The sequence below is a fragment of the Saccharopolyspora thermophila genome (genome assembly GCF_014646075.1).
Taxonomy (GTDB): Bacteria; Actinomycetota; Actinomycetes; order Mycobacteriales; family Pseudonocardiaceae; genus Saccharopolyspora; species Saccharopolyspora thermophila.
In genome coordinates, this window is record NZ_BMMT01000004.1 from 194,401 (window position 1) to 250,588 (window position 56,188).

Annotated in this window: 53 protein-coding genes, 1 tRNA gene, 1 pseudogene and 1 riboswitch; of the genes and pseudogenes, 26 read left to right on the plus strand and 29 right to left on the minus strand. The window is 71.4% G+C overall.

Features of this window, described 5'->3' with window-relative positions; all coding sequences use genetic code 11:
• Positions 1-110 precede the first annotated feature (110 nt).
• The 3 genes from IEY17_RS08675 to IEY17_RS08685 all read right to left on the minus strand — a co-directional run bounded on the left by IEY17_RS08675 (position 111) and on the right by IEY17_RS08685 (position 3,478).
• Positions 111-314, minus strand: coding sequence for a YbdD/YjiX family protein (locus tag IEY17_RS08675; protein ID WP_229679957.1), 204 nt, complete (start codon positions 312-314; stop codon positions 111-113).
• On the minus strand, positions 311-2,503 hold the full coding sequence (locus IEY17_RS08680) for a carbon starvation CstA family protein (protein ID WP_373289857.1): 2,193 nt from the start codon (positions 2,501-2,503) through the stop codon (positions 311-313). Before IEY17_RS08680 ends, IEY17_RS08675 begins: the two co-directional genes overlap by 4 nt.
• 150 nt (positions 2,504-2,653) lie before the next feature.
• The gene (locus tag IEY17_RS08685) at positions 2,654-3,478 is read right to left on the minus strand and encodes an LLM class F420-dependent oxidoreductase (protein ID WP_188986783.1); all 825 of its coding nucleotides are present in this window, start codon (positions 3,476-3,478) and stop codon (positions 2,654-2,656) included.
• Positions 3,479-3,768: 290 nt separating this feature from the next.
• On the opposite strand from IEY17_RS08685, the gene IEY17_RS08690 reads away from it, so the two are divergent.
• From IEY17_RS08690 to IEY17_RS08700, 3 genes are all read left to right on the plus strand, one after another.
• Positions 3,769-4,311, plus strand: a complete 543-nt coding sequence (locus tag IEY17_RS08690; RefSeq protein WP_229679958.1) for a SigE family RNA polymerase sigma factor — start codon at positions 3,769-3,771, stop codon at positions 4,309-4,311.
• Positions 4,308-5,342, plus strand: a complete 1,035-nt coding sequence (locus tag IEY17_RS08695; RefSeq protein ID WP_188986784.1) for a hypothetical protein — start codon at positions 4,308-4,310, stop codon at positions 5,340-5,342. The genes IEY17_RS08690 and IEY17_RS08695 overlap by 4 nt, the downstream gene beginning before the upstream one ends.
• A 108-nt stretch (positions 5,343-5,450) precedes the next feature.
• On the plus strand, positions 5,451-6,119 hold the full coding sequence (locus tag IEY17_RS08700; protein WP_229679959.1) for a hypothetical protein: 669 nt from the start codon (positions 5,451-5,453) through the stop codon (positions 6,117-6,119).
• A 24-nt stretch (positions 6,120-6,143) separates the two neighbouring features.
• Here the strand turns inward: IEY17_RS08700 and IEY17_RS08705 are convergent, their stop codons facing one another.
• Positions 6,144-7,394 carry a hypothetical protein gene (locus IEY17_RS08705; RefSeq protein ID WP_188986786.1) on the minus strand — a complete coding sequence of 417 codons (1,251 nt, stop codon included), beginning with the start codon at positions 7,392-7,394 and terminating at the stop codon, positions 6,144-6,146.
• Between the two features lie 390 nt (positions 7,395-7,784).
• On the opposite strand from IEY17_RS08705, the gene IEY17_RS08710 reads away from it, so the two are divergent.
• Both IEY17_RS08710 and IEY17_RS08715 read left to right on the plus strand, forming a co-directional pair.
• A complete protein-coding gene (locus IEY17_RS08710; RefSeq protein WP_188986787.1) occupies positions 7,785-8,300 on the plus strand; it encodes a DUF3145 domain-containing protein in 516 nt (171 codons plus the stop codon).
• Between the two features lie 51 nt (positions 8,301-8,351).
• Positions 8,352-8,909 carry a hypothetical protein gene (locus IEY17_RS08715; RefSeq protein WP_188986788.1) on the plus strand — a complete coding sequence of 186 codons (558 nt, stop codon included), beginning with the start codon at positions 8,352-8,354 and terminating at the stop codon, positions 8,907-8,909.
• A 188-nt stretch (positions 8,910-9,097) separates the two neighbouring features.
• Here IEY17_RS08715 and IEY17_RS08720 read toward each other — a convergent pair whose 3' ends face one another.
• The 5 genes from IEY17_RS08720 to IEY17_RS08740 form a co-directional block, all read right to left on the minus strand.
• Positions 9,098-10,342 (minus strand): beta-ketoacyl-[acyl-carrier-protein] synthase family protein, encoded by a 1,245-nt coding sequence (locus tag IEY17_RS08720; protein WP_188986789.1) that lies wholly within the window; start codon positions 10,340-10,342, stop codon positions 9,098-9,100.
• Complete coding sequence (locus IEY17_RS08725; protein ID WP_188986886.1) at positions 10,339-10,578, minus strand: acyl carrier protein; 240 nt, start codon at positions 10,576-10,578, stop codon at positions 10,339-10,341. The genes IEY17_RS08720 and IEY17_RS08725 overlap by 4 nt, the downstream gene beginning before the upstream one ends.
• An 82-nt stretch (positions 10,579-10,660) precedes the next feature.
• Entirely contained in the window at positions 10,661-11,641 is a 981-nt protein-coding gene (locus IEY17_RS08730; RefSeq protein ID WP_188986790.1) for a beta-ketoacyl-ACP synthase III, read from the minus strand.
• Positions 11,638-12,558 (minus strand): ACP S-malonyltransferase, encoded by a 921-nt coding sequence (locus IEY17_RS08735; protein WP_188986791.1) that lies wholly within the window; start codon positions 12,556-12,558, stop codon positions 11,638-11,640. Before IEY17_RS08735 ends, IEY17_RS08730 begins: the two co-directional genes overlap by 4 nt.
• 239 nt (positions 12,559-12,797) lie before the next feature.
• Entirely contained in the window at positions 12,798-14,012 is a 1,215-nt protein-coding gene (locus IEY17_RS08740; protein WP_188986792.1) for a PucR family transcriptional regulator, read from the minus strand.
• Between the two features lie 227 nt (positions 14,013-14,239).
• On the opposite strand from IEY17_RS08740, the gene IEY17_RS08745 reads away from it, so the two are divergent.
• Entirely contained in the window at positions 14,240-15,109 is an 870-nt protein-coding gene (locus tag IEY17_RS08745; RefSeq protein ID WP_188986793.1) for a peptidoglycan recognition protein family protein, read from the plus strand.
• Positions 15,110-15,124: 15 nt separating this feature from the next.
• On the opposite strand, the gene IEY17_RS08750 is transcribed toward IEY17_RS08745, so the two are convergent.
• Positions 15,125-15,358: a DUF3263 domain-containing protein gene (locus tag IEY17_RS08750; protein ID WP_188986794.1), complete on the minus strand. Its 234-nt coding sequence runs from the start codon at positions 15,356-15,358 to the stop codon at positions 15,125-15,127.
• Between the two features lie 194 nt (positions 15,359-15,552).
• Positions 15,553-15,681: riboswitch (FMN riboswitch) on the plus strand.
• Between the two features lie 88 nt (positions 15,682-15,769).
• On the opposite strand from IEY17_RS08750, the gene IEY17_RS08755 reads away from it, so the two are divergent.
• On the plus strand, positions 15,770-16,411 hold the full coding sequence (locus IEY17_RS08755; RefSeq protein ID WP_188986795.1) for a nicotinamide mononucleotide transporter family protein: 642 nt from the start codon (positions 15,770-15,772) through the stop codon (positions 16,409-16,411).
• 65 nt (positions 16,412-16,476) lie between these two features.
• Here the strand turns inward: IEY17_RS08755 and aceE are convergent, their stop codons facing one another.
• The gene (gene aceE, locus IEY17_RS08760; RefSeq protein WP_188986796.1) at positions 16,477-19,242 is read right to left on the minus strand and encodes a pyruvate dehydrogenase (acetyl-transferring), homodimeric type; all 2,766 of its coding nucleotides are present in this window, start codon (positions 19,240-19,242) and stop codon (positions 16,477-16,479) included.
• Between the two features lie 296 nt (positions 19,243-19,538).
• On the opposite strand from aceE, the gene IEY17_RS08765 reads away from it, so the two are divergent.
• The 3 genes from IEY17_RS08765 to IEY17_RS08775 all read left to right on the plus strand — a co-directional run bounded on the left by IEY17_RS08765 (position 19,539) and on the right by IEY17_RS08775 (position 20,863).
• Positions 19,539-19,973 carry a DUF3052 domain-containing protein gene (locus IEY17_RS08765; protein WP_188986797.1) on the plus strand — a complete coding sequence of 145 codons (435 nt, stop codon included), beginning with the start codon at positions 19,539-19,541 and terminating at the stop codon, positions 19,971-19,973.
• 243 nt (positions 19,974-20,216) lie between these two features.
• Positions 20,217-20,681 (plus strand): peroxiredoxin, encoded by a 465-nt coding sequence (locus IEY17_RS08770; RefSeq protein WP_188986798.1) that lies wholly within the window; start codon positions 20,217-20,219, stop codon positions 20,679-20,681.
• A 107-nt stretch (positions 20,682-20,788) separates the two neighbouring features.
• Positions 20,789-20,863, plus strand: a tRNA-Val gene (locus IEY17_RS08775).
• Positions 20,864-20,956: 93 nt separating this feature from the next.
• On the opposite strand, the gene IEY17_RS08780 is transcribed toward IEY17_RS08775, so the two are convergent.
• From IEY17_RS08780 to IEY17_RS08800, 5 genes are all read right to left on the minus strand, one after another.
• Positions 20,957-21,130 (minus strand): hypothetical protein, encoded by a 174-nt coding sequence (locus IEY17_RS08780; RefSeq protein WP_188986799.1) that lies wholly within the window; start codon positions 21,128-21,130, stop codon positions 20,957-20,959.
• A 32-nt stretch (positions 21,131-21,162) separates the two neighbouring features.
• The gene (locus IEY17_RS08785; protein ID WP_188986800.1) at positions 21,163-22,149 is read right to left on the minus strand and encodes a hypothetical protein; all 987 of its coding nucleotides are present in this window, start codon (positions 22,147-22,149) and stop codon (positions 21,163-21,165) included.
• Positions 22,150-22,451: 302 nt separating this feature from the next.
• Positions 22,452-22,784, minus strand: a complete 333-nt coding sequence (locus IEY17_RS08790; protein WP_188986801.1) for a hypothetical protein — start codon at positions 22,782-22,784, stop codon at positions 22,452-22,454.
• On the minus strand, positions 22,781-22,990 hold the full coding sequence (locus IEY17_RS08795) for a hypothetical protein (RefSeq protein ID WP_188986802.1): 210 nt from the start codon (positions 22,988-22,990) through the stop codon (positions 22,781-22,783). Before IEY17_RS08795 ends, IEY17_RS08790 begins: the two co-directional genes overlap by 4 nt.
• Complete coding sequence (locus IEY17_RS08800) at positions 22,987-23,376, minus strand: HC3 family zinc finger protein (RefSeq protein WP_308423963.1); 390 nt, start codon at positions 23,374-23,376, stop codon at positions 22,987-22,989. The genes IEY17_RS08795 and IEY17_RS08800 overlap by 4 nt, the downstream gene beginning before the upstream one ends.
• Before the next feature lie 18 nt (positions 23,377-23,394).
• Here IEY17_RS08800 and IEY17_RS08805 point away from each other — a divergent pair, with 18 nt between their 5' ends.
• Together IEY17_RS08805 and IEY17_RS08810 are read left to right on the plus strand one after the other, a co-directional pair.
• Positions 23,395-24,240, plus strand: coding sequence for a helix-turn-helix domain-containing protein (locus IEY17_RS08805; RefSeq protein WP_229679960.1), 846 nt, complete (start codon positions 23,395-23,397; stop codon positions 24,238-24,240).
• Complete coding sequence (locus IEY17_RS08810; RefSeq protein WP_188986804.1) at positions 24,240-24,443, plus strand: DUF397 domain-containing protein; 204 nt, start codon at positions 24,240-24,242, stop codon at positions 24,441-24,443. Before IEY17_RS08805 ends, IEY17_RS08810 begins: the two co-directional genes overlap by 1 nt.
• Positions 24,444-25,855: 1,412 nt before the next feature.
• Here the strand turns inward: IEY17_RS08810 and IEY17_RS08815 are convergent.
• The 4 genes and pseudogenes from IEY17_RS08815 to IEY17_RS25950 all read right to left on the minus strand — a co-directional run.
• The gene (locus IEY17_RS08815; protein ID WP_188986805.1) at positions 25,856-26,119 is read right to left on the minus strand and encodes a hypothetical protein; all 264 of its coding nucleotides are present in this window, start codon (positions 26,117-26,119) and stop codon (positions 25,856-25,858) included.
• Between the two features lie 52 nt (positions 26,120-26,171).
• Positions 26,172-26,468 (minus strand): hypothetical protein, encoded by a 297-nt coding sequence (locus IEY17_RS25295; protein ID WP_229679961.1) that lies wholly within the window; start codon positions 26,466-26,468, stop codon positions 26,172-26,174.
• Between the two features lie 59 nt (positions 26,469-26,527).
• Entirely contained in the window at positions 26,528-27,427 is a 900-nt protein-coding gene (locus IEY17_RS08825; protein ID WP_229679971.1) for a transcriptional regulator, read from the minus strand.
• A 151-nt stretch (positions 27,428-27,578) separates the two neighbouring features.
• Positions 27,579-27,956: pseudogene (locus tag IEY17_RS25950) on the minus strand (helix-turn-helix domain-containing protein); the annotation flags it as partial.
• Here IEY17_RS25950 and IEY17_RS08830 point away from each other — a divergent pair.
• Positions 27,947-28,408 carry a GreA/GreB family elongation factor gene (locus IEY17_RS08830; RefSeq protein ID WP_188986806.1) on the plus strand — a complete coding sequence of 154 codons (462 nt, stop codon included), beginning with the start codon at positions 27,947-27,949 and terminating at the stop codon, positions 28,406-28,408. The pseudogene IEY17_RS25950 and the gene IEY17_RS08830 overlap by 10 nt on opposite strands.
• 79 nt (positions 28,409-28,487) lie before the next feature.
• Here the strand turns inward: IEY17_RS08830 and IEY17_RS08835 are convergent, their stop codons facing one another.
• Positions 28,488-31,925, minus strand: coding sequence for an indolepyruvate ferredoxin oxidoreductase family protein (locus IEY17_RS08835; RefSeq protein WP_188986807.1), 3,438 nt, complete (start codon positions 31,923-31,925; stop codon positions 28,488-28,490).
• 160 nt (positions 31,926-32,085) lie between these two features.
• Between IEY17_RS08835 and IEY17_RS08840 the strand changes: the two genes are divergently transcribed.
• Positions 32,086-32,535: an Lrp/AsnC family transcriptional regulator gene (locus IEY17_RS08840; protein WP_188986808.1), complete on the plus strand. Its 450-nt coding sequence runs from the start codon at positions 32,086-32,088 to the stop codon at positions 32,533-32,535.
• Positions 32,536-32,592: 57 nt separating this feature from the next.
• Here IEY17_RS08840 and IEY17_RS08845 read toward each other — a convergent pair whose 3' ends face one another.
• Positions 32,593-34,128: a UxaA family hydrolase gene (locus IEY17_RS08845; RefSeq protein WP_188986809.1), complete on the minus strand. Its 1,536-nt coding sequence runs from the start codon at positions 34,126-34,128 to the stop codon at positions 32,593-32,595.
• Positions 34,129-34,472: 344 nt separating this feature from the next.
• Here IEY17_RS08845 and IEY17_RS08850 point away from each other — a divergent pair, with 344 nt between their 5' ends.
• From IEY17_RS08850 to mshB, 4 genes are all read left to right on the plus strand, one after another.
• Positions 34,473-35,189 (plus strand): hypothetical protein, encoded by a 717-nt coding sequence (locus tag IEY17_RS08850; RefSeq protein ID WP_188986810.1) that lies wholly within the window; start codon positions 34,473-34,475, stop codon positions 35,187-35,189.
• A 125-nt stretch (positions 35,190-35,314) separates the two neighbouring features.
• Positions 35,315-36,154: an arylamine N-acetyltransferase family protein gene (locus IEY17_RS08855; protein ID WP_188986811.1), complete on the plus strand. Its 840-nt coding sequence runs from the start codon at positions 35,315-35,317 to the stop codon at positions 36,152-36,154.
• A 54-nt stretch (positions 36,155-36,208) separates the two neighbouring features.
• Positions 36,209-36,730, plus strand: a complete 522-nt coding sequence (locus IEY17_RS08860) for an NADPH-dependent FMN reductase (RefSeq protein WP_188986812.1) — start codon at positions 36,209-36,211, stop codon at positions 36,728-36,730.
• Positions 36,731-36,838: 108 nt separating this feature from the next.
• Positions 36,839-37,666, plus strand: coding sequence for an N-acetyl-1-D-myo-inositol-2-amino-2-deoxy-alpha-D-glucopyranoside deacetylase (gene mshB, locus IEY17_RS08865; RefSeq protein WP_188986889.1), 828 nt, complete (start codon positions 36,839-36,841; stop codon positions 37,664-37,666).
• 84 nt (positions 37,667-37,750) lie between these two features.
• On the opposite strand, the gene IEY17_RS08870 is transcribed toward mshB, so the two are convergent.
• Entirely contained in the window at positions 37,751-38,449 is a 699-nt protein-coding gene (locus tag IEY17_RS08870) for a GntR family transcriptional regulator (RefSeq protein WP_188986813.1), read from the minus strand.
• A 174-nt stretch (positions 38,450-38,623) separates the two neighbouring features.
• On the opposite strand from IEY17_RS08870, the gene IEY17_RS08875 reads away from it, so the two are divergent.
• The 6 genes from IEY17_RS08875 to IEY17_RS08900 all read left to right on the plus strand — a co-directional run bounded on the left by IEY17_RS08875 (position 38,624) and on the right by IEY17_RS08900 (position 44,237).
• Positions 38,624-39,844, plus strand: coding sequence for an NRAMP family divalent metal transporter (locus tag IEY17_RS08875; RefSeq protein WP_188986814.1), 1,221 nt, complete (start codon positions 38,624-38,626; stop codon positions 39,842-39,844).
• 7 nt (positions 39,845-39,851) lie between these two features.
• Complete coding sequence (locus IEY17_RS08880) at positions 39,852-40,613, plus strand: LamB/YcsF family protein (RefSeq protein ID WP_229679967.1); 762 nt, start codon at positions 39,852-39,854, stop codon at positions 40,611-40,613.
• A complete protein-coding gene (pxpB, locus tag IEY17_RS08885; RefSeq protein ID WP_188986816.1) occupies positions 40,613-41,224 on the plus strand; it encodes a 5-oxoprolinase subunit PxpB in 612 nt (203 codons plus the stop codon). Before IEY17_RS08880 ends, pxpB begins: the two co-directional genes overlap by 1 nt.
• The gene (locus IEY17_RS08890) at positions 41,221-42,096 is read left to right on the plus strand and encodes a 5-oxoprolinase subunit C family protein (protein ID WP_188986817.1); all 876 of its coding nucleotides are present in this window, start codon (positions 41,221-41,223) and stop codon (positions 42,094-42,096) included. Before pxpB ends, IEY17_RS08890 begins: the two co-directional genes overlap by 4 nt.
• Positions 42,097-42,110: 14 nt before the next feature.
• A complete protein-coding gene (locus tag IEY17_RS08895; protein WP_188986890.1) occupies positions 42,111-42,875 on the plus strand; it encodes a putative hydro-lyase in 765 nt (254 codons plus the stop codon).
• An 810-nt stretch (positions 42,876-43,685) separates the two neighbouring features.
• Entirely contained in the window at positions 43,686-44,237 is a 552-nt protein-coding gene (locus tag IEY17_RS08900; RefSeq protein WP_188986818.1) for a TMEM165/GDT1 family protein, read from the plus strand.
• A 46-nt stretch (positions 44,238-44,283) separates the two neighbouring features.
• Here the strand turns inward: IEY17_RS08900 and IEY17_RS08905 are convergent, their stop codons facing one another.
• Positions 44,284-44,670: a hypothetical protein gene (locus tag IEY17_RS08905; protein ID WP_188986819.1), complete on the minus strand. Its 387-nt coding sequence runs from the start codon at positions 44,668-44,670 to the stop codon at positions 44,284-44,286.
• 353 nt (positions 44,671-45,023) lie between these two features.
• Between IEY17_RS08905 and IEY17_RS08910 the strand changes: the two genes are divergently transcribed.
• Positions 45,024-46,079: a saccharopine dehydrogenase family protein gene (locus IEY17_RS08910; RefSeq protein WP_188986820.1), complete on the plus strand. Its 1,056-nt coding sequence runs from the start codon at positions 45,024-45,026 to the stop codon at positions 46,077-46,079.
• 85 nt (positions 46,080-46,164) lie between these two features.
• On the opposite strand, the gene IEY17_RS08915 is transcribed toward IEY17_RS08910, so the two are convergent.
• The 5 genes from IEY17_RS08915 to IEY17_RS08935 all read right to left on the minus strand — a co-directional run bounded on the left by IEY17_RS08915 (position 46,165) and on the right by IEY17_RS08935 (position 55,049).
• Positions 46,165-46,725 (minus strand): VOC family protein, encoded by a 561-nt coding sequence (locus IEY17_RS08915; protein ID WP_188986821.1) that lies wholly within the window; start codon positions 46,723-46,725, stop codon positions 46,165-46,167.
• A 9-nt stretch (positions 46,726-46,734) separates the two neighbouring features.
• Entirely contained in the window at positions 46,735-48,024 is a 1,290-nt protein-coding gene (locus IEY17_RS08920) for a TIGR02679 family protein (protein WP_188986822.1), read from the minus strand.
• Between the two features lie 94 nt (positions 48,025-48,118).
• Complete coding sequence (locus IEY17_RS08925; protein ID WP_188986823.1) at positions 48,119-52,219, minus strand: TIGR02680 family protein; 4,101 nt, start codon at positions 52,217-52,219, stop codon at positions 48,119-48,121.
• Positions 52,216-53,412, minus strand: a complete 1,197-nt coding sequence (locus IEY17_RS08930; protein WP_188986824.1) for a TIGR02678 family protein — start codon at positions 53,410-53,412, stop codon at positions 52,216-52,218. The genes IEY17_RS08925 and IEY17_RS08930 overlap by 4 nt, the downstream gene beginning before the upstream one ends.
• A complete protein-coding gene (locus IEY17_RS08935) occupies positions 53,409-55,049 on the minus strand; it encodes a TIGR02677 family protein (protein ID WP_188986825.1) in 1,641 nt (546 codons plus the stop codon). The genes IEY17_RS08930 and IEY17_RS08935 overlap by 4 nt, the downstream gene beginning before the upstream one ends.
• A 140-nt stretch (positions 55,050-55,189) precedes the next feature.
• Here IEY17_RS08935 and IEY17_RS08940 point away from each other — a divergent pair, with 140 nt between their 5' ends.
• Positions 55,190-56,152, plus strand: a complete 963-nt coding sequence (locus IEY17_RS08940) for a cobalamin biosynthesis protein (protein WP_229679962.1) — start codon at positions 55,190-55,192, stop codon at positions 56,150-56,152.
• Positions 56,153-56,188: the final 36 nt, after the last annotated feature.

The window sequence follows — 56,188 nt, forward strand, 5'->3', positions numbered from 1 at the left end:
TACAAGCACGCCGAGAGCGATGTGATCCGGTTCGTCGAGGCCGCAATCTGCCAGGGTGGAACGACGGATGCGAGGTCACGAACTGACCAGGGAAGACCTTCCGAGGGCTCTCAGCAGCAGCGGGAGCCCGGTTGGGCGTCCTGGCGGTCGATGTGGCGGCGCCAGAACTCACGCTCCGGCAACGGCTCCTCGTCGGGGTGGTGGCGGCGCTGGTGCTCCAGGTACCGCTCGTAGGCGTTCTCGCCCACCACCCCGCGCACGATCTGCCAGGCTGCGCGGGCGGATTCGCGCAGCCTGGACAGCACCGTCGTCACGTGCTCGCTCCGGTCGTCTCAGCCGCGGCCAGCTCCCTGCGCACCCGCCGCTCCTCAGCGGTGGGGATGAGCCCGGACGGTGCCCACAGCTTCGACTCCTCGTACGGGGCCTCGGTGTCGGACAGCGGCGCACTGGCCCGTATCGCCTTGATCCAGACCCGGACCGCGTCGAGCAGCACGATCACGATGAGCAGCGCGAACAGGATGCTCAGCACCCCGTCCACGGTGGAGTTGAGGACGACCTTCTGCATCGCCTCGACGGTGTGCGCCGTGCCCTTGCTGGTCTGCCCGGCATCCAGTGCCGCCTGGTAGGCCGCGCGCTGTGCGAAGAACCCGATCTTGGGGTCAGCGGAGAAGATCTTCTGCCAGCTCGCGGTCAACGTCACCGCCGCGTCCCACGCCAGCGGCACCAGCGTCACCCACGCGTACCTGGCCCGCCCCGACTTGATCAGGATCGTCGTGGCCACCGCCAGCGCCACCGCGGCCAGCAGCTGGTTGGCGATGCCGAACAGCGGGAACAGCTGGTTGATGCCACCCAGCGGGTCGTTGACGCCGGCCCACAGGAAGTAGCCCCAGGCGCCGACGATCGCCGCGCTGGCAATCCAGTTGCCCGGCTTCCAGCTGATGTCGCCGAAGCGCTTCCACACGTTGCCCACGGTGTCCTGCAGCATGAACCGGCCCACCCGGGTACCGGCGTCCACAGTGGTCAGAATGAACAGCGCTTCGAACATCACCGCGAAGTGGTACCAGAACGCCTTCATCGCGTCCCCGCCGATGACCTGCGAGAACACCTCGGACAACCCGACCGCCAGCGTCGGTGCGCCACCGCTGCGGCCGACCAGCGTCTCCTCGTCCACCGCCGCGGCGGCCGCGGCGAGCTGCTCCGGGGTGACGTGGAACCCGATGCCGGCCACCGCCTGCGACGCCGACTGCAGCGTGTCGCCGAGCGCCGTGGCCGGCATGTTCATCGCGAAGTACAGCCCCGGGTCGATGATGCACGCCGCGGCCAGCGCCATGATCGCCACGAACGACTCGGTGAGCATGCCCCCGTAGCCGATGACCCGGACCTGCGACTCCTTCTCGATCATCTTCGGCGTGGTGCCTGACGACACCAGCGCGTGGAAGCCGGACAGCGCGCCGCAGGCGATCGTGATGAACACGAACGGGAACAGCGCGCCGGAGAACACCGGGCCCTGCGCGTTGAGCGCGAACTCGGTGATCGCCTCGGTCTTCATCGTCGGCAGCGCGATGAGGATCGACGCCGCCAGCATCGCCACGACGCCGACCTTCATGAAGGTGCTCAGGTAGTCGCGCGGGGCCAGCAGCATCCACACCGGCAGCACCGAGGCGACGAAGCCGTACACCACCAGCATGAAGGTCAGCTGGTTGCCGGTGAGGGTGAACGCCTCGGCCAGCGCGGAGTCGGCCACCCAGCTGCCCGCCACGATGCTCAGCAGCAGCAGCGCGACACCGATCACGGAGGTCTCGACGATCTTGCCGGGCCGCAGGTAGCGCAGGTAGAAGCCCATGAACAGGGCGATCGGGATGGTCATGCCAATGGAGAAGGTGCCCCACGGCGAGCCCTTGAGGGCGTTGACGACCACCAGCGCCAGCACCGCCAGCAGGATGATCATGATGGCCAGCACCGCGACCAGTGCCGCGATGCCGCCGATCGGGCCGATCTCCTCGCGCGCCATCTGCCCGAGGCTGCGGCCGTTGCGGCGGGTGGAGAAGAACAGCACCACCATGTCCTGCACCGCACCGGCGAAGATGACGCCGACGATGATCCAGAGCGTGCCCGGCAGGTAACCCATCTGCGCGGCCAGCACCGGGCCCACCAGCGGCCCGGCCCCGGCGATTGCCGCGAAGTGGTGGCCGAACAGCACCCGTCGGTCGGTGGGCTGGAAGTCGGTCGCGTTGTTCAGCCGCTCCGCCGGGGTCGCCCGGGTGTCGTCGGCTCCCAGCACCCGGTAGGTGATGAACCGCGCGTAGAACCGGTAGGCGATGGCGTACGAGGCCAGGGCCGCGAAGACCAGCCAGGCCGCGGAGATCTCCTCACCTCTGCTGAGCGCGAGGATGCCCCATGCGATCGCGCCGACGATCGCCACCAGTACCCAGACGGCGATCTCCTTGGGACTGATCCGCCGCTTCCGTGCCGTCCCGCTACTGGGAACCGTTGTCGTAGCCACTGTCCACGGACTCCATTCCTGCGTTGTGCTGCACGGGGACGAAACGCGCACAGCAATGAGAGAATCTGATTGGATATCGGTGGATGTCCAGCCTGTTCCGGCGACGTAACCAGGATGTAAGACACGCCTGGTTACCTGGGGTGACCGTGGTCAGCTGAGGCGTCCGGCGAGTTCGGCGAACTCGTCGAGCCTGCGCAGCGACTCGTCGCGGCCGCGGGTGGGCAGGTAGAACAGCGTGCGGTCGACGTCGGCCGCGGCGTAGGACTCGATGATGTGCGGATCGCGCGGCGCCCCGTACACGGTGACCGGGACCCGTCGGCCCGCGCGGTCGCGGACCTTCGCCACCAGCTCGGCCAGGTTCTCGGTGCCGGCGCGCGGCAGCCAGCCGCCGCCGTACTCGGCCACCCGCGCCAGGGCCCGCTCGCTCTCCCCGCCGACATAGATCGGCGGGTGCGGCTGCTGGACCGGCTTGGGCCAGGAGAAGATCGGGTCGAAGTCGACGAAGCGGCCGTGGAACTCGGCCTGCTCGGCGGTCCAGATCTCCCGCATCGCGCGGATCCGCTCGTCCATCAGCGCACCCCGGGTGGCCGGGTCGGTGCCGTGGTTGCGCATCTCCTCACGGTTCCAGCCCGCGCCCACCCCGAAGATGACCCGGCCGCCGGAGACCACGTCGAGGCTGGCGACCTCCTTGGCGGTGGTGATCGGATCGCGTTCGACGACCAGCGCGATGCCGGTGGCCACCAGCAGTCGCTCGGTCACCGCTGCGGCCGCGGTCAGTGCCACGAACGGGTCCAGCGTCCGGTAGTAGATGCGGGGCAGGTCGCCGCCTTCCGGGAAGGGCGACTCCCGGCTGACCGGGATGTGGGTGTGCTCGGCGACGAACAGCGAGTCGAAGTCGCGTTCCTCCAGCGCCCGCCCGAGATCCGCCGCCGCGATCCCCTCGTCGGTGATGAACGTGGAAACACCGAACCGCATCCGAGCCCTCCTCACCGCCAGATGCACCACACCTACCTCCGCGAACAGGTCGCGGCAAGCCGAAGGTGTCCCGTCCCCGCGGGGTTACGCCGTGTGCGCCGGGTACTGCTGCGGTGGGGCGGACCTGCGGTGATCCGTCTGGCGGCGGCGCCTGCGCGAAGCCGCCACCCGCTGATCAACTTCGACTGCATCGGTAAACTTCGCCGCCGTTGGGCGCAGCCGATGGGCGACCACACCGAATCCGGTCGCAACCACAGAGGGGGTCTCGGGCGTCGTGCACAGATGTGACGGTGTCGATCGCATTGCCCGTGACCGCCTGGCCGGGCGACGGGCTGGCGGCAATGGATGAACTGACGAGCAAGTTGACCGACCTCTACCAGGAGCATTACAAGCAGCTCTTGCGCATCGCCGTCCTGTTGGTGGACGACCGCGCCTCCGCGGAGGACATCGTGCAGGACGCCTACGTGCGGGTTTTCGACTCCCGCAGCAGACTGCGCGATCCGGACAAGGCGTTGGCGTTCCTGCGGCAGGCGGTGCTCAACCGCGCCCGCTCCATGCTGCGGCGCAGGCGGATCGCCAAGAAGTACCAGCCCCGGCTGGCCACCCAGGACTGCCAACCGGACGACACCGGGCGCGGGGTGGACCGGGCCGTGTTGGCCGCCGCCCTGGCGCAGCTGCCGCGGCGGCAGCGCGAGGCCGTGGTGCTGCGCTACTACGCCGATCTCAGCGAGGCCCGCACCGCCGAGGTGATGGGCTGCAGCCAGGGAGCGGTGAAGTCGTACTGCTCGCGTGGTGTCGCGCGGCTGTCGGATCTGCTGGGGGAGCGGGTGTGAACGACGGGAACAGCGCTCGGGAAGCGGAGCTGGTGCGCGCGCACCTGCACCGGCTCGTCGAGGACGTCGAACCCCGACCGGACGCGTTGCCGCGGCTGCTGGCTGCCGCCCGGCGGCGGAGGTCACCGCGACGACCGCTGATCGCCGCGCTGGGTGCGGTCGGCGCTGCCGCGGTGGCGTTTCTGGTGGCCGTGGTGTTCGTCCCGCAGCAGCCGGAGCTGGCGCCGGTCAGCGTGCAGCCCAACACCTACCTGGCCGCCCCGCAGCCGGGCGTCATCGCCTCCTTCGACGTGCTCTCCGGGCAGGAGAACAGCCAGGTCGCCACCGTCACCGGGGCCGACACCACCGTGCTGGCCGCCGACCGCGACCGGGTCTACACCGTGGTGTCCACAGCGGACGGTCGACGGGTGGCCGAGGTGTCCGCGCGGGGACAGCGGGTGCTGCCCGGGAAGGTCGGCGACAGCCGCGTCCTCGCGGCCGGTGGTGGTCGCGTCGCCTACCTCGACGGCACCGACGTGGTCGTCGTGCACGACCAGCAGCAGCACCGCATCCCGGTCCCGGCGCACCTGCGGGTCGAGGACCTGGCGCTGGCCGCGGACGGTCGGCTGGCGGTGCTGGTCACCCCGCGCGACGGCGGGCAGGCCAGCAGCGTGCTGGTGCTCCCGCCGGACGCGACCTCGCTGAGCGCCCGGGTTGAGGCGACGTCCGGCGAGGCGTGCGGTCCGGTGGCCGTCGCCTGGACGGGCCGGGACGTGGCCGCACTGCAGCCCGTGGACTGCGCCGACGACCGACTGCGGGTGGCGACCTTCGCCGGGGACAGCGGCCGCAAGATCGGTGCCGGAACGGTCTTCCGCACTCCGCCGCTGGCCCCCGGGAGCGCGCGGCTGTCCACCGATGTGCTGGGCCGGTTCCTGGTGTCCACCGCCGGCCAGGGCCAGTGGCTGGTCGACGGTTCCGCGGTGCGGCCGATCCCGCCTGCCTGCACCACCGACGGCGTCTGCGCGGCCGGTCCCGGCACGTTCTGGGGTTGATCACGCTCCGCAGCGCGGACACGCCCCTGATCAGATCAATGTCGTGCCCGGGCAGCGACCCGCCGGGATCATCTGATCGACTCCCGGCGCGAACAGACAGGGGTGGACGTGCAGGCGCAACAACGGGAACTGGCGCGGCTGTACCGGGTCGCCCTGGATCGGCCGCGCTGGCAGCAGGTCCTGGCGTTCGCGGTGTCGCTGTGGACGCTCGCGTGGATCGCCGGGCAGTTCCTCGGCCCGGACGACGCGCCGACCGCGTTGGGCGTGCTGGGCGAGCTCGCCGCCCGCCTCGGCCTCACCGGGGGCTCATGGTCGCAGCGCCTGGTCGAGACGTGGCAGACCAGCGGCGGCGGGTTCGCGCTGCTGGGCGGGCTGCTGTGGGCGGCGACGACCGAGCGCGGCCAACTGCCCGCGCTGCTCGGCTGGGTGGCCGTGATGCTGGGGTCCGAGCGCCTGGGCTACCAGCCGGCGATCCTGCTCGCGGTGGCGACCATGGTGGGTTTCGTGGTGGTGCTGTGGCTGGCGGCGTTGACCAGCAACCGGTTCGTCGACCGGCGCACCACCCTGCTGCCACGCGACGTGGTGCGCGCGGGGGTGACCGCCGCCGCGTTGTCGGCCGTCGTCCCGCTGTACTCCCTGGCGTTCTTCCTGACCTGCCTCGGCAGGCCGTACCTGACGAAGGCGCCCCGCCTGCTGCCGCTCGAGCGTGCCCCCGGCCGCGGCGGCGGGACCCGGATTCCCGAACAGCCCGCACCGCACCGCGAACCCGACGCGTGAGCCCCGCCGGCCGGTCCGACGCTCTCAGGGCTGGGGGGTCAGGCGCAGCCCGCGTTCGGCCAGGGCCCGCAGTCCCACGTCGCCCGGTGTCGAGCTGCGCTGCCGCCACACCGTCTGCACGATGCGCAGCCGGTTGCCGTTCTGCTCCACGACCTGCGCCGCGTTGTCGAACCCGTCGGGGCCACCGGGCCAGCCGCGGCCCTCGGCGACCAGGTCGGTGATCCCGCCGGTGCCCGCCGAGTCGAGGAGACCTCGCAGTTCGGTCGCGGCCTGCCGGTCCGGCAGCTCCACCACCGCCACCGACACGGCGGCCGGACGACCGGACACCTGGGTCTCGAACACCGCTCGGGTCAGGCTCCGGCACTCTCGCTGCTCGAACCAGTGCTGCACATCGCCGAAGGCGTGCCGCACGCACGAGGCGTCCCGGTCCCCGACCCGCTGCACGAACTCCACGCCGTCGACCCGCTGCACCGCCGGCGCCTGCGGCGGCGGACTCGCGGCCGGTTCGTCCAGCGCCCACCACAGCGCGGCCACGCAGACGAGCAGCACCAGGGCCGCGGCCGCCGCGATCCACCTGGTGCGCGGGGGCAGCCGACGGATCAGGTCAGCGGCCCGGGGCTCGGCGTATCTCGGGATCAGCATCGTGTCCGCGGTCGCCAAATCGGCGCTGGCCTCCTCCGGGAAGCCCTCCGCGACGAGCTCTTCGGCGGTCAGCTCGCAGCTCTCGTCGAGGACCCGCAGCAGCCGCTGCACGGGCTCGACCGGGCACGGTCGCTCGTAGGTGGCCAGCTCGCGGACGGCGGCCAGCACCGACGTCGTGTTCGGCGACACCACCCGCACCCCGCGGTGCAGGTCGGTCGTGGGCTGCGTGACCTGCCCGACGTAGGGGCCGACGGCGACGATCGCCGCCACCGGCAGCGGCTCCAGGTCCCGCGTCTGCAGGCTGCGGGCCAGCGCCGCGGCGGACTCCAGCGCCTCCAGGCCCGGGTTGACCGCGCCCTCGGCGCGCACCATCGGCCAGCCGTCGACGGTCCACGGGGTCTGCAGCGGCGCGTCCACCTTCAGCGCCGGCTCCGGCAGGTCGACGCCGACCACGACGATCACGCCGCGCGGCACCACGATCACCGCGTCCAGCGGCCGGGGACCGCCCGGTGGGCGGCAGCCGAACACCGCCACCCCGCCGAGCACCGAACCGCCCGCGCCCCACGCCGAGATGGCCGCCCGGACGTCGGCGCCGACCTTGGTCGGTTCCGCTCCGAGCCGCACCGTCCGCATGAGGACCTCCCCACATCCACCGCCGTCGAACCGGTGGTCACCCACTGTTCGATCGATGACGTTAGCCGGGTGGGGCAGGTATTGTCGCGGGGTTGCGCTATTCGTCCGATCGAGTGGTATCCACCACTCGTCCGCCGCTGTCGCACTGCTGCGTTCGAGCGACGCCGCACACCCCGGAAAGCGGCCCGGATCTGCGATTACCGCTATTCGGAGCAGTCTGCGGGGCGGTGCCCGCGAGCTGCCCGGCGGCGTGATCCCGCCAGACGGATGCCCCGGTTCTGGTGGCGAAGCGCTCAGGCCGCAATGCAGAATGGCGCCGCACCTGTTGATCGGCGCAGGTTCGCGAGGTCGTAGGGGAAGACGTCCCTCGTCGAACAGCGGAGGTCAGCAGTGAGCACCCGTGGCAGCGACAGTGGCCGCACATCTGGTGTGGTCTACGTCCACTCGTCGCCGTCTGCGGTCTGCCCGCACGTCGAATGGGCGATCTCTGGCGCACTCGGCGTTCGGACGGAACTTCGCTGGACGGCGCAACCGGCGGCCCCCGGGCAACTCCGCGCGGAGTGCAACTGGGTGGGTGAGCCGGGCACCGGCGCGCGTCTGGTCAGCGCGTTGCGCGCGTGGCCGATGCTTCGTTTCGAAGTCACCGAAGATCCCAGTCCAGGCGTGGACGGCCAGCGGTTCTGCCACGCACCGGGTCTCGGGCTGTGGCGCGCCTGCACCAGCGCCAACGGCGACATCGTGGTGAGCGAGGACCAGCTGCGCACCCTGGCGGCCAACGCCAAGGGCCCCGAGTCCTTCAGCCACCGGGTGGACCAGTTGCTGGGAGCCGCGTGGGACGACGCGCTCGAGCCGTTCCGCCGGGCCGGCGACGGTGCCCCGGTCACCTGGCTGCACCGCGTCGGCTGATCGTGGCGGAACCGCCCCGGGCGGATTAGCTGATGTGCGAAGCTCTGGGGCGTGCGTTCGTGGTTCACATGGGGTCTTGCGCTCAGCGTCGTCGTGTTGCTCGCCGCAGTCGGCGGGGGTGTGCTGCTGGCCCGCGAGGTTTACTCCGTCCCACCGGTCGAGCAGCCGCAGAGCCAGGCCCAGTCGATCAGGTCACCGCTGGGCATCACCTACAGCGCGGACGCTGCTGCGCACCCCGACTTCGCGCAGATCGACCTTCTGCTGGGCAACCACTTCAACTCGATCAACACCAAGAGCTACGACCTGTGGAAGTCCACAGTGGTCCCGTCGAAGTGGGATGAGCTGCCCGAGCAGCGGTGGCGGCAGAGCTACGGCTCCACTGAGGACCGGCAGATGATGGTGCACCGCATCGAGCGCGGCCCGGACGACTCCCTACTGGTGATGCTGACGTTCATGAGCACCCAGGACAAGTCGCAGGCGCCGCCGCAGCTGCGGGAGACCTGCATCGTGTGGAACGTGGTGTACCCGGTGGTCGTCTACGACCGCACGCTGCGGCTGGACACCGACAAGCTGCCCAACAGCGCCCTGCTGGACCGGTGCCGGCAGTAGCCGGGGGTCGCCGGTACCGCTAAGACTGACCCGTCTGATTCAGAGTCCGGCCGACCAGAGCGTGCTGGCGCAACCCCGGTATCGGTGGGGTCGCCCGCGTGCGGCGAACACGCGGGCGACCAGCGACGTGCGGCTGTCGCGCCGCAGCGCACCGGAAACCGGGGTGCGACCGGACCGGTGCGCCGCGGTCATGCCCGGGCGAAGGCGAGTGCGACGTTGTGCCCGCCGAAGCCGAAGGCGTTGTTGAGCGCGGCGGTCTGCTCGACGTGCCGTGGCTTGTCGGCCACCACGTCAAGCTCGACCTTCGGGTCGAGGTTCTCCAGGTTCCGCGTCGCCGGGATGACGCCGTGGTACAGCGAGAGGATCGTCACGATGCTCTCCACCGCACCGGCCCCACCGACCAGGTGGCCGAGCGAACCCTTCGGTGCGGTCACCACCGCGTCCGCGCCCAGCGCCTTGCGCACCGAGTTCGCCTCGCCCACGTCACCGACCACGGTGGAGGTTGCGTGCGCGTTGACGTGCCCGATGTCCGACGCCTGCAGACCCGCGCTGTCCAGCGCCTTGCGCATCGCGCCGACCTGGCCGATGCCGTCCGGGTGGCTGCCGGTGATGTGGTAGGCGTCCGAGGTGATGCCCACCCCGGCCAGCCGCGCGTAGATCCGCGCCCCGCGCGCCCTGGCGTGCTCGGCGCTCTCCAGGACGACCGCCCCGGCGCCCTCGCCCATCACGAACCCGTCGCGGTCCACGTCGAACGGGCGGGAGGCCCGCTCCGGCTCGTCGTTGCGCGTGCTCAGGGTCCGGGCCTGGGCGAACCCGGCGATGGTGATCGGGTGGATGCAGGACTCCGCGCCACCGGCCACCACCACGTCGGCGTGCCCCTGCCGGATCATGTCCCAGCCCTTGGCCAGGCCCTCGGCACCCGAGGCGCAGGCCGACGCGGGGGAGTGCACTCCGGCGCGGGCCCGCAGGTCCAGGCTGACCATGGCGGCCGGGCCGTTGGGCATGAGCATCGGGACGGTCAGCGGCGAGACCTTGCGCACCCCGCCGGTCTCCAGCAGGTCATCCTGCTGCAGCAGGGTCAGCGGGCCGCCGATGCCGGTGCCCAGCGACACCCCCAGCCGGTCGGGGTCGACCGGTTCGGAGTCGTCGGTGGGCAGCTCGAAACCGGCGTCCGCCCACGCCTCGCGGGCGGCGATGACCGCGATGGCCTCGCACCGGTCCATCCGGCGCAGCTGCACGCGCGGCAGCACCTCGCTCGGCTCGACCGCCAGCGGCGCACCGATCCTGGCCGGCAGCTCGTAGCGGTCCAGCCACTCGGCCTCCAGCCGGCGGATGCCGGTCGCGCCGTTGAGCACCCCGTCCCAGGTGGATGCGACGTCACCGCCCAGCGGCGTCGTCGCGCCCAACCCGGTGATGACGACCTCGGTGGTCATGCGTTCTTGGTGATGTAGTCCACCGCATCACCGACGGTCTTGAGGTTGGCCAGTTCGTCGTCCGGGATCTTCACCCCGAACTTGTCCTCCGCCTGCACGGCGATCTCGACCATGGACAGCGAGTCGATGTCCAGGTCGTCGACGAACGACTTGTCGGTGGTCACGTCGGCGGCGTCGACCCCGGCGACCTCCTCGACGATGGCGGCGAGGCCCTCGGTGATCTGCTCGTTGGTCAGCTCGTTCGACACGGGATGGTTCCTTCCTCGTTCTTGCGTTGTGCACCGAGGGCCCTCGCGGGCCCGCGGTAGTTTGGGGGGCTCAGGGGCAGACGGCGACCTGCGCCGAGTACGACAGCCCGGCACCGAAGCCCACGAGCAGCATCACGTCGCCGCTGCGGATCTCCCCGGCAGCCCGCATGTGATCGATCGCCAACGGGATCGAAGCCGACGATGTGTTGCCGGAGTAGACGATGTCACGCGCGACCACGAGGTCCTCACGCGCACCCTGACTCTGCAGCTTCCGCGCGATGGCCTCGATGATCCGCAGGTTCGCCTGATGCGGCACCAGGACGTCCACATCGGACAGCTGGAGTCCGGCGGCCTCGACCGCGCGGGCCGCCACCGGGGCGATCCGGGTGGTCGCCCACCGGAAGACCGACTGCCCCTCCTGGTGGATGTACTTGCCGTCGCGCAGGTAGATCAGGTCCACCAGGTCGCCGGCGCTGCCCAGCACGCTCGGCCCGAGCAGCGGCTCCTCGGACGGGCCGACCACCGCCGCGCCCGCGCCGTCGGCGAAGATGATGCAGTTGGCCCGGTCCTGCCAGTCCACCCACTCCTGGAACCGCTCCGCCCCGATCACCAGCACGTTGCGGGCCGACCCGGCGCGCACCGCATCAGAGGCCGCCGACAGCGCGTAGACGAACCCGGCGCAGGCGGCGTTGAGGTCGTAGGCGCTGCGGGCCTTGATGCCGATCTGGTCGGCCACCTGGGCCGCGGCGTTGGGGATGCCGCCCGGCATGGTGCAGGTGGCCACGATCACCTGGTCCACGTCCGACGGCGACAGGCCCGCGTCGGCGACGGCCTTGGCCCCGGCCTCCACCGCCATGCTGACCACGGTCTGGTCGTCGTCGCCGAGGCGGCGGTGCACGATGCCGACCCGCTGCCGGATCCACTCGTCGTTGGTGTCCACGATCTTGGCCAGGTCGTCGTTGGTGACGATCCGGTTGCCCTGCGTGCTGCCGAAACCCAGCAGTTTGGTTCCGGGCGGGGGCGTGGTCTGGGCAATGCGGGGACGGGTCACGCGTCGCTCCCGAGCAGTTCGGCGACCTTGTCCAGGTCGTGTGGGGTCTTGAGGGCGACGGTCGTGACGCCCTTGAGCTCGCGGCGCACCAGGCCGCTGAGGACTCCCGCGGGCGGGAGTTCCACCGTCGCCCGCACCCCCCGCTCGGCCAGCGCGGCCATGCAGCTGTCCCAGCGCACCGGGGCGGTCACCTGGGCGACCAGCCGGTCGAGGACCTCGGCGGCCCCGCTGACGACCGCGCCGTCGGCGTTGGACAGCAGCGGCAGGGTCGCGTCGGCGGCGGTCACCTTCTCCGCGTGCTGGGCCAGGGCCTCCTGCGCGGGAGCCATGAAGCGCGTGTGGAAGGCCCCGGCCACCGGCAGCGGGCGGACCCGCGCGCCGGCCGGGGGCTCCGCGCCGAGCTGTTCCAGGGCGGACAGGCGGCCCGCGGCGACGATCTGACCGGCGCCGTTGCGGTTGGCCGGGTCGAGACCAAGCTGTTCGAGGTGCGTGATCACGTCGTCCGGGTCGCCGCCGAGCACGGCGGACATCCCGGTCGGCTCCAGCGCGCAGGCCGCGGCCATCTCGCGGCCGCGGACGGCGGCCAGCGCGACCGCGTCGTCGGCGTTGAGGGCCCCGGCCACGGCGGCGGCCGCCAGCTCACCGACGGAGTGCCCGGCGACGTGCGTGTCGGCGGGGATGGTCACGCGGCGGCGCAGCTCTTCGGCGGCGATCAGCGACAGCGCCACCACCAGCGGCTGGGTGACCGCGGTGTCCTTGATCTCGTCGGCGTCGGCGGTGGTTCCGAGCCGGATCAGATCCAGGCCGGTCACCTCGGACCAGGTGCCGAGGCGCTCGGCGACACCGTCCAGCTCGAGCCACGGGTTGAACATCCCTGGGGTCTGCGACCCCTGTCCGGGGGCGAGAAGCGCGATCACTCTTGCTACTGAACACGCCCAGAGCGGGTCCACGTGATGTCGACAGAGACGAAGTCCGGCCGCCAAAGTTGTGGAGTGTCTACAAGCGTCGTCGCGGGACTGTGCCGCCGAGTGAGAAATCCTTGTCGGCTGTGTCCGGATGATGACGGACCGGTGAGCGCCCGCCAGGCCATGTTCCCAAAGCGCCCGCGCACCGGCCAGGCCCGGCGGGCCGACGACCGCGACATCACCCGGTGGGCTCACCACAGGCCGCGCGCCTTGGCCAGGCGGCCCACGGCGAGCCCCACCCGCAGCACGTGCGCGTCGCGGGCGTTGGACGGGGTGCGCCCGGTGAGCTCGGCCACCCGCCGCAGCCGGTAACGGACGGTGTTCGGGTGCACGTACAGCTGGCGCGCGCAGTTCTCCAGCACGCCGCCGACCTCCAGGTAGGTGTCGACGGTTTCCATCAGCGCGCCGCCGGCGTCCACCAGCGGCAGCACGATCCGCTCGACCAGCTGCCGCTCCGCCTCCGGGTCCCCGGCCAGCGCCCGCTCCGGCAGCAGGTCACCGGAGGGCACCGGGCGGGGCGCGGTGGGCCAGGCCACCACGGCCCGCAGCGCCGACATCGCGTCGCCCGCCGACCGGTGCGCCTCCGCCAGGCTCGGCACCGTCGGGCCCACCACGACCGGGCCGTCGTCGAAGGCCTCCGACAGCCGCCGGGCCGCCTCCTGGGTGGCGCGGTCGTCACCGAGCCCGCCGAACACCACCACCAGCCGGGACCCCTGCACGCCCAGCAGCACCGGGCAGCCGACCCGGGCGGCGCGGCTGCGCACCTGGTAGACGATCGTCGGCGGGTCGTCCGACGGGGCGTTGCCGACCAGCACGGTCGCCTCCGAGGACGGCTCCCAGCCGAGCGCGGCGGCGCGCGACAGCAGCGACTCCTCCGCGTCGCCGCGGACGATGCCGTCCACGACCAGCGCCTCCAGCCGCGCGTCCCAGGCGCCGCGCGCCTCCGCGGCGGCCGCGTAGGAGGTCGCCGCGGCGAACGCGATCTCCCGGGTGTAGCGCAGGATCGACTCGGTCAGCAGGATCCGCTCGTGCTCCTGGTCGGCCAGTTCGGGCAGCCGCTGCTCGAACACGTCGATCGCGACCCGCACCAGCTCCAGGGTCTGCCGCAGGCTGACCCACCGGGACAGATCCCGCGGCGCGGTCCGGAACGCCTCGGCGGTCAACCGGATCGCCTCGGTGGGGTCCTGCAGCCACGCGACGAAGTTGGCGACCCCCGTCTGGGTCACCAGCAGGACGCTGGCCCGCTGGTCGGCGGGCAGCCGACGGAACCACGGCAGCCGCTGCTCCATCGCGGTAACGCTGGCGCTGGCAAGCCCACCGGAGCCGTGTTCGAGGCGGCGCAGGGTGGCCGCGGAGATCTGCCGCTGCATACCGGTATCCCGCTCACCTGCGCGTTCGGTGCTCATGGCTCCAGAATCGCACGTCGCTGATCAGGCCCGGCGGGCAGCGGTGGGCGCGGTCCGCGGTCTCACCGAGGGCGATCGATTGATTACTCGGCATCTCTGATCACGCGAACAGGTGGAGGTGCTCACCCGGTGGGTGGGGCCCGGCCATTTTCCCGTGCTGGAGCGTGTCGTTCGACGCCGGTCACGCCACCATGAGGGAACGCACCAAGCCAGGAGGGTGATCAGCTGTGGCCTTGCCTCTCGTCTGGCTCGCGGACGTGCTGCGCGCCGCCGGGCTGACCGTCGTGGAAACCGACGGCTGGCGCGAGCGGACCGCGACCTCGGGACCGCAACCGGCGCCCGTGGGCGTGCTGGAGCACCACACGGCCACCACGGCGTCCTACGACAACCCGGCCCCGAGCGTGCAGCTGTGCATCGACGGCCGCCCCGACCTCGCTGGACCGCTGTGCCACGCGCTGATCGGCTTCGACGGCGTCGTGCACACGATCGCCGCCGGGCGCGCGAACCACGCCGGCAGGGCGAAGGCGTCCGGGCCCAATCCGGGCGGCGACGGCAACGCACTCTACGTCGGTTTCGAGTGGGACTACCAGGGCGTGCACCAGGGGCCGAGCCCGGCGCAGTACGCCGCCGCGCTGAAGGCGACCGCGGCGGTGCTGAACCACCTCGGGCGGCCGATGGACGCGGCGCGCGGTCACAAGGAGACCAGCGTCACGGGCAAGATCGACCCCGGGCACGTCGACATGGACCGGTTCCGCGCCGAACTGGCGGGCAGGCGTGGGCCGGGCGGCATGACGCCGGAACAGGACGCGGTGCTGCGGCGGCTGGAGCACGAACTGCTCGGTCCGCGCGGGCCGAACGGCGAGATCCAGGGGTGGCGGACCGAACTCGGGCCGCGCACCATCGTCGCGATGCTCGTCGACCTGGTCAACGCGCTGGTGGCCAAGCCGCAGGCCCCGGCGCCCAACGCGGACATGATCAAGGCAGCCTTCCGAGCCCTCCCGCCCGACCAGGCGGCCCCGCTGCTGGCCGAACTCGTGCGCATCCAGCAGGCCCGCCAGCTCCCCCCGGAACAGCACGCCGAACAGGCCACGAACTAGCCGTCGGCACCGCGTTCAGCGGCCGTGCGCGGCGCGGCGCCGCTGCCGTTCGTCGCGGCGGCGCTGGAGGCGTTTGACCAGGGCGGGCTGTTGCTGCAGCGCCTCGGGCTCGTCGAGGAGGCGGTTCAGCCGCTGGTAGTAGCGGTTCGGGGACACGCCGAAGCGCTCCTGGATGACCCGTTCCTTGTTGCCCTGGTAGTGCCAGTGCTCCTGCTCGAAGGCGAGGATGGCGCGGTCCATGTCGTTCATCCGACGTCCCCTCCTCGGCGCTGTCGATCTGCCGAGATCTTACTCGCAGGGGCACGGGTGTTCGATCAGCCATCCGGCTTGTGAGGGGCGCGTGCGGGCGCTTTTCCCTCCGCGTCGCGGCTTCTGTGACGCACCGCACGTATCGCTGCCGGAACAGGGTCGGCGCGGACGATGTTGTCGCCAGTGACCTGATCGTGCGCTCCGGGGCTCGGTGCAAGTCCGAACCGGCGGTGACAGTCCGCGAACCGGCTTCCTCGCGGGGGCCGGCCGAACCGGTGGAATTCCGGTGCCGACGGTGAAAGTCCGGATGGGAGGCAGCGCACGGGCGGCTGAACACGGCCGTCGACGCCGGGCGCCGACGGCTGCCGTCCGCGCACCCCGGCGCGCGCGTCGCCGGTGGGAGGAGCGGGCGTGCGAACTGTCGCGGAATGGTTGCTCGGCAACGGGATCACCGTGCTGGGCCAGCAGATCTCCTGGGCCGAACTCGTCGGGCAGCTGTGTGCGCTGGCCGTGGTGTTCCTGGCGCAGCGCCGGACCCTGGCGACGTGGCCGGTGCAGGTGTCGGCGACCGTGCTGCTGTTCGCCGTCTACGCCTCGGTCCACCTGGGCGGGCTGGCGATCCGGCAGGTGATGATCCTGCTGATCTCGCTCTACGGCTGGTGGGCATGGAACCGGCGCAGCGACCCGGTGTACGGCGTCGCGGTCCGCAGGGCCCGGCCGGTGGAGCGGCTGGTGCTGCTGGCGGCGCTGGTCGCCGGGACGTCCGCGTTCGCCCTGTTGCTGACGGCCCTGGACGCCTCCTGGGCACCGTGGCCGGACGCCTGGATCTTCGTCGGCACCCTCGCCGCCTTCTGGGCGCAGGGCCGCGGTCTGGTCGAGTTCTGGCTGGTCTGGCTGGCCGTCGACGCGGTCGGCGTGCCGCTGCAGGTGGCCTCCGGGCTGTACTTCAGCGCCGCGGTGTACGTGGTGTTCGCGGTCCTGGTGATCCACGGCTGGTGGAGCTGGAACCGCACCGCGAAGGTGCAGCGGGAGCGCGCCACCGCGACGGTCTGATCAGCGCTTTCGAGGGGCGCCCGGGCGAAGGGCGCCCCTCATTGCGCACCGGAGCCGGCTGGCGGTCACGCCACGCCGGGGTCCGAGGTCTGCGGACCCGCGGCCTGGACGTCGTCGAGCCGGTAGCGGCGCGCGGCCTCCACCACCTGCGACCGGTCCATCTCGCCGGCGCGCGCCAGGGCGGCCAGCGTGGCGACCACGGTGGACTCGGCGTCCACCAGGAACACCCGCCGCGCGGCCGGACGCGTGTCGGAGAACCCGAAACCGTCGGTGCCCAGGCTCACCATGTCGCCGGGCACCCACGGCCGGATCAGGTCCGGCACCGCGCGCATCCAGTCGCTGACGGCCACCACCGGCCCCGGGGCCGCCGACAGCGCCCGCGTCACGTACGGCACCCGCGGCTCCGCTCCCGGGTTCAGCAGATTGTGCCGGTCGACGGCCTCGGCCTCCCGCCGCAGCTGCGACCACGACGTCGCCGACCACACGTCGGCCTGCACGCCCCACTCCTCGGCCAGCATCCGCTGTGCCCGCAGCGCCTCCGGCATGAGCACGCCGGCGGCCAGGATCTGCGCCCTCGGCCCGGAACCGCCCGGTGCGGCCTGGTAGCGGTACAGGCCCCGCAGCAGGCCGTCGACATCCAGGTCCGCGGGCTCCGCGGGCTGCTGGTAGGGCTCGTTGTAGACGGTGAGGTAGTAGAAGACGTTCTCGGCGTCCTCCCCGTACATCCGCCGCAGGCCGTCCTTGACGATGTGCGCCACCTCGAACGCCCACGCCGGGTCGTAGGCGATCACCGCCGGGTTGGTCGCCGCGATCAGCTGCGAGTGCCCGTCGGCGTGCTGCAGGCCCTCACCGGTCAGCGTGGTGCGCCCGGCGGTCGCGCCGAGCACGAACCCGCGGGCCATCTGGTCGGCGGCGGCCCAGAAGCTGTCGCCGGTGCGCTGGAAACCGAACATCGAGTAGAAGATGTAGACTGGGATCATCGGCTCGCCGTGTGTGGCGTAGCTGGTGCCCGCCGCGGTGAACGACGCGGCCGACCCGGCCTCGTTGATGCCCTCGTGCAGGATCTGCCCCTGCTCGCTCTCCCGGTAGGCCAGCATCAGCTGGTAGTCCACCGGCGTGTAGAGCTGGCCGAGCGGGTTGTAGATCTTCTGTGACGGGAACATCGAGTCCATGCCGAACGTGCGTGCCTCGTCCGGGATGATCGGCACGATCCGCGGCCCGATCTCCTTGTCCTTGGCCAGGTCCTTGAGCAGCCGGACGAAGGCCATCGTGGTGGCCACCTCCTGCTTGCCCGACCCACGCCGGATCACGTCGTAGACCTTGTCGCCGGGCAGCACCAGCGGCTTGGCCTTGACCCGGCGTTGCGGCAGGTAGCCGCCGAGCTGGCGGCGCCGCTCCTGCAGGTACTGGATCTCCGGCGCGTCCGGGCCGGGGTGGTAGTACGGCGGCAGGTACGGGTCCAGCTCGTCGTCGCTGATCGGGATGCGCAGGCTGTCCCGGAACAGCTTGAGGTCGTCCAGCGTCAGCTTCTTCATCTGGTGCGTGGCGTTGCGGCCCTCGAAGTGCGGGCCGAGCCCGTAGCCCTTGATCGTCTTGGCCAGGATGACGGTGGGCTGGCCGTGGTGCTCGGTGGCCGCCTTGTAGGCCGCGTAGATCTTGCGGTAGTCGTGCCCGCCGCGGCGCAGGCCCCAGATCTGGTCGTCGGTGAGGTGCCGGACCATCTCCTTGGTGCGCGGGTCGCGGCCGAAGAAGTGCTCCCGGACGAAGGCACCGTCGTTGGCCTTGTAGGTCTGGTAGTCGCCGTCCGGGGTGGTGTTCATCAGGTTCACCAGGGCGCCGTCGCGGTCGGCGTGCAGCAGCGCGTCCCACTCGCGACCCCAGATCACCTTGATCACGTTCCACCCGGCGCCGCGGAAGAACGCCTCCAGCTCCTGGATGATCTTGCCGTTGCCGCGCACCGGGCCGTCCAGCTGCTGCAGGTTGCAGTTGACCACGAAGGTGAGGTTGTCCAGGCCCTCGTTGGCGGCCACGTGCAGCAGGCCGCGCGACTCGGGCTCGTTCATCTCGCCGTCGCCCAGGAACGCCCACACGCGCTGCTGGCTGGTGTCCTTGATGCCGCGGTCGTGCAGGTAGCGGTTGAAGCGGGCCTGGAAGATCGCGTTCATCGGGCCCAGCCCCATGGACACGGTGGGGAACTCCCAGAAGTCCGGCATCAGCCGCGGGTGCGGGTAGGACGGCAGCCCGCCGCCCGGCCCGGCGTGCGAGTACTCCTGGCGGAACCCGTCGAGCTGGTCGGCGGTCAGCCGGCCCTCCAGGAACGCGCGGGCGTAGACGCCGGGGGAGGCGTGGCCCTGGATGTAGAGGTGGTCACCCCCGCCCGGGTGGTCCTTGCCGCGGAAGAACCAGTTGAAGCCGACCTCGTAGAGGCTGGCCGAGGAGGCGAACGAGGAGATGTGGCCGCCCACGCCGACGCCGGGGCGCTGCGCGCGGTGCACCATCATCGCGGCGTTCCACCGCATCCAGGCCCGGTACCGGCGCTCGGTCTCCTCGTCGCCGGGGAACCACGGCTCCTGCTCGGTGGGGATGGTGTTGACGTAGTCCGTGCTGGTCAGCGACGGGACGCCGACGCCGCTCTCGCGGGCCCGCTGCAGCAGCCGCAGCATCAGGTACCGCGCCCGCTGCTGCCCGTTGGCCGCCAGCACCGAGTCGAAGGACTGCAACCACTCCTCGGTCTCCTGCGGATCGATGTCCGGCAGGTGGGAGGCGAGACCGTCCCGGATGACCCGCACCCGCTGGGTGGGGACGGCGGTGTCGTTGTTGAGCGGGGACAAGGGAACTCCTCGACTACGTCGTGGATGTGGCAGGGTGTCCGGACAGTGACGTCCGACACTCCCATGGTCCCCCATGGCAGGGGTCGATGCGTACATCCGGCGGCAACACCGCCCGCACCAAGGCTGTCGGTGCGGTCTTCACCGGTCTAGAGTCGAATCTCTACGCGTTGCTACGGCGTGTCGTGCCGTCAGCAGTTGCGCCGGTGGCGGTTGGCAGTGTTCGCTATCGGCCAGGTCGACAAGGAGTGCGGCGCTGAACGGTCGCCGCACCGGTGCATTGGAGGAGTGAGAAAGCCGTGGTCGCCGCGGGAGACGCCGGTAAAGGCAGGACCGACGTCGCCGAGAGGCTCGACATCGAGCCCGAGATGGTTGTCCAGGAGCTCGGCTGGGACGAGGACGTCGACGACGACGTCCGGGCCGCGATCGAGGAGCGCTGCGGGAGCGAGCTGCTCGACGAAGATGCTGACGAAGTGGTCGATGTCGTGCTGCTGTGGTGGCGCGAGGATGATGGCGACCTGACGGACACGCTTCTCGATGCCATGACGCCGCTGTCCGACGACGGGGTCATCTGGGTGCTGACGCCCAAGACCGGCCGGGACGGCTACGTCGAGCCGGCCGACATCGCCGAGGCGGCGTCGACGGCGAACCTGGCCCAGACGGCGAACGTCAGCGTCAGCGAGGGGTGGATGGGCACCCGGCTGGCCTACCGCCGGGCCAAGGCCCGGCGCTGAGCGCACGCCCACCCCGCGGGCACCGGCGTCGCCCACAGGCGCCCGCGGCGGTGGGCTGGTCGCGGGTGTCACGACCCGAGCCCAGGGCGTGCGGTCCGGTGGCCCCGCACGCCCTGGTCCCTGTCGGTGCGGAGAATGTGGTGCCCACGCCGTGGGAACCCGGTGTCGGCATCGGCGCCGGCGGCGGTGGCCCCGGTGTAGGTTCGGCAGTGACAAGGTCACGTCACACAGGAGGATGCATCCATGACGGTCGAGGTCGGTGCGCAGGCGCCGGACTTCACGCTGCCGGACTACAACAAGGAGAAGGTCTCGCTGGCCGACTTCCGGGGCAAGAAGAACGTGCTGCTGGTCTTCTACCCCTTCGCGTTCAGCGGGATCTGCCAGGGTGAGCTGTGCCAGGTCCGGGACGACCTCGGCGAGTTCCAGAACGACCGGGTTCAGGTGCTCGGGGTGTCGGTGGACTCCCCGTTCGCGCTCAAGGCGTGGGCGGAGAAGGAGGGCTACACCTTCCCGCTCCTGTCGGACTTCTGGCCGCACGGCGAGGTGGCCAAGGCATACGGCGTGTTCAACGAGGCCGCCGGCATGGCCAACCGCGGGACGTTCCTGATCGACACCGAGGGCAAGGTCCGCTTCGCCGAGGTGAACCAGCCGGGCGAGGCCCGCGACCAGAACGTCTGGAAGAAGGCGCTGGCCGAGCTCACCGCGTGAGCAGGTTTCCGAGCAGCGGTGGCGGTCGACCGGGTTCCGGGGACCCGGCCGAGCACCGGTAAGGTGTCGACGGTGATCCGACCGGCGGTGCCGGCCGACCGCCACGGGGGCGCATAGCTCAGTGGAAGAGCACCTGCCTTACAAGCAGGGGGTCGCTGGTTCGAACCCAGCTGCGCCCACCACCCAGGTGGCGACCAGGGACAACAGCGATTTCCTTGGTCGCGGTGTCTGTTGCACAGCCACAGCGACACCAGAACCTCCTTTTCGGGAATGCATCACACGGTGAGGCTCCAGTGGTGTTCGCCGTGCGGCTGGTCGATCCACAACCACTGATCGTCCGCCTCGGTGGTCACGCCGAGGCGCGACCACCCCGGTTCGCCCGCGGCCTGCCACACCTGGTGTGCCTGCTCGACCGCTGCCCATAGCGGTGTGGGTCCGCTTTCGGTCACCGGCCGTGTTCCGGCGGCGGTCGGTCCAAGCATCACGACGGCGTGCGATCCGTCCGGCGCGGTGATCGTCCCGGCGGTCGGCCGCCGGGTGTCGGGATCGATCCGTAGCCCGAACCGCGTTCCGGCCGGTAGGCCGGTGAAGTGGGCCAGGAACCACACCACGCGGTGGGTGTTCCACGGGTTCGGCGGCGTGTTCGTGGCACGTGTGCGCGCTCCTCGCCGTTGGGCGTGTGCAGGGCGGGCGGCTGTTCGTGGTGGTGGCGCATCGCCATGAACGCAGCCCACCGGTCCGTGAACCGCCCTTCCAGCCGTTCACCGTCCCGGCGCAGCAGCACGAGGTTTCCCGCGCTGGTGCCGACCTTGATGTCGACCAGGAGCAGCCCGTCGTCGACGAGCTGGTCACGCCAGGCGCGCGGCACCGTCGGCACCGAGCACGTCGCGATGATCCGGTCGTACGGCGCGTGCTCGCGCACGCCTTCGGCGCCGTCGCGGGTGACGAGCGTGGGGCGCAGGCCGATCGAGGCCAGCCGTTCCCGCGCCGGGTCGACGATCTCGGCGTCCAGGTCGACGGAGAACACCCGCTCGTCACCGAGCCGGTGCGCCAACAAGCCGAACGCGGCCATCAGCGACCGGACGCCCGCGGCCACGTCCATCAGCTCGTAGGTCAGGGCGTCGTAGTCCGAGCGCCAATCCACGTACGATGCCGCGTTGCCCGCATGGATCGCCGCCGCCGTCAGGTGCTCGCCTATGACGATGACACGCACCTCGAATGACTTCGGCACCCACCGCTGCACCACGTGGGTGGTGACCTCGATACCTCGGAGATCGACGAGGTCAGCGGCATCGAGAACCCGCGTCCACGACAGTTTCCGTGTTCCCTGTTCCGAGATCGTGTTCGACCCGAACAACTTGGTCACCGACCGGCCCTGTTCGGCGAAGTCACGGAACGCGGCTGGCTCGTTGGTGATCACCGTGTCCGGCACCGACAGCCCGGCCGCCGCGGCCCGCACCAGCTGCACCGGCTTGTGACATCGGCCGACGGATCGAGATCGCGAGCGAGGAACCATCTGGTCGGCTCGAGGTCGGCCGTGCCGGGGGCGGGTGGCTGGGCGGCGTCGGGGGTCTCGCCGCCCAGCCGTCCGGGTGCCGTCCCGCCCGGGAGATCGACGGTTGGGCGCCCGGATTCGGGGCCGGTCGGCGCGCCGGGGAAGCGCCGACCGGGTTTGGTGCCCGGCGGGGTGGTGAACCGAGGGGCGGCCCACCACCCCGGCCGGGGCGACTCGGTACCGGCGGAGGGGGTGCGACAGTACCGAGCCGGGTCTCACAGGGTTTCGAGCTTGGCCAGAATGCGTCGCAGTAGTCCGGGATGCCGGGACATCGCTTCGCTGTTGTCGACAGGTATCCCGGATTCGACCAGCGGCAGTATCCGTGTTTCCTCGTCGTCGGTCAGGTCCCCGCGAAGCTGCATCGTGCGTGGCTCGCGCAGCCGGTGCCGGCCGCCGCTGGTCTCGGCCTCGACTCGCGCGACCAGGTAGGCCACGGTCACCGCGCCTTCGCCACCCCCGGCATGCCGAGCCGGGGCGTAGGAGACCATCGCCCACAACGCGACACCGCCGACCCCGAGCGCCGCGACCGCGATCAACGCCGCGATCACCGCTCCGTCCTCCCGTCGACCACGCGCGGCGGAACGTAGGTGGCGCACTTGTCCCGCAGCGTCGCGGACAACTCCGCGAGCACGTCGGCCATGTCGATGAGCTGCCCGTCGGTGGCGCACCGCTCGCGCACGTCGTCGGCCAAGTCGTCCAGTGCCGCAGCCGCGCGCACCAACAGCGAGTGCAGCGGCGGAACCACGCTGCTCATGACGCACCGCCCGTCTTGGCGACCGCGTCGCCCAGCACCGGCGGGAGACCGGCGAGCACCCGCGCCGCAGCGTTGCACTCCGGGCACGTCTCCCACAGCCAGGCGGTTTCAGTGTTGTCCGCGATCAGCTGATGGCCGCACAGCGTCTGGACAGTCATGCCAGTGGGATAGCCACCCGCCGGTTTCGCGTCGGTGCTCGCGTGCCGCTGACCGACAGCGGGGACCCACGAGAAGGGATGCGGGCGGTACGGCATGGTGTCCTCCCAATAGGCTCCGGTCACCACGAACCGTGGTGCCATCATTACCAGTGTTGCGGCACCAGAGTGACAGTTGGTAAGGGTGAGCCGCAATGATCTGATCGGAGGATCTGTGCTCACTGCTCGCATCTGTTTATGCTGTGGTGCATGGCTGGTACCACACCGAAAGCGCGTGCACTCGGCGCCGAGCTGCGAGCAGCGCGTGAAGCGGCCGGGATCGGACTGCGCCAGTTGGCCGAGCAACTCGAAACGTCGCACGCGACGGTGTCGCGCTGGGAGACGGGCGCCCGCTCACCCAAGCCGGAACACGTAGCCGCGTACCTGGCGAAGGTCGGTGCTTCTGCCGAACAGCGGGAGCAGCTGGTCGAGCTGGCGCGGGACCCGGACGGGTCGCACTGGCTTTCGGTGGGAATGCCAGAGCAGCAGCGACAGCTCGCTGCGCTCCTGGAGATCGAGCGGGAGGCAAAGCGCATCACCACCGTGTCGCCGCTGCTGATCCCTGGCCTGTTGCAGACCGCCGAATACGCGCGGGAGATCATGAAGACGGGCGGCGTGCCAGCCTCCGAGATCGATACTCGGGTCGCCGTTCGTCTCGGGCGACGCGACGCGATCACCCGCAAGAATCCCGCTGAACTGCGTGCTTTCATTGGTGAATCGGTGCTCTACCAATTGATCGGTAGTGCGGAGATCATGACCGATCAGCTGGAAGCACTGCTGAAGTACGCAGAACTGGACAACGTCGAACTTCGAATCATCCCAACCCGATGCGGCTGGCACCCCGGGCTTGAGGGACCCTTCTCGCTGGCGGAGTTCGATGATCGAAACCGAACCCCGGTGGTGCACCTGGAAAACCGAATCTCGGGATTGTTCCTGCACGAGCCCGACGAGGTGAGTGCCTACGAGATAGCCCTCGATAGGGTGGAGGAAGTTGCGATGAGCCCGGACGCCTCTTCCAGGCTCATCGCTGATGTCATCAGAACGGAGACGACGTAATGAGCGTATCTCACGCCATCCCGATCGGCTGGCGTAAGTCGAGCCGCAGCACCAACACAGACAACTGTGTCGAGGTCGGCCGCATCGGTGACGGCGCCGCAGTGCGCGACACCAAGAACCGCGGCGGCGGGTACTTCACCACCACCGGGCCGCAGTGGTCCGCGTTCGTCGACGCGATCAAGAGCGGCCGGTTCGACCGCTGAACGCAGACAGCGAACCGCTCCCGGCGTCCGTGGCGCTGGGGGCGGTTCCGTTCACATCATGAGTGAGCAGCCAACGCCAGCCATCCGGCTGTCGCACGAGCCACCCCACGTACTGCCGCGATACATCAGCAGGTAGCCGTGCCTGGTGTCGCGACCGCGGACGCGGGCAACCGTCCACCCGTTCGCGGTGACCCACTGCGGTTCGGGTTCGCGCCATCGACGGCTCATCGCACACCTCCGACCCGCCGCAGAAATGTCTGGATCGGGGGAGCGAAACCGGGGCGTCGTGCGTCCTAGCGAGCGGTGGGCGTCCGGAGCTTTGGGGGCGCTCCGCAGTTATCCGCGCCCCCGGCCCCGGACGACCACCCGTCCTCGGCGCAGTCATCTGCCCGGAAGTCGGCCCCAAATTCCGGCAAACATGGGGGTCGGTCCCCCAGGTTCAGGCAGTGATGATGTGGGTGGTGATCGTTCGGGGCGTCTGACCCGAGTTTGGGCCGACACCCCTCTTGGGTGGGTTGTCCTGAGTTTGATCTGTCGGCGTCTCCGGGGGGTCACCGTGTTGTCGGGGGCGCCGGGTGTGTGGGGTGTGACCTGATAGGAGCCTGCAAACATGGGATCCAGCAGGGCCCCCCAAGTTTCGGCTTAGATCCTTGCCGAATAAGCGTGGCATCGAAGCGACATCGTCAGTTCGTCCACAGCAACCACCTCCCCGCCACATCATGCCCTTACACGCCCTCCAGATATACGCAACTGCGGTAATCATGACGGTCATCCCCGAAAGAGCCGCCCGAAGGGCACCAGGTCATCCCGAGGTGAGTGCCACACGCTCATGGTGCCGGTCGTGCTGAACGCAGTCTGCGCCGACGTGGGTGGTGCACCGTGCGCGGCTCGCGCAGCCGGTGCCGGCCGCCGCTGGTCTCGGCCTCGACTCGCGCGACCAGGTAGGCCACGGCAGGTGGGTGACCAGAGAAAACAAAGCTTTCCTTGGTCGGGTTGCCGAGTGTTGACCCCCCGGGGGGGGGGAGTGCGCTGATCCGTGACTTCGGCAAGGCGCTCAAGCGCGAGAACAAATCACCAAGACAGCTGGGCTCGGTCAAACAACCCGTTTACGCGCTGGACCAGCGCTCGCCCGTCCAGTAGCCTCGCCGATGCCCGGCCGCTGCGCCATCCCCATGTGCTGTGGCCGGGACCAAGCGAAACGCCCCCACATCCTTCCGGTTCGCCGGTCGGGTGCGGGGGCGATTTTTCTGTCGGCGCCCGGCTCGCTGGGGATCCAGGCCGAACGCGCGCGTCGATCGACGCGGCGCGGGGCCGTGCTCGCCGCGACCGCGAAGGCATCGACCGGCCGACCTGCACGACGAACGCGCCCCGCACCGGTCACCAGGTGCGGGGCGCGGGCTGGCGCGAGCGTGTTACTCGTCGGCTGGCAGCTCGATGCGGGGGAACAGCGGTGTGGGCTTGGCGAGTTCGTCGCCGCCGTCGCCGAGCTGTGCGGCAACGCGTCGAGCGGCGCCGGGCAGGAACAGGGTCAGCTCGTCGGCCACCAGGCGCTCGGCGTCGACCAGCGTGCGCAGCACCACGTCGAGACGGGCGGCGGCGTCCTGGTCGCCGTTTTTCTCCGCCTTCGCCAGGGTCCACGGGGCGTTCTCGACGACGTACCGGTTGGCCTCGTCCACGATCTCCCACAGTGCGGCGGCGAGCCGAGCTTGCGGCGAGCCAAAATCACGGTCACGACCGCATTTCGCCGCGGACCCGCAGGATCTCGGTGCGGCACGGGCCGCACTCGGGCATGGTGATCCAGTCCAGCGGCGACGATTCATCCAGGTTGACCACCACGCCGCACACCGTGCGGACCTCGGCCTCCTGGCCGTCCCAGCGGCGCCCCCAGAACGCATGACGGGTGCCTGCACGCACCCCGGCCCCTTCAACAGTCCCGTCGGATGCCGGTACCTGCTGGTCGGGTACCGGCATCCAGAACACCCGGTCCACGTGCGGGCTGTGGGGGCGGCTGTCGACCATGCTCATGCCCAGAACGTATGGGCGTTGATCGACAGCCTGGTAGGACGTGGTGTCCTACTACCTGATCAGCTGACCCCAAGGGTGGTGGCCAGGTTCCGCAGCACCGGTGACCGCTGTTTGGTGGTGTGCAGCAGTTCCCGGGTCACCACCTTGGGAAGTTGCTGGTGCTTGGCCCAGTTCGGCGACGACTGCACCGCCGTGGCCACCAGTGGAAGCGCGTTCTCGGGTTGCCCGAGACGGAGGTGAGCCAGCGCGCGGTCAGCCAGGTGGCGGCAGCCCGCCATCGTGGGCAGCGCCGCGCCCTGGTTGGGCATCGTCGCCGCGGCTCGCACTGCCCGGTCGTAGTCGCCGAGTGCAATGTGGACGTCGGCGGCCTGCATCGCGATCAGCGACGGCCCGAAGGTGGTGGAGTAGTCGTTGCGATCTTCACCGACCCGTTGGGCTACCTCGGCGGCTGCGTCGAGGTAGTCGTGAGCCGCGGCGCGGTTTCCGGCCCGCGCTGCGGCGTTGCCCGATTGCATCAGCAGCGACCCGTAGGCCGACAGGTGCGAAGCCGGTGCAGACCCGTCGGGCTCGATGCTGGCGGCGGCCCGGTCGGTCAGCCGCAACGACTCGGTATAGCGCCCGGAGACCATCAGCTGCCACGCCAGCGATCCCTGGACGGTGGCGTGCATCCACGGGTCGTTGCTTTCGGCGGCCAACCGCACCGCCCACCGAGTGGCGGCCGACGCGGTGTCGTTGTGCCGGAGATGCATCAGCGTTGACCCCGCCGCCCACAGCGTGCGGGACAGGGCGTAGGCGAGAGCTGGCTTGTCTGGGAGGTTGGCGGTGGCGTACCCGGCGCGTAGTCCGTAGATCAGGTTGGGGAGTGCCGCCGCGGCGGCGTCGTGGTCGCCGGACCAGTAGATCCCCCAGGTAGACCTCGGCGCGCTGGGCGGCGTCAACGTCGCGCGGTTCGACATCATCGGGTGCACCGATCAGGTCGTCCAGGTCCGTGACGGCGTGCCGCAGTTCGACCGCGTTTTCCTGCGGCGCCTGGTCCGGGATGCGGGCCGGGCCGATCAGGTCTGCCAGCGTGACGTCCAGCGCTCGCGCGATCCGGTGCAGCGTGCCCACCGATGCGGTGCTGCGCTGGCCCTGTTCGAGCTTGCGCACCACGTCGATGGACACATCCGCCTTCTCGGCGAGTTCCCGCTGAGTGAGCAGCTTGCCGCGCAGCTGGCGAACACGGTCGCCGATCGGCTGATGAGGTTCGATGACCCTACCCACGGTCACCCTCGATTCGCGGAGTCGGGGATCCTCGCGGAATGCCCCCAGCCGGGGCGTCATGACCGCCGCGAGAAGGTGCACGGCCAGGGTAGCGGCGAGACGATCAGGTGACGAGCCTGTCAGGTGGAAGCGGTGGGATCTTCGTGCGGGTGCTGGGCCTGCCGGGCTGCTCGATACTTGGCTCGGGACTGGGGGCTCGGGCGAAGGAGGGCGGCATGGGGCCATCGGAGGAGGCTCGGGCCAGGCTGGAGGACGAGATCCGTGCGCTGCGGGCCCGGCGGCGGGAACTGCTCGACGAACTGGAGCAGCAGCGGGACTGGGCGGGCGACCGCGGGGACTCCTCGCAGGAGTTGCAGGGCGGTGACGAGCTCGTCGCCATCGACGACCGCATCGCCGAACTCGAGTGGCGGCTGGCCGGAGGCACCGCCAAGACCAGCGGGCTGCCACCGGGCACCGAGGTCAAGCTCCGCATGGAGCACGGCACGGTGCAGACCTGGCGCGTGGTGGCGATCCCGGAGGAGATCGCGCCCGGGGCCGAGGACACGTCTCTCACCTCGGACAGCCCGCTGGGCATGGCACTGGTGAACAGCCGACCCGGCCAGACGGTCACCTACTCCACGCCGAACGGCGAAGCGGAGGTCGAGGTGATCGAAATCCGCCTTCCCGGCATCGGCTGAACCCGTCCGGGGCAAGCGTGACGGGCGCCATTGGTCGGGTGAGCCGGTTGGCGGCGTCTGACCGTTGTGGTGGTGCTGTTCAGGCTGTGGTGGGGACGGGTTCGAGTGCGGTCAGAAGTTCCTGCTGCTTGTGGCGGTAGGTGGCCGCGTTCGCCAGCTTGATGTCCTCATAACCCCGGACCATGTCCGGGAGTTCGGCCAGTTCCAGGGTCGCCGGGTGGTCCGGGTTCGCCAGGGCCCGGGTCATCGCCGAGCGGTACTCGGCGATGAGGTCGCGTTCCACGCGGCGGACGCGGGTGTGGCCGAACACGTCGAGGCGGGTGCCGCGGAGCCTACGCATGCCGCGGAGCACGCGCAGGACCGGGCGGAACCACGGTCCCAGGCTGATCTTGCGGTTCATGCCCAGGGCCCGCAGGACCGGTGGGTGCAGCTGGTAGGCGACGCGGGCGCCGTCGCCGAACCGGGCTTGGACGTCGGCCAGCACGCGCTCGTCCAGCGACAGCCGCGCGACCTCGTACTCGTCCTTGTAGGCCATCAGCTTGTGCAGGTTGCGGGCGACCGCCTCGGTGACCGCCGGCGGGGCCGCCCGGCGCACCCGTTCCACGAACTCCGCGTACTCGCGGGCGTATCTCTCGCTGTGGTAGTCGACGAGGTCCGGGATCCGGATGTCCAGCAGCCGCGCTAGCTCCGAGCCCTCCGGGGCGTCGACCAGCGCCCGCACCCGGCGCGCCGCCTCGCTCGGCGCGGGCACCGCCGCCGGGGCGGGCGGCGTGATCTCCGCCCGCAGCGCCTCGGGGTCGGCGATCGCCTGGCGGCCGCGGCGGAACGCCTGGATGTTGGCCGCCACCGCGGTGCCGTTCAGCTCGATCGCCTGCTCGATGGCCGTCGCGGACAGCGCCAGCGCACCGCTCTGGTAGGCCGCGCCCAGCTGCAGGATGTTGGCGAACTGGTCGTCGTCGAACAACTCCTCGGACAGCCCGCGCGCGTCCAGGTAGAAGGCCCGCGCGCTCGCCTCGTCCAGCGGGGTCCGGATGGTGTCCTGCGCCGGGAACGACACGCTCGTGTCCACCACCATCCGCCCCGTCGGGACCTCGGTCGTGGACACCACCGCGGTGGTGCGGTCCGGATCGGCCGCCGCCAGGTGCGTCGGGTCGGCACCCACGAGCAGGTCGCAGGCCAGGTAGAGGTCGCACTCACCGGCGGCCAGCTTCGGGGCCTGCGCCACCGGTTCCGCGGTGATCTTGAGGTCGGAGACCACCGCGCCGCCCTTCTGCGCCAGGCCGATCTGGTCGAGCGTGCGCACCTGCCGCCCGTCGATCACCGCCGCGGTGGCCAGGATCTGGGTCACCGTCACGACGCCGGTCCCGCCGATGCCGGTGATGCGAACCGTGAAGTCACCGGCAATCGACCGCTGCGGCTCGGGCAGCGCGTCCGCGGCCAGCTCCCCGACCCGGCGACCCGATCGACGCCCACCGGGCACCACGGTCATGAAGGACGGGCAGTCCCCGGCCAGGCACGAGTAGTCGACGTTGCAGGACGGCTGGTGGATGCGGGTCCTGCGGCCGAACTCGGTGGCCACCGGCTGCACGGACAGGCAGTTCGACTTCGCGCCGCAGTCGCCGCAGCCCTCGCAGACCCGCTCGTTGATCACCACCTTCCTCGCCGGGGTCGGCTGCTTGCCGCGGCGTCGCTTGCGGCGCTTCTCGGCCGCGCACTCCTGGTCGTGGATCAGCACCGTCACGCCCGGCACGGCCGCCAGCTCCTGCTGCGCCGCCAGCAGTTCGTCGCGGTGGCGGACCTCGACGCCCTTCGGCAGGCGCCCGGCGAGCCGCTTGGGCTGGTCGGTGGTGACGACGACCTTGGCGACGCCCTCCAGCAGCAGGACCTCGGCGAGTCGCGCCAGCGGCAGCGCGCCGACGGCGTCCTGGCCGCCGGTCATCGCCACGGCCGAGTTGTGCAACAGCTTGTAGGTGATGTTGACCCCGGCAGCGACGGCGGCGCGTACGGCCAGGCTGCCGGAGTGCGTGAACGTGCCGTCGCCGATGTTCTGCACGAAGTGCTCCGTGCCGACGAACGGCGCCATGCCGATCCACTGCGCGCCCTCACCGCCCATCTGGGTGAGCCCGACGACGTCGCCGACCTGGTCGGGGTCCATGAACAGCGCCATCGTGTGGCAGCCGATCCCGGCGCCGACCACCGTGCCGTCCGGCACCTTGGTCGAGGAGTTGTGCGGGCAGCCGGAGCAGAAGTAGGGGGTGCGGGCCAGCAGCGGCACGGAGATCCGCTGCGGACGGCGGCGCCGCCGCCACGCCTCGATCGGCGCCACCTCGCCGTGCGCGGTCAGCCGGCGGGCCAGCCCCTCGGCGATCCCGTCCGGGTTCAGCTCGCCGAGCTCGGTGAACAGGGTCCGGCCGTCCGCGTCCTTCTTGCCGTGCACGGCGGGCGCGTCCGGCAGGCCGTAGAGGACCTCCTTGATCGCCGACTCCAGAAACGAGCGCTTCTCCTCCACGACCACGATCTCGGTCAGGCCGCGGGCGAAGTCCCGCACGATGTGCGGGTCCAGCGGGTGGATGGCGCCGAGCTTGAGCAGCCGGACGCCGTGGCGGGCCAGTTCCGCGTCGTCGAGGCCGAGCGCCCGCAGCGCCTGCCGGACGTCGAGGTAGGACTTGCCCGCGGCCACGATGCCGATCCGGTCGTCGGCACCGCTGCGCACCACCTGGTTGAGGTCGCTGGCCCGGATGTACTCCAGCGCCAGCGGCAGGCGCACGGTGTACAGGCTGTGCTCCAGGGTGGCCAGCTCGGGGCCGAGCAGCCGCGCGTTGGGGCGGTGTGAGTAGGGCCTGAGCTCGGCGGGCAGCTGCGGTGCGCTCCAGTCCGGTCGCACCACGGCGGTCCCGGCGGCGTCGGCCACGTTCGCCACCACCTTCAGCGACGTCCACAGGCCGCTGGCTCGGGACAGCTCCACCGCGTGCAACCCGTAATCGAGCAGGTCCTGGGAGTCGGCGGGGAACAGCACCGGCATGGCCAGGTCGGCGAGCGCGGCCTCCGAGGCCGCGGGCACCGTGGACGACTTCGCGTTCGGGTCGTCGCCGACCAGCGCCACCGCGCCGCCCCGCGGGTTCGTGCCCGCCAGGTTGGCGTGCCGCAGCGCGTCGCTGGCCCGGTCCAGGCCCGGCGCCTTGCCGTACCAGACGCCGACCACGCCGTCCGGGCGCTGCGTGCCGAGGCGCTCGGCGAGCTGGCTGCCCAGCACCGACGTGGCCGCGATTTCCTCGTTCAGACCGGGCTGGTGCACCACGTCGTGGTCGGCGAGCAGCTTCGCGCGACGGGCGAGCTCCAGGTCGAATCCGGCCAGCGGGGAGCCCTCGTAGCCGGAGACGAACGCGGCCGTGCGCAGTCCAGAGCGGCGGTCGTGGCGGATCCGGTCGAACAGCATGCGCACGAGGGCCTGCACGCCGGTCACGTAAACCGTGCCCGCTTCCCGCAGGTAGCGGTCGTCCAGGGTGAAGGCGGCCATGGGGCAACTCCTCGTCGACTCCAGATCGGATGGTGATCGACGACACCTCAGCGGATCGTCCGCGCCCGCACAACACCACGCGCCGAACTACGGGTCAGCACGCAAAATTCGGTGGTCTCAGGACGACCATCCGGCCAAATTTTGCGTAACATGCCCACCCGTGGCCGACGCGACGTTGGATGCGACCGACCGGGAGATCCTCGAACTGCTGCGGGAGGACGCCCGCCGGACCCTGTCGGACATCGCCACCCGGGTGACCCTGTCCACCGCCGCGGTGAAGCGCCGCATCGACCGGATGCAGGAGCTCGGCGTGATCCTCGGCTACACCGTGCAGGTGGACCACGCCAAGCTCGGGTGGGGCGTGGAGGCGTTCATCGAACTGCGCTTCCTGGGCACCAGCGGCGTCGACGAGATCATCCAGACCACCACCCGGATGCCTGAGGCGCAGGCGGTGTTCACCATCGCCGGCGACCCGGACGCGCTGGTGTGGCTGCGGGTGCGCGACATGGCGCACCTGCAGCGCACCATCGACGAGATCCGCCGCAGCCACCGGGTGACCAGCACCAAGACGCTGATCGCGCTGGACTCCTGGATGCGCGGCCGCCGCTGACGTCCGCTCGCCCGGATCAGATCGACAGGACGAACCCGGCGGGGCGGAGATCCGCGGTCACATGACGGTGCCGATGTGCCACGGGACGAACTCCTCCTCGCCGTAGCCGAGGTCCTCGCTCTTGGTGTGCTCGCCGGAGGCCACCCGCAGGATCTGCTGGAAGATCTCCTCGCCGAGCGCCTCGACGGTGGTCTCCCCGTCGATGATCCGGCCGCAGTTGACGTCCATGTCCTCGCTCATGTGCTCATACAGCGGGGTGTTGGTGGCCAGCTTCAGGCTCGGGACCGGGGCGCAGCCGAAGGCCGAGCCGCGCCCGGTGGTGAAGCAGACGACGTTGGCGCCGCCCGCGACGATGCCGGTCACCGACACCGGGTCGTAGCCGGGTGTGTCCATGAAGACGAAACCCCTGCTGGTGATCGGTGCGGCGTAGTCGACGACGTCGCGCAGCGCGGTGGTGCCGCCCTTGGCGACCGCGCCCAGCGACTTCTCCAGGATCGTGGTCAGCCCACCGGCCTTGTTGCCCGGCGACGGGTTGTTGTCCATCGAACCGCCGTTCCTGGCCGTGTAGTCCTGCCACCAGGCGATCTTGGCCAGCAGCTTCTCGCCGACCTCGCGGCTGGCGGCGCGGCGCACCAGCATGTGCTCGGCGCCGTAGATCTCGGGCGTCTCGCCGACGATGCCGGTGCCGCCGTGGGCGACGAGCCGGTCCACCGCCGCGCCCAGCGCGGGGTTGGCGGTGATGCCGGAGTAGGAGTCGGAGCCGCCGCAGTTGGTGCCCAGCACGAGTTTGCTGGCGGGCACCGTGCTGCGCCGCGCCGCATCGACGTCGGGCAGCAGTTCGGTGAGCCGGGCGACGCCCTCCCGGACGGTTCTGGTGGTGCCGCCGAGTTCCTGGATGGTGGCGGTGGTGATCGGCAGGTCCTCACGCAGGTCGACGTCCTGGGTGATCCTGACGATCTGGTTGTCCTCGCAGCCGAGGCCCAGGACGAGGAAACCGGCGAAGTTGGGGTGCGTGAGGTAGCCGCGCATCACCCGGCGCAGTACGTCGATGCCCTCGCCGTCGGGCGCCATGCCGCAGCCGGTGCCGTGGGTCAGCGCGACCACGCCGTCGACGTTCGGGAAGTCGTCCAGCACGCCGGAGAAGCGCATCTGCTGGGCGATGAGTTTCGCCGCGGTCGCCGAGCAGTTGACGCTGGTGAGCACGCCGAGGTAGTTGCGGGTGCCGACCTTGCCGTCGGAGCGCACGTAGCCCTCGAAGGTGGCGCGCTGGTCTTCCGGCAGCAGGTGCTCCGGCTGGGCGTCGACGGAGAACTCGTAGGCCCGCTCGAACTCCCGGTACTCCAGGTTGTGCAGGTGGACGTGCTCGCCGCCGGCGATGTCGCGTCCGGCGAACCCGATCACCTGGCCGTAGCGGCGCACCTCGCTGCCCGCGGCGATGTCGTGCACCGCGACCTTGTGCCCGCGTGGGACGTCGCCGCGCAGCACCACCGCGGCGGTGCCGACCCGTGCTTCGGTTCCCGCGCTCAGGTCCGCGCCGGCGATGGCGACGTCGTCCTCGTCGCGCAGGTGGATGAGGGTCGGGCTGTTCGACATGCCTGCTCCGTGTCTGATATTTCGAACGTTGGTTGATATACCGTATTCGCGCTGCTCGTCGACTGTCAACGACAGCCGTGGGGCGATGCTGCCGGACGCGTCCGCTGCCGCGAGGCCCTGGTGGGGTGGGGTGTTCCCCACCCCGAGGCGGGGGAATTCCCGTCCGAAATTCTTCGGGTTCTGCGTCGCTTTTCGGCGGGTTCGCACCATCGGAGCGGGATGCCTCGGTCCGCAAACTAGATGCATCGGCATGAACGGAGCCGACGGAATCCAGAAGCCAAACCCACAGCTGTCAGGCCGCGGACACCAGGGCCGGGTGGGCAGCACCGGAAAGGAAGAAATCCATGAAGAAGACGACGAAGGCTATTGGTATCGCAGCTGCGATCGCTGCGGGTGCTCTTGCTCCGAGCACCGCTTTCGCCGCCACCCCGGCTCCCTCCGCGGTCGTGCACATGGCCGAGGACGACAACGTCAATGTGAACCAGTCGAACAACAATTCCGGTAACGCCAATGGTGGTTCGATCAGGCAGGAGAACAACAACTCGGGCAATGCTAACGGTGGTTCGATCACCCAGAAGAACAACAACAAGGGCAACGCTAACGGTGGTTCGATCACCCAGAAGAACAACAACTCGGGCAATGCCAATGGTGGTGTGATCAAGCAGGGGAACAACAACTCCGGTAATGCCAATGGTGGGGCGATCAAGCAGGAGAACAACAACTCGGGTAACGCCAATGGTGGTGTGATCAGGCAGGAGAACAACAACTCGGGTAACGCCAATGGTGGTGTGATCAAGCAGGGGAACAACAACTCCGGTAATGCCAATGGTGGGGCGATCAAGCAGGAGAACAACAACAAGGGCAACGCCAATGGTGGTTCGATCAGGCAGGAGAACAACAACTCGGGCAACGCCAACGGTGGTTCGATCAAGCAGCACAACAACAACGCGGGCCATGTCAAGCACCACGCGCCCGCCTGGGTCCCGCACTGGGTCCCGAGCTGGGTCCCGCCGTTCTGGAACTGGGTGCCGCCGTTCTGGCACTGGGGCTATTGGTTCTGATGCCCTGATCGGCACAACCGAACAACAGATCCCAGAGGGGGTCGGGGCGGGCGTCGAGGCGCCCGCCCCGACCCCGTCGGCGTGCGTGTTGACCTCCAGCGCGGTCGAGGTGTCAACGTTCCGACATGAGCGAACACATCAGGGACGAGTGGCAGATCGGCAGCCTCGACGTCGACGAGTACCTGGCGCGCATCTCGCACCCGCGCGTCGAGCCTTCGTCGGCGGCGCTGCGCTCGCTGCACGAGGCGCACGTGCGGACCATCCCCTTCGAGAACGTCGATGCCGTCCTCGGTGCGCATCCCGGCCTGGACCTGCCCGTCATCGCCGACAAGCTGGTGCGCCGCCGCCGCGGCGGCTACTGCTTCGAGCACGCCCTGCTCTTCGCGGCCGTGCTGGAGAACCTGGGCTTTGACGTGCAGCGCCGGATGGCGCGGACCCAGCCGCACCGGCCGGGCTACCGGACGCACATGATGCTGCGGGTGCGCGTGGACGGTGAGGATCACCTGGCCGACGTCGGCTTCGGCGCCGGGATGCTCCGGCCGATGCCGCTGCGCGACGGCGTCGTGGTCGACCAGGCCGGGTGGAAGCACCGCCTGGTGCGCGATGGTGCACTGTGGACGTTGGAGAAGGAGGGCGCGGGTGGCTGGGAGGCGCTGCACTCCTCCGACGAGATGCCGCAGCACTTGACCGACTACCTGGTGGCCAACCACTTCATCGCCACCCACCCGAAGTCGCCGTTCAGCCGGAAGCTGGTGGTCATGCGGCTGGACCACGGGATCAGCCGTCGCCTGGTCGGTGACGAGCTCACCGTGGAGCACGCCGACGGACACGTCACGACAACGCGGATCACGCCCACGCAGCTCGACGACACCCTGCGACAGCTCGACGTGGTGCTGACCCCGGAGGAGCTGGCCGCGCTCCAGCGTCACCAAGAGTCCACTCTGGATCAGCTTGACTTTGAGTAATGTCGAAGTTTCAGGATGGTGGGACGACGGCACCCACTTGGAAGGAGAACGGCCATGTCCGAGCGGGCCCTGCGGTTGGGCGTCATCGTCGGAAGCACCCGGGAGGGGCGCTACGGCCGGACGGTGGCCGACTGGTTCGCCGACCTCGCCCGCCAGCACCCCGAGCTGGACGTCGACGTCATCGACCTGGCCGAGTCCAGGCTGCCGCCGGTGCACCCGGCGCAGGACACACCACCGCTGCGAGAGTTCCGCGACCGGCTGGCCGCGGCCGACGTGTTCGCGGTGATCACCCCGGAGTACAACCACGGCTACCCGGCCTCGCTGAAGTTCGCCATCGACTCGGCCTACCAGGAGTGGCACACCAAGCCGGTCGGATTCGTCTGCTACGGCGGCATTTCCGGCGGACTGCGCGCGGTGGAGCAGCTGCGCCAGGTCTTCGCCGAACTGCACGCCGTGACCGTGCGCGACACGGTCAGCTTCCACGGCGTGCACGAGTGCTTCGACGAGACCGGTATTCCGAAGGACAATGCGGTCCCGGCCGCGGCCAAGGTGCTGCTCGACCAGCTCGTGTGGTAGGCCCGGGCCACGTCGGAAGCCCGAGCGCGGCGTCCCTACCGCTGACGCAACACCGGTCGGTGTCGGTGTGGGTGGCTACGCTCGGACGTCATGAGCGACCGTCGCCTGCTGCTGGTGCACGCCCACCCCGATGACGAGTCCACGGCCACCGGGGCCACCATGGCCCGTTACTGCGCGGAGGGGGCCGCGGTGTCGTTGGTGACCTGCACCAGCGGCGAACTCGGCGAGGTCGTCGCCGACGACCTCGCGCACCTGCGCGGGAACCCGGACGCGCTGGGCGAGCACCGGCGCCAGGAGATCCGCGAGGCGCTGGCCGAGCTGGGCGACGTCCGACACCACTGGCTGGGCGGCCCGGGCCGCTGGCGGGACAGCGGCATGGCGGGGGAGGCGTCCAACGGTGCGGACGGCGCGTTCGCGGCCGCGGACCCGGTGGAGGTGACCCGCGCGATGGTGGCGGTGCTGCGGGCGGAACGACCACAGGTCGTGGTGACCTACGACGAGTTCGGCGGCTACGGCCACCCCGACCACATCGCCGCGCACCGCGCGGTCATGACGTCGCTGGACCCGGCGGCCGACCCGGACTACGCACCGGAGCTGGGCGAGCCGTGGCAGGTGGCGAAGGTGTACTGGACAGCCCTGCCGCGCTCGATCCTCAAGCAGGTCGAGGAGGCCGGGGTCGAGGGCTTCGAGCCGTACACGGTGCCGGACCAGGAGCTGACCGCGGTGCTGGACGGCCGCGCCTTCCACGCGGCCAAGCTGCGCGCGCTGCGGCGCCACCGCAGCCAGGTGAACCTGGACGACGGCGGGTTCTTCGCCTCGATCACGGCGCGCCCGGAGTTCGCCATCGAGCACTACCTGCTGGTCCGCGGCGACCGCGGCCCCGGTTCCGGCCCCTACGACTGGGAGTCGGACCTCTTCGCCGGCCTGGACGGCTGAGCGGGTCTTCATGCTTGGCAGTGGTGGTGCGGGCAGCGGCTGCGCGCCCCGTCTGCGCGCGTCCTCGGTCAAACCGATCGCGCACTAAGGGGTGTAGTCCCGGTAGGCGGCGACCAGTTGTGCCTCGGCGGCGTCGAAGTACTCGTCGAGCCGGTCGGCCGCCCGGTCCAGCTGGCCGTCGCTGATCAGGTCCGCGATCTCCCGGTTCAGCTCCAGATACGGCTCGTGGAACTCCCGCGGGCGCGACATCACGTGGAACGCCAGCCGCAGCTCGGCCAGCAGCTGGCGCATCGTCTCGTTCACCCGCGGGCTGGCGGCCAGCGCGGCCAGTGCCTCGTGGAAGCGCATGTTCGCGGTGCCGACGTCCCGCCAGCGCTCGGCCGCCGCGGCACGCTCGCCGTCACCGACCGCCCTGTCGACGGCCGCGACGAGCTCCGGCACCGACCGGTCGGCCCGGCGCACCGCGCTGGTCTCCAGCAGGCGGCGGATCCGGTAGAGGTCGATGACGTCCTCGGCGCTGAGCACGCGGACGAAGACCCCGCGGTGGAACTCGTGCACCAGCAGGCGTTCATGGACCAGCAGGCGGAACGCCTCGCGCAGCGTGTTGCGGGACACCGCCAGGGCGCGACCGGCGCTTTCCTCGGACAGCCGGGTGCCCGGGGCGAGCGCGCCGTCGATGATGCGCTGCCGGAGCACGTCGGCGACCCGTTCGGCTGTGCTGGTGCGGTCCAGCAGCGACCGGTCGGCCGCCAACAGGTCCACCCACGGGGCGGCGGTGGTCAATCGAGCTCCCCACGACGCGAGTTGATCGGGGCTCAAGTCTAACGAGGAAGTTCCACCGAGGGTATTGCAGGATTGTTCAACAATTCACTATGTTGACCGGCGCCGCGGCCCACCGCTGCGGAAGTCGTCGTCCCACACCGGCCTCGACCCGGTGATCACGCTGATCGGAGTGCCATGGCTCAGACGACCACGGCCAGAACCCCGTCCTCGGCGGCCCGGCGCAGCACGCTGCTGGGCGCCGTGTTCCTGATGGCCACCAGCGCCATCGGCCCCGGCTTCATCACCCAGACCACCGAGTTCACCATCCAGCTCGGTGCCGCCTTCGCGTTCGCCATCGTGGTGTCGATCCTGGTCGACATCGCGGTGCAGCTGAACGTCTGGCGCGTCATCGGCGTCTCCGGCATGCGCGCCCAGGACCTGGGCAACCGCGTGCTGCCCGGCGTCGGCTACGTGATGGCCGCGCTCGTCGTCTTCGGCGGGCTGGTGTTCAACGTCGGCAACGTCGCGGGCACCTCGCTGGGCCTGGACGCGATGCTGGGGCTGGACGCCAAGATCGGTGGCACCGTCTCGGCCGTCATCGCGATCGGCATCTTCCTCAGCAAGCGGGCCGGGGTGGCGATGGACCGCATCGTCGTGGTCCTCGGCGTGGTGATGATCGCGCTGACCGCCTTCGTGGCGTTCTCCTCCGCGCCGCCGGTCGGGCAGGCGCTGGTCCAGGCGGTGTGGCCGGGCGAGGTTGACTTCCTGGCCATCACCACCCTGATCGGCGGCACCGTCGGCGGCTACATCACCTACGCCGGGGCGCACCGGCTGGTCGACGCCGGGGTGACCGGGCCCGACCGGGTCGTCGATGTCAGCCGCAGCTCCGTGGTGTCCCTGCTGGTCACCGGTGTCATGCGGCTGGTGCTGTTCCTGGCCGTGCTCGGCGTGGTCGCCGGCGGCGTCACCCTGACGTCGGCCAACCCCGCGGCCGAGGCGTTCCAGCACGCGGCCGGGGAGGTGGGCCTGCGGCTGTTCGGCATGATCCTGTGGGCGGCCAGCATCACCTCGGTGGTCGGCGCCGCCTACACCTCGGTGTCGTTTCTGGTCACCTTCTCCGAGAGGCTGGCTCGCGCCCGCAACTGGCTGGTGGTGGGCTTCGTCGCGCTGTCCGCGGCGGTGTTCCTGCTGCTGGACCAGGCTCCGACCACGCTGCTGGTGCTCGCCGGGGCGCTCAACGGGCTGCTCCTGCCGGTCGGCTTCGGGGTGCTGATGTTCGTCGCGGTCCGCCGGCGCGACCTGCTCGGGGGATACCGGTACCCGTGGTGGCTGCTGATCGTGGGTGTGATCGCCTGGTTGCTGACCCTCTACCTGGGTGCGAACTCGCTCAGCGGCATTGCCGCGCTGTGGAAGTGAGGTGGACGTGGACCTCAACTCGGACCTTGCCGAAGGCTTCGGTCGCTGGGAGCTCAGCGACGACGAGGCGCTGCTGCGCATCGTCACCAGCGCGAACGTGGCCTGCGGCTACCACGCCGGGGACGCCACGGTGATCCGGCGGGCCTGCGAGCAGGCTGCCGAGCACGGCGTCGTGGTCGGCGCGCAGGTCAGCTACCGGGATCTGGCCGGGTTCGGCCGCCGGTTCATCGACGTGCCCCCGGCCGAGCTGACCAACGACGTGGTTTACCAGATCGGCGCACTCGCCGCGTTCGCCCGCGTCGCGGGCACCGAGGTCGGCTACGTCAAGCCGCACGGCGCCCTCTACAACGCGATCGTGCACCACGCGGAGCAGGCCGCCGCGGTGGTGGCGGCGATCCGCAGCTACGACCCGTCGCTGGCGGTGCTCGGCCTGCCCGGGTCGCAGTGGCTGGAGCAGGCCGAGCAGGCCGGGTTGCGGGTGTTCCGCGAAGCCTTCGCCGACCGCGCCTACACCCCCGAGGGCACCCTGGTGCCGCGGCGCGAGCCCGGCGCGGTGCTGCACGACCCGGACGAGATCGCCGAGCGCTGCCTGAAGCTGGCGGCCGGCGAGCCGATCGAGGCCATCGACGGCACCGAGATCAAGATCGAGGCCGACTCGATCTGCGTGCACGGCGACAGCCCCGGCGCGGTGGCCATCGCCGAGGCGGTGCGGAACCGGCTGGTGGCGGCCGGGGTGGAGCTGGCGCCGTTCGCCCGGCGAGGTGCGTGATGCGGTTCCTGCCCTGCGCCGACTCCGGTCTGCTCGTCGAACTGGCCGATCTCGACGCCGTGCAGGCGCTGTACGCGGTGCTCGCCGAAAACCCGCCGGACGGCGTCACGGACCTGGTCCCCGCGGCCCGCACGCTGCTGTTGCACCTCGATCCGCGGCGGGCCGACGTCCGGGCGATCGAGGCGGCGGTGCGGGCCGCCGAACCGCGCAACGGTTGGCGCACCGAAGGCGAACTGCTGGAGGTGCCGGTCGTCTACGACGGCGCGGACCTCGCCGAGGTCGCCAAGCTGACCGGGCTCACCGAACGCGAGGTGGTGCGGCAGCACACCAGTGCGGAGTGGACGGTGGCCTTCGGCGGTTTCGCGCCCGGTTTCGGCTACCTCTCCGGTGGGCCACCGGACCTGGTGGTGCCCCGGCGGACCGAGGCCCGGACGAAGGTGCCGCCCGGCTCGGTGGGGCTCGCGGGCGCGTTCAGCGGCATCTACCCGCGTGAGTCGCCCGGCGGGTGGCAGCTGATCGGCCGCACCGAGCTGGAGATCTGGCGGGTCGACCGCGATCCGCCGGCGCTGCTGCGACCGGGGGTGCGGGTGCGGTTCCAGGAGGTCGGATGAGCTGTCTGGAAGTGCTCGCCACCGGACCACTGTCGACGATCCAGGACCTGGGCCGCCCGGGGCTGGCCAACATCGGCGTGGGGCCCTCCGGCGCGGCCGACACCGGCGCGTTCCGGCTGGCCAACCGGCTGGTCGGCAACGACGAGGGCGCCGCGGCGGTGGAGGTCACTCTCGGTGGCCTGGCGGTCCGGGCGCACCGCGATCTGACCGTCGCGGTCACCGGCGCACCCTGTCCGATCACAGTGGACGGTCGCGCCGAGCCGACCAACGCCGTGCTGCGGATTCCGGCGGGCACGGAACTGCGGCTGGGCGTGCCGCCGCGGGGCCTGCGCAGCTACCTGGCCGTGCGCGGCGGGATCGCCGTGGAGCCGGTGCTGGGTTCCCGCGCCACCGACGTGCTCGCCGGGCTGGGGCCGGACCCGCTCGCGCCCGGCGCGCTCCTGCCGGTCGGGCCCGCGCCCGCGCGGTTCCCGCTGGTCGACGTGGCCCCGGTGGCGCCGTGCCCGGATGACGAGATCGTGCTGCGCGTCGAGCCCGGACCGCGCCACGACTGGTTCGCCGAGAGCGCGCTGACCACACTGGTCAGCTGCCCCTACGAGGTGACCGCCGAGAGCAACCGGATCGGCATGCGGCTGGACGGTCCGGCGCTGGAGCGCTCCCGCACCGAGGAACTGCCCAGCGAGGGCATGGTCGCCGGTGCGCTCCAGGTGCCCCCGGCCGCGCGCCCCACCCTGTTCCTCGCCGACCACCCGGTGACCGGTGGGTACCCGGTGATCGCCGTGGTTACCGCCGCGGACCTGGACAAGGCCGCCCAGGCCCGCCCCGGCCAGCGGATCCGCTTCCGCTTCACCAGGAGGAGTGCCGCCCGATGACACAGCCGCACGAGATGACCCCGGAGCAGGCCAGAGCCGCGTTCCGCGCCGGGCTCCGGGTCCCGACGTCCGGCTACAGCGCGGGCTGGACGCAGGCCAACCTGATCGCGCTGCCCCGCGAGTACGCCTACGACTTCCTGCTGTTCGCGCAGCGCAACCCGAAGTCCTGCCCGGTGCTGGACGTGACCGAGCCGGGGCAGACGAGCGCGTCGATCTTCGCCGGCGACCTGCGCACCGACCTGCCCGCCTACACCGTCTACCGGGACGGCGAGCTCGTCGAGGAGCGCACCGACGTCACCGACCTGTGGCGGGACGACCTGGTGTCGTTCCTGGTGGGCTGCAGCTTCACGTTCGAGGCGGCGCTGCTGGAGGCCGGTGTGCCGGTACGCCACGTCGAGGCGGGCCGCAACGTGCCGATGTACCGCACGAACCGGGAGTGCCGCCCGGCCGGTCGGCTGGCCGGGCCGCTGGTGGTGTCGATGCGCCCGGTCCCGGCGGAGCTGGTGTCGACGGCGGTGCGCGTGACGTCCCGCTACCCGGCGGTGCACGGGGCGCCGGTGCACATCGGAGAGCCGGCGGCGCTGGGCATCCGGGACCTCGCCGCGCCGGACTTCGGCGAGCCGGTGGAGGTCCGGCCCGGTGAGATCCCGGTGTTCTGGGCGTGCGGCGTCACGCCGCAGGCGGCGGTCATGCGCTCCAAGCCGCCGTTCGCGATCGGCCACGCTCCGGGCCACATGGCGATCACCGACGCCCGCGACAGCCGCTTCCTCGTGCCGTAGCGCCCTGGTTCGCCCGGTGCGGCGTGCCGAGGCGTCGATCTGCGCCAGCCGCCGCAGCGGTGTGGGCCTGGCCCACCACTCGAAGACCCCCGCCGGTTTGAGAAGGCGGGGGTCTTCGCACGTGGCGGTCGATACGCCGGTCGCCTCTGCGGCGATAGGCGCGACGCGGCTCCAGCCGGACGGTATTCCGCGAAGGCAACAGTTGAGGCCCGGGGGACACGGGCGCATCGACCAACCTCTCCAACGGTCCGCCGTCCCACGGTGTTCCGGTTCGGGGTGTGAGCCATCCCTCACTTGATCGAGGCGTCGTCCCGGCGGAACCCTGCCCGGCTGCCGGGGCTCCGGTGCTCCCGGCCCACGGCAGAAATCGTCCAGGCGGACGGCGCGTCGGACAGCTCATCCACGGGATCACCGTCGGAGCACCTCACGCGGGGTTCTTCCGCTCGCGGACAACGCGCGTTCGCCTGCCGGAAAGGATTCCGTGAGGATTGTCGGAAAACGGTTTGCGGCGCGCCGAAAAGGGCCTTTGGTGAATGGGAACAACACTTTTGGACGAAACGCGGAACCGGCGGTGTTGATATTCCTGGAAAAAGGGGTACGGTGACCGGCGGAAAGAAGGGGAGTAGTCCGCAATATCGCGGTCGACATGCTGGTGCGTCGAATTCGCACCCGGTCGCGGAGCCCCGGCCATCGGGGTGGGCGAGACCTTCGGCAACCGGCAGTGCTGCCGGGCCGAGGTCATGCGCACCTGCGGCCCGGCTCGAGCGGAAAGGCGGACCTCGCGTGCTGGGCAGTCTTGCGGTCAGTTCGATGGCCATCTTCCTGGCCGAACTCGGGGACAAGTCGCAACTGATGGCGCTGACCTTCGCGACCCGCTACCGCGCGTGGCAGGTGCTGCTGGGCATCACCGTCGCCACCACCCTGGTGCACGCCGTGTCGGTGGCCCTCGGGTTCGGCCTGGGCGAGCTGCTCCCGACGGAGTGGATCGCGCTGATCGCCGGCGTGGCGTTCCTGGGGTTCGCCGCGTGGACGCTGCGCGGCGACCACCTGACCGAGGACGAGAAGCGGAAGGCCACCCGGCGCGCGGGATCCGCGGTGCTCGTGGTGACGGCCGCGTTCTTCCTCGCCGAGCTCGGCGACAAGACGATGCTGGCGACGGTCACCCTCGCCACGCACCACGACTGGCTGGGCACCTGGATCGGCTCGACGGTGGGCATGGTGCTGGCCGACGCGGTGGCGATCGGCGCGGGCCTGCTGCTCGGCAGGCACCTGCCGGAGAGGGTGATCCGCTACGGTGCCGCCGCGCTGTTCGCGGTCTTCGGCGGCTGGCTGGTGGTCGACTCGCTGATCGCCCAGCTGTGACGCTGACCGGGTGCGGGACCGGGCCGCGGTGCCGCACCCGGCCGGATCAGCACCTGTCGAAGGTCACCGACGGGGAGCGGTAGACGGCCCCGGTCGAGCTCCTCGTCTCGGTGTGCACCCGGACCTGGCCGCCGGTGGTGCAGGGAGCCTTCGCGGCCAGGTTGATCTCGGTGCCGCTCTGCACCAGCTCGCCGAGCACCTTCGCCGTCGCGTCCTGCTGCTCGAACATCAGGCGCACGGTCACCGTGGCGGTGTTCCGGCAACCGATGCGGCCGCCGGTGGCGACGAGGGTGTTGCCCTCGCGCGTCGGCTGGTTGGCGAACAACGTGCAGATCGGCGCCTGCGGGCTGGCGGCGAGCGCCGGTGCGGTGGGCAGGACCGCGAAAGCGGCGAGGGCTGCTGCAGCGCTGAACAGAACGGGGGAGCGTCGCATCCGATGCCTTCTTTCGTGGCAGAAGAATTGCTGACAGGGGTGCGAAAATTCGATCACCGGGCATGACGGCTGTCAATTTTCGGTAACCCGAATCCACCTTTTTTCACCCGAGGGGGTTCGGTTTCGCGTTGGAGTGGACGTTTCCCTCGAATGCGGTTCTCGGTGGTTCGGTCCGCGGCTCCGCGCACCGCGATCGCCGCCTCGCTCGGGCACACCCGCGGAGCCTGCCCACAGCCGCACGGCAGGCCGAGGCCGCGGTCACACTCGGGTGAGATCGGTGCGGCGAGGCAACCCGTGAGCGGGTTCGGGGGTGTTCGTCAGCAGGATGTTCAGCTGTGCCCGGGAGGAGCCCGATGACCTGGATGATCTACGGCGCGAACGGCTACACCGGACGGTTGGTCGCCGACCTGGCGGTCGACCGCGGTGAACGCCCCGTGTTGGCGGGCCGCGACCCGGCCAAGGTCGCCGGGCTGGCGGTACCGCGCGGGCTGCCGTACCGGGTCTTCGACCTGGCCGATCCGGACGCGGTGGCCGAGGCGTTGCGCGGCGTGGAGGTGGTCGCGCACTGCGCCGGGCCGTTCTCGGCGACCTCGGCCCCCATGGTGGAGGGCTGTCTGCGGGCCGGTGCGCACTACCTCGACATCACTGGCGAGATCGACGTGTTCGAGGCCGTCTTCGCGCGCCACGAGCAGGCCCGCCGCGCAGGTGTGGTGCTGCTGCCCGGCGCGGGTTTCGACGTCGTGCCCACCGACTGCCTGGCCGCGATGGTCGCCGCCGAGCTGCCCACCGCCACCCACCTGGACCTGGCCTTCCACGCCACCGGCGGGGTCAGCGGCGGCACGCTCAAGAGCGCGCTGGAAGGCGCTGCGGTGGGCGGCCGGGCGCGCGTGGACGGCGCGGTGCGCAGCGTGCCGCTGGCGTGGCGGCGGCGCGAGGTCCCGTTCCCGTCCGGTTCGCGGCGGGTCGCCTCGCTGCCGTGGGGCGACGTCAGCACGGCCTACCGCAGCACCGGCATCCCCAACATCACCACGTTCGCCCACCTGCCCGGCCTGGACCGGGTCGGTCCGCGTTCGTCGCGGCTGTCGGAGCTGGTGATGCGCTCGCACGTGGTGCAGCGGCTGGGGCGGGCGATGGTCAGCGCGGTGGTGCGCGGTCCGGCCCGTGTGACGCGGTCGCGCAGCTGGGTCGAGGTGTACGCGGAGGCGACCGACTCGGAGGGACGCAGCGTGTCGGCAGCGCTCATCGGGCCGGACACCTACGACCTGACCGCCGATTCGGTGTTGCGGGCGGTGAGCGCGCTGCGCTGCGAACCCCCGGCTCCGGGCGCGCACACCCCGTCGACGGCGTTCGGTGCGGACTTCGTCCGGCGCCTGCACGGTGTGCGGATCATCGAACCCGCCCGCCGCTGACCGGCACCGCAACCCGCGGTATGGACCGTGCTGCTGCCTGCGATCGCATGGCGCGGATGTCGTAGGCGGTGCTCCACTTCTGGAGCTACTCGGCGAGGACGCGCAGCATGCCCTCCGGGCCGGTCCTGCTGTGCAGGAACTCCAGGAACGGGCCCTCGTTGGAAGGCGGTCGCAGGGACGCGAACCCGGAGCGTTCCCCGGCAAGCTCCATCCCGGTGGCCTTCGCCCAGGAACGGGCCTGCGAGCGCGGGTCCGGGCAGTCCACCACGATCGCGGCGATCGGTCCGGTGTGCGCGTAGACCCTGCGGGGTTCGAGCACGCACAGCTCGTTGCCCTCCGGGTCGGCCATCACCACCCACGGCACGTCGTCGCTCTGGTCTATGTCGGCGAAGCGGGCACCGGCGTTGAACAGCCGCTCGACGATGTGGTTCTGGTCGTCGTGCGACCCGCTGCGCAGGTCCAGGTGCACACCGTTCTTGCGGGTCTTGGCGCGCGCGCTGACCAGGAACCGCAGCGGCACGCCCAGGGCGGTGGGCCGGACGACCATCCCCTCCCGGGTGTCCAGGCGCCAGCCGAGCGCCTCGGCCCACCAACGCGCCAACCGCTCCGGTTCCCGCGCGGAGAACTCCACCACGAGCGAAGGCATGTGCCGAAGCTACGGCCTTTTCGGCGGCCGCGCAGACCCGGGCGGGTCAGCTTCGGTGCGTTTCCGCAGGTCGGCGAGCAGCACGGACAGGACGGTCTCCTCTTCGACGGCCCGGGCCGCGGTGCTCATCAGCACCGGCAGCTCCGGGTCCCACGGGGTGTCGACGGGAGAACCGACGAGGTTGGGCAGGTCGGTGCGCTGCGCGGCGGCCCGGTCGAGAGCTTCCCGGTAGTCCGCCGCCGCCATCCGCCACGGCCGGGCGTCGCGAAGTTCGAGGAGGGTGCGGGCGATGGTGACGCCGGGCCAGTCGAAGTCGCAGTGGACGTGCAGGCGCGCACCGTCGTCAACCAACCGCCGCAGCAGCATGCGTGCGGCAGTCGACGGGAGGCCTGCCACGCACACGACGGGGTGGGCGAGGTGTTCGGCCACGGCGGCCTCCAGCACGCGCGGGTGCTCGCACACCGCGATGTCCGTTCCAGCCTCGACCAGCCGCGCGGGAGCCGTGCGTAGGTCGAGCAGCGTGAGGTGCGTGGGCAGACCGAGCGCGGTGCGCTGCCGGACCCCGCGGGACCACGCGTCCGCACCGACCAGCGGCAACGCCCAGCACAGCACCGTCGCCGACACCGCATCGAGCGTGACGCCGCAGCGCTCCCACAACGCGCGCCGCTCACGCTCGTTGCTCGGCGCGTCGACACCGTGCGCCAGCGCCGCGGCCCGGAGCACGACCCGGCTCAGCGTCGTGCCGTTGTCGAGCTCCGCCGCGTCTCCGGTGCGAGCGGCCAGCGAGCTGCGCGACGTCCACTCCTGCGGCGGTTCCGCCAGCGCCAGGTGCGCCAGCACGTCCGCCGCGCGCTCCGCGATCCGCGCCAGTTCCGCGTCATCAACGCGGCCGTACTGGTGGACCCACTGGATCCACGGCTCCGCCCACGCGGCCTGCGCCAGGCCGCGCCGTTCCAGGGCCGCGCGTAGCGTCCCGCCACTCCGCTCGCGGTGTTCGTCCCGCGCCGTGGTGCCGCCGCGCTGCACGGGCCGGCCGTGCAGGATCTCCAGCACCTCGGGCAGCCCCAGCCCGAACCGGCTGCCGCGCACCGCGTCGTCCAGTCTGGACACACTGATCCGGGTGCCGTGCCCGAGCATCGGGCGGCCGTAGACCTCGCCGACGGCTCGCTGCGCCTGCGCGTCGGGCAGCTCCAGGCGGAAGGTCCGCTCACCGGCCTCCAGCGCTTCCCGCGCCCTCGCCCACAGCCCGCGCAGCGCCGCCCCGCCCCACGCGGCGCGAACCTCGTCCGCTACGCCCATGTCCGCTCCGATCGCCTCGAATCTGGTGGGAGTCCTTCGCCGTGGTGGGTTCCGCACCACGCGCGCCCGCCGCGTCCCGGGTGTCCGATGCGGATCATCTGTCGGCGCGTTCGAGGCCGGTGCCGTCCCACGTCGTGTGGGTGCACGCGATGCCGTGGCCGCTTCGCGGGCGCAGGACGTCGTAGATGTGCATCTTCGGGATCTTCGGCGACACGCCCCAACCGCTGGGCCAGGTGATCAGCCAGTCCATGTCCAAATCCACCAGCAGGCCCAGCATCCGCGCGATGGTGGGGTCGTCGAGCCGCTCGAACGCCTCGTCCAGCAGCACCAGGCGCAGCGGGCCGCGCCCGTCGGAGGACACGCTGACCGCATCGTAGAACGCCGCCGCAGCGGCGAACAGCGTCACGTACGAGATGAGCCGGGTTTCGCCGGACGACAGCTGCCGCAGGCGCCGCACCCGCGGCTTGCCGTCCGGGCCCGTGTCGCGCACCCGCACGGTGAATGCGAACCAGGACCGGTAGTCCAAAGCCCGCGCCAGGATTTCCGCGTAGCCGCCGGAGGTGCTGTCCCGCTCGGACTCGATGAGGTTCGTGAACACACGGCGCAGCAACGCGTCCTGGTCGTCGCTGCGGTCGGCGAACGGGGTGCGCACCAGCTTGATGGCCTGCTTGATGTCGTCGCCCAGCGCGGCCGACGGCTGCCACTCCAGCTGGACGTGCACGCCCTGGCTGGAGCGGGCGCCGTCGAGCACCTCGTTCATCCGCCGGCACAGGTCCTCGGCGATGCCCACCTGGCCGCGCAGCCGGTCGGCGAGGTCGCGGATCAGGTAGTCGGCGAAGATCGACTGGTAGCGCTCGTTGAGGTAGCCGCGCTGCTCGGACAGCCGTTGTGCGACCCGGCGGGCGGCCTCGGCCACCGGCTGCGGGCCCTCCTCCCCGGTGACGGTCACCGTGAGCAGCCCGTCCTGGTCGGCGGCGGTGATGTCGTAGTTGCCGCTCAACGAGTGCTGCAACGCCTGCAGCCGGTTGAGCACGGTGGTCTCCGACGAGCCGCGCCGGTCGGCGTCCAGCAGCGCCCGTGCCGCCTCGTCCGGGTCCGGTTCCTCCTCGGAGACGTCCGCGGCCGACCACAGGCCGGGGACGCGCAGCGCCTGCCGGAAGGCGCGGTCGGCGGTGTCGGCCTCCTCCTCGCGCCCCGCGAGCTGCGACTGCTTGTGCTCGAGCTGCGTTTCCAGCCGCGCCGACGCTTCACGCAACCCGCTCAGCTGCTCCCGCGCCTGCGGCAGCCGCTCGCGCACCTCGCCGCGTTCCCGCTCGTACGCGGAGACCGTGTCAGCGATCTGCTGCGCCTGTCCGCCTGCGGCGGAGGTCAGCTCGGCCAGCGCGGCGGCCTGCTCCGCGTACTCGGCACACCGCCGCTCCGCCTGCGCCTCGGCCTCCATCCGGTCGGCCACCGCGGCGTCGTGGTGCAGGGTCACCTCGCGCAGGTCGGCGAGGGTCGGCAGGCAGCGCGACTCGATCGCCTCGCGCAACGCGTCGATCCCGGCCCGGGCGTCCAGCGCCGCCCGGTGGGCGGCCTCCAGGGCCTGCGTGTCGGCGGGCAGGCCGGCTTCCCCGGCCGCACGCACCAGTTCGGCCCGCTTCGCCTGCCAGCGCTGCTCGGCGCTGTCGTGCTGTTCCCGCAGCTGCACGGTCTTCCGGTCGGCGTCGGCCGAGGTTTCCAGCGCCGTCGCCAGCTTCGCGTGGCCGGTGAGCAGATCGCTGTCGTCCGGGTAGGACTCCAGGTGCTGCTCCAGCGCGGCGGCGTGCTCGGTCGCCTCGCGGTGCCGCCGCTCGGCTTCGCCGATGTCGGCGCGCAACCGCGCCAGTTTCTCCTCGAGTTCCGCGATACGCCGCGTCCGGGCGGCCTCCCGCGCGCCCGCCCCGACGTACTCGGCGGCGTCCTTGCACCACGAGCCGGACAGCACCCCGGCCTGCCAGGCACCGGTGACCGACACCGAAAGCCCGGCGTCGCCGTTGGTGGACACCGAAGCCAGCAGTGCCGCGACCCGCTCCGGCGGCACCGGGCAGTCCGCCTCGGCCGCGGGAACCAGCAACTCGGCCAGCGTCCCCGAGGTGCCTGCGCGCGCCGGTGCGGCGAGCAGGTCCGCGAGACCGGGCACCGAACCGTCCGCGGTGACCCAGGCGTTGAGCAGGCCGCTGGACTGCAACGCCGCCTCCAGCCCGGCCCGGTCCGCCGCGGACAGCGCCGGGTGGAAGTCGACCAGCTCGTAGAAGGCGCGCCCCTGCGCCGGGTCGCGGTCGGCCACGGCCCACTCCGGCCGCGCCGGGGTCCGTTCGTGACCGGCGCGCAGCTCAACGAGTTCCCGCTCGCGGGCCTGCAACACCGCCCGCAGCTCGGCGATCTCCTGCTCGACGGCCGACACCGCGCGCCGCGCCTCGTGCAGCTGCGGTTTCGCCCAGCGGCGCACGTCCTCGCGGGCCCGCCGCGTCGCGGCCCGGTCGGCGGCGAGCTCCTCGGCGGCCGGCGGTTCGGGCAGCGTTGCGTCCACCGTGGACGGCCATTCCGCCGCCCACTTCTGCGCCCGCTCCACCCACACCGCGGCGGCGTCGGTGAGTTCCTGCTGCGCCTGGTTGCGGCGGCCCGCCGCCTCGGTGGCGGTCAGCTGCGCCTGCCTGGCCAGCCGCTGCAGCTCGGCGACCCTGTCCCGCGCGGCGTCCAGTTCCCGGGCCTGCTGGTGTAGCGCCAGCGTCACCGCCGAACGCTGCCGCGCGACCTCGGCCGCGTGCGCCGAACCGCCCAGCGCGGCCTGGAACTCGGCGGTCAGGGCATCGGCGTCCAGCTGCGGCGCGACAGCGCGCTCCACGTCGGACGGTTCGGCGCCGGGGTCCGGGGAGATCCGCACCCGGGCCGGTTCGGTGCGCAGCTCGGCCACCGGCACCGCCGGCGGTCGCGGCACCAGCGACCCGTCCAACCCCGCGGTCGACAACTGCTGCGCGGCGCGCGCCGCGGCCTGTCCGGCCGCTTCGGTGTCCCCCGCCAACCGGCGCAGCAGACCCACCACCGATTCCGCCGACCGGTGCTCCTGCGCGCGGTGCCGGCCCGCGGTGTCCAACGCCGACACGGCGGCGTTGCGCGCGCTGTCCACCAGCCGTTCGCGGTCCCGCAGGTTCTGTAGCTCCGAGTACGCCGGGTGGGAGCGCAACGCGTCGATACTGGACTCCAGCTCCGCTTCACGCCGTTCCAGCTCGGCGATCGCCTGCTGCGCGGCCGCGCGTTCCGTGGCCTTGGCCTCGACCTGCCTGCGCAACCCGGTGAGGTCCCGGCGCAGCATGCGCAGCTTGTCCTGCGCGGCGCGGCGGGCCTCCGCGCGCTCCCGCAGCGCGGCGAACGCGTACCCGGAGTAGGTCGACAAAAACGCTTTCAACGCCTTGTCGGCGCTGGTCAACCGGACGATGTTGGACCGGATCGACTCCAGGTCGTCGAACGAGGTGGCCAGCCGCTCGATCAGCCCCGGGTCCAGCGGCGGCAGCGCGTCGGACAGGATCTGCTCCAGCTGGCCCTCCAGCACCTTCAACCCCACGTCGGGGTTGCGCAGCGTGCGCTGCAGGTGCAGCAGGTCGCCGTAGCGCGCGGCCGGCACGCCGTAGACCGTCGCCGCGACCTTCGCCCGGAACGCCTGGTCGTCGAGCACGCAGTCCGCACCCAGCAGCTCCCGCAGCTGCGCCGCCCCCAGCGGCACCCGGTCCGCGCCCACCAGGTGCAGGTTGATGCCCACCCGGCGGCTGGTGACGAACCGCCACGAGTCGCTGATCGACTGCGACGTCTTCGACGCCTTCACCCCGATTCCGCAGGTGAGGAATTCCTCGCCCCCGTCCGGGGTTTCGCGGCGCAGCTCGATCCACGAGTAGCCGATGCGGTTCGGCCCGCCCGGGTACTCGTCGAGCATCAACCGCCGGATGCTGACCGTGTCGAAGCCCTTGGAGCCCAGCTGCCGCAGATCGCCGTCCAGGCACAGCGGCAGCAGCAGCTCCAGGGTCCGCGACTTGCCGGAGCCGTTGGTGCCCTGGAAGATCGCCCGGCCGCCGTCGAGGTCGAACGTGGTCTCGGCGTACTGCCAGATGTTGACGATCCCGCCGCGGTGCAGCCGCCAGCGGTTCGCAGCGGGCGCCGGGTCGGTGCTTGCTGGGCTCACCGCGAATCCTCTTCCATCTCGTCGAACAGTGACCAGCCCGCGGGTTCCGGCGCGGGCGGTTGCGGTTCCCGGCCGGGCGCCGGGGTGGCGTCGGGCTGCGGCAACCAGCGGTGCGCGGCCGGGCTGAGCAGCCACCGCCCGTCGTGCTCCTGCACCAGTCCGAGGCGGCGCAGCAGCGCCACCACCGCATGCACCAGGTCCTGGTGGTCCTCGGTGGCCTGCCGCGACCACGCCGCGGGATAGGAGTCGACCAGCTCCTGGCAGACGTCGGTGAGGTCCTGCCAGGTCACCGGGTGCCTGCCGGAGCAGTCCGGCTCGGCCCGGGACAGCAGCTTCGGCAGCGCCAGCTGCGTGATTCGGGCGACCGTGCCGGGGCCGGGGAAGGCCACGTCGGTGAGGTAGTCCTCCGGGTCACAGACCACCACGCCCTCCGCGCGGCACTCGCTGACCAGGCCGAAGAACCGCTCCAGCAGCCGGGACTCCGCGACCACGTGCTCGCGCAGCCAGGCGGCCTGCTCTGGCGGCAGGTCGTCGTAGAGCACGACCGGATCCTCGACCAGCCGGCGACGCACCGCGTGCGCCACGTTGCGTGGCCCGGCCGCGGCGGCCAGCTCGACCAGCCGCTGCGGGCTGTCGGCCTCGCCCAGCGGCCCGGCGACGAGCTGGCCGAGCAGGTCGGTGTCGATGGTGATCAGTGCCTCGGCGATGGCGTCCGCGGTCACCGAGCCCTCCGTCTCGGTGATCACCCCCAGCGCCACCAGGTGCCGCAGCGCCGCGGTGAGCGCCCGGCGGTCCGCCGGGTCGTCGACCACCGGGATGTCGGCCTCCGCTGCCGCCGCCCGGATGTCGCTGACCAGCCGGGACAGCAGCACCTGGCGGCCGATGCCGGTCAGCGCCGCCAGCGTCAGCGCCAGGTACGCGTACCCGCGCGGCGACAGCGACGCCTCACCGCGGGTGGCGTCCGCCCCGGGACCCGACTTGTACAGCCGCGCGAACCGCCGCTCCACCACGAGCCGGTAGCCCAGCAGCGACGCGAACAGCTCCTGCAGCACGGTGCGCTGCCGGTAGATCATCGGCAGCAGGTCGCCGTCCGGTCCGTCCGCACGCAGCAGCGGGCGGCGCAGCAGCACCCGCGCGCAGCGCACCACGTTCGCCGCGTCGATGTCCGGCAGGTCGTCGAAGGTCGCGATCACCGGGCGGACCCCCGCGCGGCCTCGGGCACGGCCCCGCCGCCGGACACCTCCAGCACCGTGTCGCGCAGCGTCAGCGTGCCCGAAGCGCTACGGATCCGGGTCTCCCGACCGGTTTCCGGCCGGACCGTCACCCGCAGCCGGTGCACCGGGTCCAGCGCCGAACCGGCGTCGTCGGCGCCCTCGCGCTGCGCCATCGCCAGCGTCAGTAGCTCGCACAGCACACCCAGCGCGTCGGCGGACAGCTTCCGCTCGGCCAGCCGCCCACCCGCCGTCGCCAGCTCGGCGACCGCTGCGCTGCGCCGCTCGTCGGCCTGGCGGGCCTGCGCCAGCAGCGTTTCTTCGGTCATCGGGTCGTCGAGCACCCGAGAGGTCCGGCCGCGCGCGCCGCGGTCGCCGCGGCTGCGCACGCTCACCGTCACGTCGAGCACCGGTCCGTCCCGCCACGGCACCTTGTCGTTGTCGCTGTCGTAGTCCGGAGCCGGTTGCAGGTGCCGCGCCGAGTGCAGGCCGAACGCGGCCGAGTAGAGCTGGTGCGCGGTGTCGTCGTCGGCGGTGTCCAACCACTTCGCCAGCTTCAGCAGCTCACCCCGGCGACCCGGCACCAGACCACCACCCGCGGTGGCGCGCTTGACGCTGGCCAGCAGCGAGCCGATCGCGCGGGCGGTCGCCTCGCGCAGCGCGGACACCTGGCTCGGGCGGCCCGGCGAGTCGACGAACCAGTCGGTCAGCTCCTGCCAGTCCGCCGCGGTGCGGCCCCGCGCGCGCTCCACGTCGGCGCCCAGCTGGTCGGCCGGGCCGAGCAGCCGCAGCAGCTCGGAACGCACGCCCGCCAGCCCGGCGAGCGAGGCGGCGATGGTCTCGGTGTGCCGCAGCACGTCCTCGACGACCATCTGGATGTAGTCGACCAGCAGGTTGCGGAATCCGGAGATCTCGTCCGGCGCCAGCTGGTGGCGGGTCACCACCTGGCCGAGGTAGGCGTAGAAGTCGCGGACCGTGGCCGCGAGCTCGGCGTGCTGCAGGAACACCGTGGTGACCTGCTCGGCGAGCCGTTCCCGGGCCTGCCGCGCGGCCTTCGCCCCCGGGTCGCGGCGTTCGGCGGACAGCGCCTCCGACAGCGCCGCCCCGATCCCGGACAGTCCCCGGTCGATGGCTGGCAGCAGCTCACGGGTGACCTCGCGCGCGCCCTCGGGCGCCCGCAGCAGCGCGTCGACGTCCCGCTGCACCCGCACCGCGAGCTTGCTGACCTGGTAGCGGACGCTGCCGTGCTGGAACTCGGCGATGCTCGACGCGATCGTCTCCCGGCGGCCGACGACCAGGTTGCCCCACCGGACCAGCTGCTTGAGCCGGTCGATCACGGTGTCCACATCGGACTCACCGGGAGCCACCCGGCCCTCCCGCTCGGCCGCGGCCAGCGCCGCGCTGACCTCGCCCGCGGACAGGTCGGCCAGCAACGTCGAGGTGAACAGCCGCATGATCGCGAGGTACGTGCGGTGCTCGGGCGCCTGCAGGTACGCGAACAGCTGCAGGCGCTGCCCGTCGTCGCGGGTCTGCTCGGGAGCCTGCGTCGGCACGTCCGCCGCGGTGGTACCCGCGACGCCCGCGCGCAGCACGTCGGCTTCGTGATCCGGGGCCGTCACGGTCCGCCACGATATCCCGTCGGGATGACACGGCCGGTCACCTGGCAGGCGGTGACCGGTCCCACCAGCCCCAGCGGTAGCGTTCCGACCAGCTCCGCGGCTGTCGAATCCGCGGAGTGCACAGCGGTTGATCAGGAGGAATGGCACCGGTGAGTGCGGGACGGGCGGTCGGACTCTTACTCGGAGTGGCTGCGGACGCGGCGATCGGCGATCCGCGGCGTGGGCACCCGGTTGCGGCCTTCGGCAAGGTCGCGCAGGCGGCGGAGCAGCTGCTGCACCGCGACCACCGGCTCCCCGGCATCGCCTACACGGGCCTGCTGGTCGGCGGCACCGTCGGGCTCGGCGTGCTGGCGCAGTGGTTGTCCCGGCGCAGCCCGGTGCTGGAGGCGATGGTCACCGGCCTGGCGACCTGGGCGGTGCTCGGTGGCTCGTCGCTGGCCGACGAGGGCACCGCGATGGCGCGGATGCTCGACGCCGGGGAGCTCGACGCGGCCCGGGCCCGCCTGCGCAACCTGTGCGGACGCGACTCGGCCGTGCTCGACGGGCAGGGCCTGGCGCGGGCGACGGTCGAGTCGGTCGCGGAGAACACCTCCGACGCCGTGGTGGCACCGCTGGTGTGGGGCGCGGTCGCCGGGGTCCCCGGGCTGCTCGGCTACCGGGCGATCAACACCCTCGATGCGATGGTCGGGCACCGCTCGCCGCGCTACCGCAACTTCGGCTGGGCGTCCGCGCGCCTGGACGACCTGGCCAACCTGGTTCCGTCCCGCATCGCCGCCGTGCTGACGTCGGCCTGCGCACCGGTGGTGGGCGGTTCGGCGAGCGGGGCATGGCGCACCTGGCGGCGGGACGCCGCGGCGCACCCCAGCCCGAACGCCGGGCAGGTCGAGGCGGCCTTCGCGGGGGCGCTGCAGATCCGCCTCGGCGGTCGCACGGTGTACGGCCACGCCGTCGAGCAGCGCCCGATCCTGGGGGAAGGCCGCACGGCCGACGCGGGCGACGTGACGCGCAGCGTGGAGCTGTCCCGCGTGATCGGCACGGTCACGGGTGTCCTGGCAGCAGGCGTGGCCCTGACCCGCGCCCTCCGCCGCCCCCGCACCCCCTGACCCGCGCGCCCACGCCCCCCGCCGCACAGCGGAAGC

Excerpts from the sequence above, each read along its gene's own strand:
- IEY17_RS08685 (WP_188986783.1), bottom strand. The coding sequence starts at position 3,478 with ATGCGGTTCGGTGTTTCCACGTTCATCACCGACGAGGGGATCGCGGCG.
- IEY17_RS08705 (WP_188986786.1), bottom strand. The coding sequence starts at position 7,394 with ATGCGGACGGTGCGGCTCGGAGCGGAACCGACCAAGGTCGGCGCCGAC.
- IEY17_RS08720 (WP_188986789.1), bottom strand. The coding sequence starts at position 10,342 with ATGACCACCGAGGTCGTCATCACCGGGTTGGGCGCGACGACGCCGCTG.
- IEY17_RS08740 (WP_188986792.1), bottom strand. The coding sequence starts at position 14,012 with ATGAGCACCGAACGCGCAGGTGAGCGGGATACCGGTATGCAGCGGCAG.
- IEY17_RS08750 (WP_188986794.1), bottom strand. The coding sequence starts at position 15,358 with ATGAACGACATGGACCGCGCCATCCTCGCCTTCGAGCAGGAGCACTGG.
- IEY17_RS08770 (WP_188986798.1), top strand. The coding sequence starts at position 20,217 with ATGACGGTCGAGGTCGGTGCGCAGGCGCCGGACTTCACGCTGCCGGAC.
- IEY17_RS08795 (WP_188986802.1), bottom strand. The coding sequence starts at position 22,990 with ATGAGCAGCGTGGTTCCGCCGCTGCACTCGCTGTTGGTGCGCGCGGCT.
- IEY17_RS08800 (WP_308423963.1), bottom strand. The coding sequence starts at position 23,376 with ATGCGAGCAGTGAGCACAGATCCTCCGATCAGATCATTGCGGCTCACC.
- IEY17_RS08805 (WP_229679960.1), top strand. The coding sequence starts at position 23,395 with ATGGCTGGTACCACACCGAAAGCGCGTGCACTCGGCGCCGAGCTGCGA.
- IEY17_RS08810 (WP_188986804.1), top strand. The coding sequence starts at position 24,240 with ATGAGCGTATCTCACGCCATCCCGATCGGCTGGCGTAAGTCGAGCCGC.
- IEY17_RS25295 (WP_229679961.1), bottom strand. The coding sequence starts at position 26,468 with ATGAGCATGGTCGACAGCCGCCCCCACAGCCCGCACGTGGACCGGGTG.
- IEY17_RS08825 (WP_229679971.1), bottom strand. The coding sequence starts at position 27,427 with ATGATGTCGAACCGCGCGACGTTGACGCCGCCCAGCGCGCCGAGGTCT.
- IEY17_RS08830 (WP_188986806.1), top strand. The coding sequence starts at position 27,947 with ATGGGGCCATCGGAGGAGGCTCGGGCCAGGCTGGAGGACGAGATCCGT.
- IEY17_RS08835 (WP_188986807.1), bottom strand. The coding sequence starts at position 31,925 with ATGGCCGCCTTCACCCTGGACGACCGCTACCTGCGGGAAGCGGGCACG.
- IEY17_RS08845 (WP_188986809.1), bottom strand. The coding sequence starts at position 34,128 with ATGTCGAACAGCCCGACCCTCATCCACCTGCGCGACGAGGACGACGTC.
- IEY17_RS08850 (WP_188986810.1), top strand. The coding sequence starts at position 34,473 with ATGAAGAAGACGACGAAGGCTATTGGTATCGCAGCTGCGATCGCTGCG.
- IEY17_RS08855 (WP_188986811.1), top strand. The coding sequence starts at position 35,315 with ATGAGCGAACACATCAGGGACGAGTGGCAGATCGGCAGCCTCGACGTC.
- IEY17_RS08860 (WP_188986812.1), top strand. The coding sequence starts at position 36,209 with ATGTCCGAGCGGGCCCTGCGGTTGGGCGTCATCGTCGGAAGCACCCGG.
- IEY17_RS08875 (WP_188986814.1), top strand. The coding sequence starts at position 38,624 with ATGGCTCAGACGACCACGGCCAGAACCCCGTCCTCGGCGGCCCGGCGC.
- pxpB (WP_188986816.1), top strand. The coding sequence starts at position 40,613 with ATGCGGTTCCTGCCCTGCGCCGACTCCGGTCTGCTCGTCGAACTGGCC.
- IEY17_RS08890 (WP_188986817.1), top strand. The coding sequence starts at position 41,221 with ATGAGCTGTCTGGAAGTGCTCGCCACCGGACCACTGTCGACGATCCAG.
- IEY17_RS08895 (WP_188986890.1), top strand. The coding sequence starts at position 42,111 with ATGACCCCGGAGCAGGCCAGAGCCGCGTTCCGCGCCGGGCTCCGGGTC.
- IEY17_RS08900 (WP_188986818.1), top strand. The coding sequence starts at position 43,686 with ATGGCCATCTTCCTGGCCGAACTCGGGGACAAGTCGCAACTGATGGCG.
- IEY17_RS08905 (WP_188986819.1), bottom strand. The coding sequence starts at position 44,670 with ATGCGACGCTCCCCCGTTCTGTTCAGCGCTGCAGCAGCCCTCGCCGCT.
- IEY17_RS08910 (WP_188986820.1), top strand. The coding sequence starts at position 45,024 with ATGACCTGGATGATCTACGGCGCGAACGGCTACACCGGACGGTTGGTC.
- IEY17_RS08915 (WP_188986821.1), bottom strand. The coding sequence starts at position 46,725 with ATGCCTTCGCTCGTGGTGGAGTTCTCCGCGCGGGAACCGGAGCGGTTG.
- IEY17_RS08920 (WP_188986822.1), bottom strand. The coding sequence starts at position 48,024 with ATGGGCGTAGCGGACGAGGTTCGCGCCGCGTGGGGCGGGGCGGCGCTG.
- IEY17_RS08940 (WP_229679962.1), top strand. The coding sequence starts at position 55,190 with ATGGCACCGGTGAGTGCGGGACGGGCGGTCGGACTCTTACTCGGAGTG.